The organism is Vibrio sp. 10N.222.55.B11, assembly GCF_041473705.1.
Classification (GTDB): domain Bacteria; phylum Pseudomonadota; class Gammaproteobacteria; order Enterobacterales; family Vibrionaceae; genus Vibrio; species Vibrio crassostreae_C.
Genome location: NZ_JBFRST010000020.1, coordinates 1 through 57,671, shown reverse-complemented (window position 1 = coordinate 57,671; position 57,671 = coordinate 1). Strand labels below are relative to the sequence as shown.

Genomic DNA, 57,671 nt, shown 5'->3' with positions numbered 1-57,671 from the left:
GCACATAGCATAACCAATAGGCTAGCTAGACGCAGTCCTTAAGGAATATTTTCGAAGACCACTTAACCGAATGTTGAGTGGTCTTTTTGTTTTATATGAGTTTTAAGATGACCTTGGTATTAATGTGACCTTGGTATCAATGAGGGTGTGCTGAAGCCTACCAATGAATGGTACAGCTGAAACAATACAACCTTGTCAAAAGACAAGGTTGTAATCAGAAAGCGTAGAAAGATTTTAGGACGGCGACTCGATACCGGACTTAGTCATACATCAACTCTTTAGCTTTGTCGGCATCAAACTCTTTAAGAGACTTTCGAGCCAAATGACGGAATGGGAAAGCTTTAACGACTTCTTCGAATGGTTGGATAGCGAAAGCCCAAAAGATAGAACCGTCTAATCCAAAGATGATCAATGCACACAATGGAATTGAAATTACCCATTGACCAGTAAAGTTGATTTTGAAGACTGCGGTCGTTTTTCCTAGTGCTCTTAATACATTCCCATGAACCGTGTTGTAGCCACGGACAATCGGCAAGAAGATGTAGAGTGGGGCGATAACGGCCAATGCTTGATAGGTAGACTCATCCAAGTTCGGGTAAATGTCACCAATGACCAGACTTAATCCTGCGAACAAGATTGCACACACAAAAGAAATGACGACCGCAATATCAATACTGGTATCGACGTTTTTGACTAGGTCATCCATCTTTTTAGAGCCAATCGCTTGGCTGATAGTAATTGCGGAAGAGTGAGCCCAAGCGGTAATAAATTGAGAGACAGCCCTGATCCAAGGCATCACCAAAGTAATCGCTACGTAAGCGTTGATGTTAAGTTGCGAATACAACAATTGATATATCGTTGCGCCAATCAAAAGCATGGTCACGTTCGCTGCTACAGGGAATATTTCGATAAAGTGACGGCGAACGTTGGTAAAGAATTCAGAGCGCTGAGCGTCTAATTTGAGTGAAATCGCTGAGCTTAAATGCACGCACAAAACCAAATACAGCAAGCGGATCGTTATTGCAATAATGCTGCCTAATGCAGCGCCTTGTACTCCAATCCCTTCAAAATTAGAAAAACCATGAATCAGCACATATGAGAGTACAGCATTGATAGGCAGTTCAATTAAGTAACCTTTGAATGGGACTTTAGTTCTGCCTAGCGCATTAAATAAAGCAATGATCACCTGCGTTAACGCGGTAAAAATAACGATGTATTTCGAGATGTCTAGATAGCGGCTGATTTCTAAGTGAAGGGAAGCGTCATCTGTTAAAGCTTGAATCAAGGGTTGTTCGAAAAAAGTAAGTAGAAGCCAAAATAGTGTTGCTACGCCAAGGTTGATAAATAACCCTGCCCAAAATGCTTTAGATAATGATGCGGCGATGCCAGAGCCCACTGCGCGGCTTAATACTAACTGAGTACCGTTTGCCAGCGCCATTTGAATTCCCAGTACAAAGGCAACGATAGTCGTCGCAATCCCCATTGCAGCTAAAGGGATTTCACCAAGAGGAGAGACAAGCAGTGTGTCGATCATCAACATCGACTGCATCAAGATACCGTTTAAGGCGAGGGGCCAGGCGAGAGAGAAATTTTTCCTTACGTACGATTGTGAAGACACAAACAACACCTTATGTGTATAACCGTAAGCTTTCTCTGAGGTGGCGGAGTAGAGCGTTTAAAGAAGAAAACACTACGGTAGTTGATGGTTAAAAAATGGGTGCTAAAACAAGACTGACTTGTGTCTTTGAAAAACAAGTCAGTTTGGTTAATCTCGGTTATGCGATGGCTAATTCAACCCTAGAGAGCTTTTGGTTCTCATCGTCTAGCAGGACTTGAGAAGCAATTCGAGCTTGCTTGGCATCGCCAGACATTATTGCGTCGTAAATCGCTTTGTGTTCTTCTAAACAGAAGCGACCGCCTTCAGCGGAGTGGTCGATAAACTGCTTGAAGATAGTCGACAGAATGTTCGCGAATGGAATGTAAAATTGATTACCTGTCGATAAGAAAATCGTTTGGTGAAACAGGTGATCGTTGGTCGTCCACTCTTCATAATCGAAGCTATTTGCTGCGATGGTCATTTTCTGGAAAAGAATCGAAAGCTCTTTGCGTTGCTCTACAGTTGCATTGGTTGCAGCGAGCGCACACGCTTCCGGGTCAATCGCTTTTCTTAAGCCTAAAAATTGAGACAAGAAGGGTTTAGTATCTTCTAAATCTTGGATCCAGTACAGCAATTGCGGGTCCAAGAAGTGCCACTGTGTTCTCGGTTTGATACGAGTGCCCACTTTTGGCTTCGACTCGATTAAACCTTTTGCCGAAAGTAGCTTAGTTGATTCTCGAAGGGCAGTTCTGCTCACTCCAAAGATTTCGCACAGCTCCATTTCGCTGGGTAACTTTTGATTTTCTTCTAACTCGCCTGACAAGATCTTGCGAGCAATTTGTCTCGCCACTTGAACATGAATTCGGCGGCTTGAATCTTCCACCAATGTAAATATTGACATTTAAACCACCTGAAATTGAAACTTTGAAAACACTAAAAGCCAGACGAATCTGGTGTTTAGTGTCAGTGTATACGTCGAATTTAGTGTGAGGTTTTCCCTCATCTACTCGGGTCTGTTAACCTTATATAGTGTGGCGAACTTAAATCGCTGAGTGAGCTTATATAAACCAGCTAACTAGGGCGTTATTTGTCCGCCGTTAACATCTAGGATTTGACCTGTGATGTAACCGCTGCAAGCATGTGAGGCAAAGAAAGCAAAAGTAGGTGCTACTTCTTCAATACTGCCAAAGCGACCCATAGGGATATTGCTAGCAATGGTCGACTTTAGCTCATCGCTTTTGCCGTCATGAAATGCGGTATCGATAATGCCTGGTGAAACTATGTTGAAACGGATATTGTCTTTAGCAAATTCTTTTACCCAGTTCCGATGGATATCGTGTAACCAAGCTTTCGATGCGGCATATACACCAGCACCCACACCACCACCTTCACGAGCGGCGATAGATCCTGTGCTAATCACACAAGATGTTTGCCCGGACTCAGCAGCAGAGGCGCGTAAGTGCGGGATAGAGAACTTGGTTGTCATCAGCGCAGAGCGAACATTAAGGTTCATTACGCGCTCATAAAACTCATCATCGATATTTTCTAGATTGGCGCGACCACCGAGGCCACCGGCGTTGTTAATCAACACGTCCATGCCACCAAAATGATCAGTGAACTCTTTGACTAACCTTTCGCACTCTAATGTGTCCATTAGGTTTGCAGGAAAAAAGGCAACATCGCCACCCAGTGCGGTAAGTTCAGATAGAACGTCATCGACTTTTGGGCTGAAAGCACGACTATTGATGCCGATTTTTGCACCATACTTTGCGAAAATACGTGCTGTAGCTAAGCCCATACCTGCAGTAGAGCCAGTAATTAGAATGCGTTTGCCTTTTAAATCGTTAAACATCACAGTCGCCTATATTGTAGATCATTCGCGTTAATAAATCATACAATAACACTTGCAGTATTCAAGGATAGTCATCTCAAAACTGATCATCAACGACATAAATAGTGAGAGTAAGAGTCGTTTTGTGAGTTTGCGCATACAAAAAACGGTGTAAATAAGAACCATTTGTATGAATAAATGTTTTTAATTAGTTTGATGAACTAAATACTTATAATATTCATAAAATCTTCGCTAGCCTATATCATTCGTGACCTCACGTTATTCTTATACTTAGTTGGTGCAGATATAAATCAGTGCTATAGTCCGAGTTAAATAATACATATCTAATAAGTAAGTAGACACATGGCTGGCTCTTTCAATTCGATTTCAGGCTCTAAGCGAAGCCTTCATGTGCAAGTTGCACGTGAAATCGCACGTGGTATTTTGTCGGGCAATTTGCCTCAAGGCTCTATCATTCCTGGTGAAATGGCTCTGTGTGAGCAATTTGGAATTAGTAGGACTGCATTAAGAGAAGCGGTTAAGCTTCTTACTTCAAAAGGCCTACTAGAATCTCGACCAAAGATCGGTACTCGCGTTGTTGACCGTGCGTTCTGGAACTTTTTAGACCCGCAATTGATCGAATGGATGGATGGTTTGGCCGATACAGACCAATTCTGTCATCAGTTTTTGGGCTTACGTCGCGCGATTGAACCAGAAGCATGTGCATTGGCTGCTCAGTTCGCGAGCGCTGAACAACGCATTGAACTGTCGGGCATTTTCCAACAGATGGTAGAAATATCAGGTGCTGAAGAGTTTAACCAAGACAGTTGGCTAGATATTGATATGAAATTCCATAGCCTCATCTTCAATGCAACAGGTAATGACTTTTACCTTCCATTTGGCAATATCTTAACGACAATGTTTGTTAACTTTATTTCTCATTCTTCAGAAGAGGGAAGTACGTGTATTAATGAACACCGTCAAATTTATGAAGCAATCATGGCGGGTAACAGTGATAAAGCACGCCAAGCTTCTGCAAGTCATCTATTAGATACTAACCACAGATTGCCAGTAGCAAGCTAGCTTAGTGTTTTGGGTGAGGTTTCAACTCTAAGGTCTTAGCCGTTTCTATCGAGCGTTGCTCTGGATACCTAGTGGAGTCAACCTAAAATTGCTGTTACTACAGACAGTTATCTATTGAAAGCACGTTTAATACGTGCTTTTTTTACATCCAAAATTGATGAAAACTTGACCGATGTCCAATATTTAGTCTTATGTGCGTTGTTTTGCTAAAACCGCTAGTAACCAGCATTGTTAGTTATATAATAATACTAATCAAATTAATGCGAGTGTGATTATATGCCTCAGTCTCTATTGCCAAATATTCTTCAGTTCATCGGTCAGATAGACCCTTTCGATAAGATCCCTAAAGAAGCGCTTCGTGACCTCGCTTTTAATGTTCAGATTACCTATCTAGCCAAAGGGGATGTCGTCGATCTATGCGAGTCAGGAAAAGAAAAGTCGCTCTATATCATTCGAACAGGATCTATGGAGCAACGAAAATCGGACGGTGTGCTTCGCGCACGTTTAGGTAGCGAAGACTTGTTCGGTTTTACGTTCTTAGATTCTGAAGTCAACGACGAGAAAGGCTATAGAGCCATCGCAATTGAGAACACCTTGCTTTATGTGATTCCACACTCGGCACTTCAAACGCTTTTCAAAGCCTTTCCAAGTTGCGCAGAACACTTTGCTTCACAGGCGCAGGTTCGCTTGAAGTCGGCACTGGATGTGGTCTGGTCGAATAAAGAGAAAGGCCTGTTCATTCGTAAAGTTGAGGAAGTGGCAAGCGGGCAGGTGGCAATTGTTAAGTCTGAGCAAACCATCCAGTCGGTTGCGGTTGAAATGCTTCATCAACGCTCACCGTGTGCCGTGATCTATGAAGGTGAAACCATTGTTGGTTTGATCACCGACCGAGACATGACTAAGCGAGTGATTGCCCACGGCGTGAGTACTGATAGCCTGATCTCAGAGGTAATGACGCACTCTCCACTTACTGTAAAACCGGATGATCTGGTGCTGCATGCGGCCTCTATCATGATGCAATTTAATATCCGTAACTTGCCCGTTGTGAAAGAGAATAAGGTCGTTGGTCTTCTTACTACGTCTCATTTGGTTCAAAACCACCGTGTTCAAGCGATATTCTTGATCGAGAAAATCAAATACGCGGGCAGCGTGAAAACCATGTCTTCGTTCACCTCAGAGCGACAAGCTATTTTTGAAGCGCTGGTGGAAGGTAAAGTGGCGCCTGAAACCGTCGGCAAGGTAATGACCATGATTATGGACGCCTACACCCGTCGATTGATTCAAATAGCGATTGATAAGTTAGGCCCACCACCGTGTGATTTCTCTTGGATCGTAGCCGGATCGCACGCACGTAATGAAGTGCACATGTTGTCGGACCAAGACAGCGCGATTGTTCTTGCTGACGATGCAACCGACAGTGACCGTATTTACTTCAAACACTTAGCGATGATGGTGACCAACGGCTTAGCAAGCTGTCACTACCCATTATGTCCAGGTAAATTCATGGCTGCGACGCCAAAATGGTGTCAGCCACTCAGTGTATGGAAGCACTACTACAAGAAGTGGGTGGCTAACCCAGAGTACGAACGCTTGCTTAATATCAGTGTGTTCCTAGAAATTCGTACTATCTACGGCAACAGTGAGTTCGAAGGTATTCTGCGCGATGAGCTGCATAGCAATATTCGCGGTAACCGTGAGTTTTTAAGCACGCTAGTGAAAGACGCGGTCAATACCAACCCGCCACTTGGCATCTTCAATAGCTTAGTGCTAGAGAAGTCAGGTGAGAATAAGAAAACGTTGAACGTGAAGAAGTACGCGATCAACTTGATTATCGACTTAGCGCGTATTTATGGCCTTGCTGTGGAGTGCGATTTGTCGGCGACTGACGAACGTTTCGCTGCTGCCAATGAAAAAGGCATGCTGAGCGACGATGCATTCAAGAACATTCTGGGTGCTTACCAGTTCATTTTATCTTTCCGATTTGGTCATCAACTTGAAGCTTTGAAGAATGGGGAGGTACCAGACAACAACATCAACCCTGATAGCTTTGGTAGCTTTGAACGTAAGCACTTGAAAGATGCCTTTAGGATCATAGCTGATCTCCAAGAGGCGGCGAAGATTCGTTTTGGAGCGCGCTAATGAGAGCATTGTTAAATTATTTTCATCCGCTTGAGCGAGTCAAGCGCAAGCGAAAGCAATACCTAAATACGGTTAAACTGCCTGAAGCATTACACGATCTTGTTGAACAGCCGTGTCCAGAGATGGCGGATTTGGCTAAAGATAGTGAGTATATTGTGTTAGATCTTGAAACGACGGGCTTAGACAGTGAACAAGATCTGATTTTATCGATGGGGTGGGTTGATGTGGTTAAGGGGCGAATTGATTTGGCATCTGCCAAACACATCTATCTTAACAACGACTCTCAGATCAACGCAGAAACCGCGGTTATTAATCACATTACGCCGCAAATGTTGGAAGAGGGCGCGTCAATTCATGATGCCATGCTGACCTTTTTTGAAGCCGCAAAAGGTAAAATCATTGTTGCGCACGCTTGTGTTGTAGAAGAGAAGTTCATTAGTCAATATCTACTTCGATGTTACGGATTGAGAACGGTGCCTTTGCTTTGGTTAGATACATTGTGTATTGAAAAATCTATGGAGAAAGCGATCAGTAATCATGAAGAGGTAGATTTAACTTTGGCAGGCACACGTGACAGGTATGGTCTTCCTGAGTATAACAGCCACAATGCGTTAGCTGATGCAGTTTCGACAGCGGAGCTATTTTTGGCTCAACAGAAACGAGTGGTTCCGAATGATGAAGTGACACTATCATTTTTATATAGGATCAGTCACTAGGGAAGCCATTTGTTCCCTTATTTGAATCATTGTTGACTGAACTGATTTGAAAGCATAAAAGCCAGCGATTATGCTGGCTTTTGTTTGGGTCTTAGAAAATTAGGCAGTTATCATCTTAGACTTTTCATATAGGGAACAGCTTAGAAGCTGTAAGTAATACCTACACGGCTACGTAGTTGACGGCTTGAGTCACACACCGTATCACTTGTACATTGAACGTTGCCAAATTCTACGTATGGGCGCCAGCTCCAATCTGCTTCTTTGTAGCCGATCTTCATGTTGTAGTCCCACTCGTACTCGCCGTTGTTACCCATTTTCCATTCGTCATTAAAGAAATCTTCTTTGTAGTTTGCTTCAAAGCCAAACTGCCAAGCGTTCCAGTTGTAATCGATATTACCCGTAATTTTACCGGCATTTAATGAGTCGTGTTGCTTACCATCAAGGCCTGTTGAAGTTTTACCTGATGCATAATTGCGGAACTCATGGCGGTAACGAAGTTTCGTTGTTACACCTGAATCAAATTTGTATTGAACACGTACTTGCGGTTTGTAAGTTACCGCTTCATCACCGAAAGTAATCGGCATTGAAGTTGTTACACGCCAGTTGTTATCGAATTTGAAGTGGTAGCCGTATTCAAATTCGTTATCACCACGTTGAAGTTCGCTTAGGTTACCCTTGTGCTTCATTTCTACGCCGTAGTAATGATTACCTGTGCTACCACCAATTTTCACTCGACCAGCCCATTCTTCCGAATCGTGCTTGTACTCTTCACGAAAATCTAGTGATGCCGCAGACACGCTGCCTGCAAAAAGAGTTGCTAATACTGCAAGCGTTACTTTATTCGTTTTTATCATTTTATTGTTTCCACTGTATCTAAATAAAAAATGGTTAATAAAGGACCAACGTTGAGCCCTTTGTTGTATTGGGATTAAAGTTTTGGGTAAAGTCGTTCTACGTCGCGCTGAGCCCATATTTCCGCTAAGTTCTTTTTCATTGTGAACTTGCTAAAGTCTGTCTAAGTTGCCAGTTTCACCATTCAGGGTTTTCCCTAGCAACGCCGGCTTTTAGGTAAAGCGGAGTTATACGCTCAATGCGATGACGTTTGTTTTCGTGTGTAGGGTTACTCTTTCTTTTGAATTAAAATACTACAAATATGCTAGCGATTAGAATGGTGAGGTTCTGTGAATTAGATCGTGTTGTCATGATAAAACCACTATTTACAAAGGGTTACAAAGTTAGGGTTTGAATTAAGCCTTTGTTTTTTAATGGTTATTTTTCAGGTTATGTTGATTTTCTGAGTTTTGTCTATCAATAAATGTGCGCTACAGCAAAAAATTGAATCTTTAGTTGTCATTTTTATTTGTAATACATTATTATTTACTAACTTTATGTGGCAACTCATATCGTCAGTACGTTAAACAGGTGCACATGCATCTGTATGGTTTTAGGTAGTGATTCTGTCGGTTAGTTTTAAGTGACTACCGACGTGAATGGATGAACTTATGGTTCACAGCTGCATTGGGATGATGGTTTTAAGGCTAAGGCTTTGTTTAAAAGCGAAGATAGTTTAAAAGCGAAGATAGTCTAAAAGTTAACATACCTAAAAGTACGATGTATTTGCCGTGAGGGGATAAAAAGCCTCAATCAAAAAAGGTTTGAAGTGTAGTAGGCAAGGCAGTTACACAGCCTGCTATAGAGATCGGAGTTAGAACGATTGGATATAGTCGCTCTAAACTGATGAAAAAGAAGAAATCGTTGAAGTGCTTGTAAGAGCATTTTGATTATTGCTCCCAACTATTCTAATTATAACTTCTGCTTTCCTTTAGAAAGGTAGGAGATGGTAGTGAAGATCTACCTTTGCGCTCATGTTGATACAGGCAACATGAGCGTTTTTTTATTTGAAATTTGAGTAGAGAGTCGTGTGCGGCTCAATAAGCGTGTAAACCGCGGCTTAAGAATAGGCTTTTAGGTTGATGACAACACGCTCAAGTGAGTCTGTTACAGCATCAAAGCCACGAACATTCACGCTTAATCACATGAATGTTCGTTTCCCTTCTCTTCTCTTGTCTCTTAGTTGCAGACGTGTAGCTGCAAACTTTAACAGCAGGCGTTTAGTTATATCAAAGAGCTCCGTGAGAGCTGTTCTTGAGGCTTAGCTTTCTGTAGGCATCCACACCTGTTTAGAGGTGACTTTGTGATCTTTAAAGGTCAGTTCTTCAACTTTGTCACCGTTAGTATTCCAGCGAGTAAGTTTTCCGTTCGCGACTTCACCTTCATCAAACTTCGCTTGGCTGGCCTTATTACCGTTCGGGTAGTAGTCCGTTACCAATCCATCTTTTTGTCCGTCGCTGTATTCAGCTGTCAAGCTTTGTTCCCCATTGGGATACCAGCGAGAGGCGGTGCCTGATAGTTCATTGTCTTTATAATTGAGTTCTGCTTTTTTCTGTCCGTTTGGATACCAGGTTTCAGCTTTGCCTTGCAGTTCACCTTTTACGTAATTCACTTTAGAAGCGACTTGGCCATTCGGATACCAGTTAGTTTCTAGCCCAAGTTCTAAGCCATCGGCAAACTGAGCTTGGGTCGCGACTTGGCCGTTATCGAACTTCTCTTCAAATTGACCAGTGAAAGGTTTTGAATGGTTTACTTGGTAAGCCACGCCTTTACGCATCTGTAAGTAGTCAACAGCATCTTCACGCGGTGTTGCTGCATAGCTCATAGAAGATACCGTACTAAGAGCAATTAAGATTGGAACGTATTTCTTCATAATGACACCTTTTTATTGGACGGGGAAAGTGTAACGGGTGTGTTAAAAGCATTTCACTTCCGTGTATCCCTGTCAGTATCTAATAGTGGTTTTCAAGTTTTCATTATTGGCTGCCTAATATAGGGAACTTTTAAAAGCAAATTATCGATCTTATTTGTACTACAAATATATTGGTTTAATTCATTTTTATAAATTATATCTAACGATATTTTTGCTGCTCTTCTTTAAGCTTTGATCGTCAAGAATAATAGTTTTTAACGATGAATCTTCGATTTTTAGAGACTTTGTTCATGTTTTTCGGGGTTTTGGTCGAAATTTAGTGCGGATAACTGCACTGACTTGAGGAATTGCGCTCCTAGGTGGTGCAACTTTGAACTCGATCACTTGTATGATTAATTGGGTGTCAGACTGTAAGATCATTGTCACGCATTTGGATTATTGTAGTACAAATATACTTGCCATTTATTTATAGTGACCTCAACAAAAAAACATAAATAAAAGGTCTAACGATGGAACTCAATACCCTGATAGTTGGCATCTACTTCCTATTCTTAATTGCGATAGGGTGGATGTTTCGAACGTTTACAAGTACGACAAGTGATTACTTCCGTGGGGGAGGTAATATGCTGTGGTGGATGGTAGGTGCAACCGCATTTATGACCCAGTTCAGTGCTTGGACATTTACTGGTGCAGCAGGTAAAGCCTTTACCGATGGCTTTGCCGTAGCGATTATCTTCATCGCGAACGCATTCGGTTACCTAATGAACTACCTTTACTTCGCTCCGAAGTTCCGTCAACTGCGTGTTGTGACGGTAATTGAAGCGATTCGTATGCGTTTTGGTAAGGTGAATGAGCAAGTATTTACTTGGTCTGGTATGCCAAACAGCGTTATCTCTGCAGGTATTTGGTTGAATGGTCTAGCAATCATCGCATCGGGTATCTTCGGCTTTGATATGACAACGACGATTGTCCTAACGGGTCTGGTTGTACTGGTGATGTCAGTGACGGGCGGCTCTTGGGCGGTAATCGCATCTGACTTTATGCAGATGGTTATCATCATGGCAGTAACGGTGACATGTGCAGTCGTTGCTATTTACCACGGTGGCGGTGTTACGCAGATCATTAGCGACTTCCCAACGGATTCGTTCATCACGGGTGACAACCTTAACTACATGAGCATCTTCAGCATCTGGGCTGTGTTCATCTTCTTAAAGCAGTTCAGCATTACCAACAACATGCTTAACTCTTACCGTTACCTTGCTGCAAAAGATTCAAACAACGCACGTAAAGCAGCACTGCTTGCTTGTGTACTAATGACGCTTGGTCCAATCATCTGGTTCATGCCTTCTTGGTTCATGGCTGGTCAAGGTGTTGATTTAGCAGCTGCTTACCCAGAAGCTGGCAGCAAAGCCGCTGACTTCGCTTACCTTTACTTCGTTCAAGAATACATGCCTGCAGGTATGGTTGGCCTTCTGATTGCCGCTATGTTCGCAGCAACAATGTCTTCAATGGACTCAGGTCTAAACCGTAACTCAGGTATCTTCGTTAAGAACTTCTACGAGCCGATTCTTCGTCCTAAAGCGACAGAGAAAGAGCTAATGGTTGTTTCTAAACTAACGTCTACCTTCTTCGGTATCGCGATCATCTTGGTTGCTCTGTTCATCAACTCTCTTAAAGGTCTGAGCCTTTTCGACACCATGATGTACGTGGGCGCATTGATCGGCTTCCCAATGACAATTCCAGCATTCTGTGGCTTCTTCATCCGTAAAACACCGGATTGGGCAGGTTGGGGCACGCTAGTTGTAGGTGGTGTGGTTTCTTACTTCGTTGGTTTCGTTATCACTGCGGACATGATTCAAAACTGGTTCGGTCTAAATGAACTAACTGGCCGTGAGTGGGCTGACCTGAAAGTGGCTATCGGCCTTATCGGTCACATCATATTTACTGCTGGCTTCTTTGTTCTTTCAACACTGTTCTACAAGCCTCTTGCTGAGCACCGTGAGAAAGACGTAGACAAGTTCTTCAACAACCTAGCGACGCCACTAGTTGCTGAAAGTAATGAACAGAAGAAACTGGATAACAAGCAACGTCGTATGTTGGGTTCACTTATCGCGGTAGCGGGTGTGGGCGTAATGACTATGTTCGTACTGCCAAACCCAATGTGGGGACGCATGGTATTCGTTCTGTGTGGCTTGATTGTGTTCTCTGTTGGTCTGTTACTTGTTAAAGCAGTCGATGACAAAGTCGAGCAACAAGACGAAGTGACTCCAGCCGAAGGCTAATTTAATACGCATCCTAAATAACATCACGGCCACCTGAACGGGTGGTCGTCATTTTTATAATCCAAACTTTAATGTGAGATGTACGATGAACAAAAAACTATTATCGGTAAGCATTATTAGCGCGTTCACACTCGCTTTTGCAACAGGCTGTACAACACAAGAAAAAACAGCACCCGTAGTCAGTGTCGCTGAACAAGCTACGCCTGCTGTTAGCGAAATTGACCGTAGTTACCTATTGAGCAGTGACCGCTTAACAGAGGTAGATGGCGACACTTTAGCCGTTGCTTCGGAAGAGCAAGTGGCTGCGCTTAAAGCACAATTTGAAAACCTAAAAGATGGCGACGAAGTGGTTATCCCTGCCGGTAAATACGCGAACTTAGGTCAAGTGACGATCACGGCGAATGACATCACTATCAAGGCAGAGCAAGCAGGTTCTGCGTGGATCACGGGGTTGATTCAGTTTGAACTGAAAGGCGATGACATCACGCTTGATGGCTTGGTATTTACTGAAGGCGGCCCTAAAGAACGCTTTGGTGCAGTTCGTATGATGGGTAATGGCAATACGCTTCAAAACTCAACATTCTACTACTTCAACCACGATTACACGTACGAGCCAGACGAGCGTCGTTCTGAGTATCCAAAGTACCTTTGGGTATCTCTATGGGGTAAAGACGGCAAAGTCATCAACAACCGTTTCGAAGGTAAGCAAAAACGCGGCACTTTGATTGGTGTACAAAAAGATGACACAGCTGACAACCACCTGATCGCAAATAACATCTTCATGGATCAAAAGCCTAACCAGTTCAACGAATTCGACATCAAAGAAGCGATTCGTTACAACGGCAACAGCTGGGAAGCGATCCGTATTGGTGATTCTAAATCTTCACAGTGGGATTCAAGTTCTAAGTTCGTGAACAACCTAATGATCGATATGGATGGTGAGCGTGAGCTTATCTCGATTAAGTCGGGCGACAACACGATCTCAGGCAACACGATCTTCCAAAGTGCAGCTCTTATTTCACTGCGTCACGGAAAAGGCAACACAGTTGAGAACAACATGATTCTTGGCAATGGAAAGCGCCTAACGGGCGGCATTCGTATCTACGATGAAGATCATGTGATTCGCAATAACTACATTGCCAACACTCGTGGTCGTGATGGTGTGATTGAAGGCAACGCTGACCTACGTGGCGGCATTGTTATTAACACGGGCATCATCGACGTAGCGAATGGTGAGCAGCTAGATCAATCGGTGAAAGGCAAAGAGCTTAATAAGCAGTGGACACCGAAAAACATCACGATCGAGAACAACTCGCTAGTTGATACTGAGTGGGGTATTGTTTACGGCAACCAAAGCCACCGTGTAAGTTTGTTTGACAACGCAGAAGTGGAAGGCATTTATGCGGGCGTTGATGTGGCGTTCAAACACAACGTGGTTGATAACTCGCAGTCACCTGAGTTTGTAAGTGTCCGTGCAACGCAAGACTTCCCATTAGTTGGCGCAACCTACACAGACGAAACTTACGTAGGTCAAGTAACGGATTCTGAACTGATCGAAGGCTACTCGGTTGAGCTACCAAAAGTCGTTGTAGAAAATGGCATTAACGCTTACCAAGGTGAAGGCGCAGACGTGTCTAAACTTGCGGTTGTGACAGCTGAAACAGCGGGTCCAGACTACGTGCTTGAGAATACGACTAAGTAATTTATTAGTTAATGGCTAATGGCTAATGGCTAAAGGTTAATGGCTTGAGCTACCAAATCAATTCACGATAGCTGTCCTGACCATAACACTTAAAAAGCCTCAACAGATAATGTCTGTTGAGGCTTTATCGATCTTAGGTCGTGATCACTCAATCTTACGTCGAGACTACTGTGATTTATACTTATGCAGTAGATCCCAAGGGATATGACATAAGTGGTGATCTTCAGGGAAGTGACTTAAGTGATGCTGGTGGATGTCGTCGCTGGCAACATAATTGGTCAACGGCAACACCTCAACAGCGATACGGTCGGCATCATCTCTTGAAGAAATATAGTGCTTAGCTTCGGTTAAGTGTTCTGCATTAGTGCTGTATACACCTGTGCGGTATTTCTCTCCGACATCGACACCTTGTTTATTCAAGCTGTAAGGGTCGATAATCTCAAACAAGTGTTCCATCAAAATCGTGACTGACGTGATGTTTGGATCAAATTCAATTTGTACGCACTCCGCGTAGCCATTGTAATCGCTTTGTGTGCCGTCGCTTTGTGTCGTTTTGTTCTCTGTTGGCTGGGCGCTTCCATTAGCACGGCCTGCTTCTGTGCTGATAACACCAGGAACGTACTTAATAAATTCTTGTACACCCCACAAGCAGCCGCCAGCTAAATAAATTTGTTCCATACTTCTCTTTGAGCTCTCTGTGTTTGTTGATGTTCGTTAGGTACCCGAATCAATACGATGATACCCGTACGTATAAAAAAGCGTCTATAAAAATGAGCGCGCAAATAAAAACAAGCGTTTAGGCATTGTAAACCTGTGCGACTGAACAAACATAAGTTTAATATGATTTGTGATTATATAAGTCAGTATTGCTTTGTCATCAACTCGAATCTCAACATCAAGTGAGCGTTACTCTAAACATGTTTGATCAAATAAAAGACTTCATTAATCCGAGCAAGAACCCAGACTTGACTCAGGCTCATGAATATCAGCGCAAGCATCTTCCTACATTGTGGCTGTTGGGCAAAACGGGGGCGGGCAAGTCATCGTTTATTCAAGCGGTCACGGGCGACTCTTCTGTAGAAGTGGGCAATGGTTTTGCGCCTTGTACCATGACGGCGATGTCGTATGAGTTTCCGCAAGACAAACCCGTGATGAGGTTTCTTGATACCAGAGGACTCAGCGAAGCGAATTACGATGCGAAAGAGGATTTGGAAGAGATTGGTCAGGCAGGTAATGCGTTAGTCGTTGTAATGAAAGCCGACGAACCTGAACAATCCGCTGTGCTTACGGCTCTAAAACAGATTAAGAAACAGAAGAAGATTAAACACTTGTTGCTGGTTCATACGGCGGTGTTGTCTTCCAGTGAACCAGATCGAGCAAGGCAAATTCAGTTCAACACCAACCAAGTAGAGAAGGCTTGGGGTAAAGAGTTTGAATCGGTAGCGGTCGATTTTGAAACCGATAATGGTGATGTCTATAACCTCGAATTCTTGTTAGATCGCTTGACCAGCATACTTCCTGTTATAGGCATGATGGTGCAAGACAAAGAACATTCCACGCAAGAAGAAGCCAACTTTGATCAAGTAGAAAACGAAGTGCTTTGGTATGCAGGAAGTGCCGCAGCGAGTGACCTGATTCCGGGTGTTGGTTTGGTGTCGGTACCTGCGATTCAAGCCAAAATGCTTCACAGCTTGGCCAATCAATATGGGGTCGAATGGAATAAGAGAGTCTTCAGTGAGTTGATAGGCACTCTGGGAAGTAGCTTTGCGTTGCAATACGGAATGAAGCTGGGCACTCGACAGTTGATAAAGCTGATTCCAGTTTATGGTCAAACGGTAGGTGCGGTGGCTGCAGCGGCAATGAGTTTCGGCACCTCTTATGGTTTAGGTCGCGCGGCTTGTTTTTACTTCTATCATAAGAACAAAGGTGAAGAAGTGTCTGAACAAGAGATGCAGAAGATCTACAAAGAATCTCTGAAAAAAGGAAAGGCGGCGTCGGGTTATGAAGAAAATTAGAAACCTATTTCGATTACTGGCGGTGCTATCGAGCGGACGCTGGGGCATTGCCCTGATTTCGGCGATCTTCCCAAGCATTATCATGATGGGTTTTGGTGTCTTCTTGGCGATCAAATACGGTTATCTACTCGAAATGTCGATTGCCATTGCCGTGAGTACCTTGGTATTCACCATTCCCTTGTTCATTTCTAGTCGTTCTTCACGCGATTCTTCAAGCCGCTCTTCACGCCGATCTTCAAGTACGGCGCCCTTCTCAAATAAAGAGAGCGACGGCCTTGGCGAAGATGCTTCTGAATCTGATTCACAGCATAGCAAAGCTGATATCAACGATGCCTTGGTTAAGGCGTCGACTGATTGGTCTCAAAAAGAACTGTCGATCTGGAATGATTCAAAACACCATGTACGCCAACAATTAATGGTCGACATAGAGTGGGGCAACCTAGACCAAACCGGTTTAGAAGTACTTGAGTTTGTGGCGAAAAAGTTTGATAAGAAATCGCTCGATTTCTCGATTCCTGAAGGGCTAAAGCTGTTCGAAGAGGTAAGCCGACGCTACAAACTGGTAGTGCGAGAGCATATACCGGGCATTGAGTATCTCAAGGTTTCTTACATTAAGGCGGGCTACGAAGCCTATGATAAATATGGCGAGCTAGGGCAGAAGATCGTTAAGGCCGCTATTTGGGGGAATCACCTCAAAAACCTCTATTTAAACCCGCTAAAAGTTGTTTCTGATTTAGGTAGAGAGCAAGCGACATCTTCAATGACAAGAGGTGTGGTTGATGACATGCAATACGCCGCCAAACAAGCCTTATTAGATGAAGTCGCGGCGGTCGCGATTGACCTCTATAGCGGACGTTTCAGCATTGAAGATGAAGCATTGAAAGCGTCCGATGTATCTGAACTCGACGAACGACGCTTTGCTCCAGAGTTAGAGCCTGTGCGAATCGTGCTAGTGGGGCAAACCAGTTCTGGTAAATCTTCGCTTATCAATGCGCTTAAGCAAGAGTTGGTAGCTGAAGTGGATGTACTGCCATCAACCGACACTTCAACGGTATACAACGCGTTTGTCGACGACAATGATGTTCGCGTGGTTGATCTTCAAGGGCTTGATGGCAATCCTAAAACCGAAGCCTTAATGCTGAAAGAGATGATCCAAGCCGATGTGGTGTTATGGGTGCTTAAAGCCAATCAATCTGCGCGTGATTTGGATAAGCAATTGAAAGATAGATTTGATGCTTTCTATGACGATCCTAAGAACATCTCACGCAAGAAGCCGATTGTGGTGTCGGTTGTGAATCAGGTAGACCGATTAAAGCCTGTAGACGATTGGCAACCACCGTATGACTTAGAGAATCCAACATCGACCAAAGCAAAGATCATTGCTCAAGCGCTCGAATACAATCATATATTGCTGCAAACCGATATCGTGTTACCGCTGGCGATTGCGCCAGAAAAGGTACAGTTTGGTTTAGATACTTTAAGGCAGACGTTGATCGAGCGTATCGCTGACGCAAATAACGTTCAGAGAAATCGCCAACGTTTAGAAGCCATGAAAAGAGGGACGTCGGTTAAAGGCCAACTGAATAAAGCGGTCAAGGCGGGTAAGAAGGTTGCCCCCAGTGCATTGAAAGCAGCGACGCCAAAACTGGCTGAAATGGCCATCAAGCAAGTCGTGAAGAAAAAGTAAGTTATTCATTGCGAATACAGTTCTGGTGAGGTTTGAGCCTCATCAGAGCTTATCTTTTTTAGATCGGCGAGTTTTAGAGTTTGGCTTTTTAAGCTCAGTAGCTCTCTAGAAGACAGCTTTTTAGAAAACAGCCATCTTCGCCCCTTATTAGAGATGTATTGAGTTTAAAAGAGATCCGATATTATTAAGTAACTCGCTGAACTAGTTTAATAGTATATAAACGGCTGTGATTCACAGTTTATATAACATGCTATCGTATTTAATTATCATTCTAAATGTTGATCACATTTATACTTTTCTAAGCTGTATTTATAAAACAATTGCACTATATTTAAATTTCGGATCATCTTGATTTCAACGTAGGGATATATTGTGAACATGTATCTGAAATGGCAATCAACAACATGGCTAACCTTGTTAGCTTGGTATACCTTAGATCACCAGCTCTCGTTCCGCCTTTCTTCAGAGTAGTACCCTCTAGGCGTCACGCGCCAGCAAAGCAGCGTGCTTTGTTTACCTATCAGCAGCTTTGATAACCTTTGAACGCATGAATGTCGCACTTATTATTTCGTGCAGAATATTCGTTGTTTTGTCGTTCTAGATAATTATCTCAGCCTCTGTTTAGGTTTGATTAATAACTCATTATTTAACTTGTTTATTTTCATTGTTAATTTCCGTGTATCTTTATACGGAGCTATTAAATTAATGGTGAGGATTCGTGACATCTAAAGAAAATAGATTTCGACCTGATCGGAATGTATAGAAAGGTACTATTATGGAAAACTTCAAACATCTACCAGAACCGTTTCGTATTCGTGTTGTAGAACCAGTAAAAAGAACAACCTCTGCATATCGTGAGCAAGCCATTGTCGAAGCGGGTATGAACCCATTCTTACTTGATAGTGATGATGTGTTTATCGACTTACTGACAGACAGTGGTACAGGTTCTATCACCCAACGTATGCAAGCCGCGATGTTAATGGGGGATGAAGCTTACAGTGGTAGCCGCAGTTACTATGCATTGTCGAATGCGGTGAAAGATATCTTCGGTTACGAGTTGACGATTCCAACACACCAAGGACGCGGCGCAGAGCAGATCTACATACCTGTTCTTATCAAGAAGCGTGAAATGGAAAAGGGACTCGATCGCAGCAAAATGGTCGCCTTGTCGAACTACTTCTTCGATACCACGCAAGGCCACACACAAGTGAATTGCTGTGTGGCGAAGAACGTTTATACCAAAGAAGCGTTCGATACCTCAGTGAATGCGGACTTCAAAGGCAACTTCGATGTGGTGAAGCTGGAAGAAGCGATATTAGAAGCGGGCGCAGCCAATGTTCCTTATATTGTGAGCACCATTACTTGTAACTCTGCTGGTGGACAGCCAGTGTCTATCGCCAACCTAAAAGCCGTGTATCAAGTGGCTCAGAAGTACGATATTCCTGTGATCATGGACTCGGCACGTTACGCTGAAAATGCCTACTTCATTCAACAACGAGAAGCGGGTTATCAAGATTGGACAATCGAACAGATCACGCGTGAGTCTTACAAATACGCGGATGGCTTAGCCATGTCTGCCAAGAAAGATGCCATGGTGCAAATGGGCGGCTTGTTGTGCTTTAAAGACGACTCTTTCATGGATGTGTACACAGAGTGTCGAACTTTGTGTGTGGTACAAGAAGGCTTCCCAACCTATGGTGGCTTAGAAGGTGGCGCGATGGAGCGTCTTGCGGTTGGCCTTTATGACGGCATGCGCCAAGATTGGTTAGAGTACCGCATTGGCCAGGTGCAATACCTTGTTGACGGCTTAGAAGCGATGGGCATCGTGTGCCAGCAAGCAGGTGGTCACGCTGCGTTTGTCGATGCGGGTAAACTGCTTCCTCATATTCCAGCAGGTCAGTTCCCAGCACATGCTTTGGCGTGTGAACTCTATAAAGTCGCGGGTATCAGAGCGGTTGAGATTGGCTCATTGCTGCAAGGTCGCGACCCAGCAACAGGTGAACAACACCCATGTCCTGCTGAGTTGTTGCGCCTTACCATTCCTCGCGCGACCTACACACAAACACACATGGACTTCATTATCGAAGCATTCGAAAAAGTGAAAGAGAATGCAGGACAAGTGAAAGGGCTCGATTTTACCTACGAGCCGCCGGTGTTAAGACACTTCACTGCGCGCTTGAAAGAGGTAGAGACCAGCGAGAAACAAACAGAAAAAAAGAACGAACAAACGCTCGAAGAAGCATTTTAAAATAAAAACATCAGCGAATAGTCACTAGAACCCTAATCAAAGGCTCCCTCGGGAGCCTTTTCTTTTTTTGGATGGTAGGGGAGTTAGGCAGTTAAGCCTTTAAGTAGTTAACCCGTTAAAAGCTGAACTACGCTTGTTTGTTTTTCAGGGTAGACTTCAACATTTGGAATAACCACTGATTCAAAGGTGCGTCTTTTTGCGAGCGGCGGCAGCTCATCACATAGCTCACATCTATGGTTCATGTTCGATTGTTAAAGTTACTCCAACAAAAACACAGATACCAAACGAACAAAGAATTAGAAATACAACGAGGTGATGTATGAACAAGTTAATCGCACTTGGATTGATGGCTTTGTCTATGAACACGGCTTTCGCGACTGACGGTACTTATGCGAGTACTCTCGATATGATGAGAAGCGAAGGTAATCAAGTAAAGGCTGAGCGTGTTGAATCTGACTTAACACTGGAAGGAAGAAATGAAGCGTCTAACGGCGGAATCCAATTCCAAAAGAACGTAGATCAAGACCAAACGATCCAGCTTACAGGTCGTCGTGATTAACGTTAAAGATGTGCTTACCATTGTCATGAAAAATGCTGCGCCCTCGGGTGCAGCATTTTTCGTTATTGGGTTGTGGAGTATTTTATAAACTCTAGCGATCTAGCCTTGGCATGTTGTGTAACGTGTGGCATTTTGTTGTTCTCTAATTTAGATCGCTATTGGGTGTTGGTTAAGCATTACAAACCAGTAAGCGAACGACTCGAAAGGACAAGGAATGACTCAAAAAGAAACGGGAATGATTCGTCATATTCTACTGATTAAGTTTAAAGAAAACGCTGAGGCTTCAGAGGTTCAAAAACTAAAGATGCTGTTTGAAGCGATGCCAAACAAGGTTGAAGGGGTCACTTCAGTAGAATGGGGATTAAATGACAGCCCTGAAAACAAGAATCAAGGTTATACCCACTCGGTGTTAATGACTTTCGCCGATGAAGAAGGTCGCCAGAATTACCTTCCGCACCCTGAGCATGATGCGCTGAAAGATGTGTTTCGTCCGCTTTTAGAAGACATCATTGTGTTTGATTACTCCCTGTAATTAGGTTCTGAGTAGGTCTCTTGTGTTTGACTTACCTTCGATAATGAAGAGTTAGGGCCTAGCGATTAAGCCCTAACTAAATAAGAAACGACTTACTCTGTTGGCGAAATCGTGACTGGTGCAAACGATGCGACAGCATTTCCGCCTGCGCCCGGACGATCTACATAAGGCGTGTTCTGCATTAAGGTGTAGTACACATCCACGAAGTCATCGTCATTCACTAATACGCCATCAGGAATTACATCGATAATCTTGCCTGTGATCTGAGGGATGATCGCATAACCTTGAACTTCTGGATCAGGAATCATCTTCAGTATCTCTTCTGCGGCTTGAACCAAGAGTTTTGCTAGCGCTTTGTAGTCTGTGCCATCATCGTGTTCCATTAAGATCATGTCTGCAGCGCCCCAACGGTAGCGAGGCCAGAAGATGACGGTCTGGTTCGGGTAGTACGTCTGTTTGTCGTAGTCCAGATAAGGCATCTCAACGAGGTCGATTTGGGGCTCTAAACGACTTGAATCGACACCCGTCACGATAGCGTAGATTTCCGCTTTACCAGAGATCCAAGGTTCTTGGTCGACGGCTAAACGGATTTTGGTTAATTGTGTGGTATTCAACGGCTCAGGTTCCGACAAGGCCATCGAGCGACGTGCCCTGTTCATCAAAGACGATTTTTGAGGTTTACTCTCGACGGCATTGGTATCGCTAACGGCATTGATTTGCGTTGTAGTACCCAGCTTTTGCATCTCTGCCTGCATTGCCATTAAGCCTGCTTTGAGCTCTTCAGCACCGTTACTATCAACCACAAACACTGGGACGTCTGGCATTTGGTACACATCTAGTTCATGAACCTGTCCGTACACGTCATACGCTTCAATATATTGCCAATTCGAATCATCGCCTGATGGTTCAAATGCAAACAGCGGGTTTTCACCATTCTTCCAAGCTTCGATCATCGCTTCATCAGCCATGCGAACCTCTAACACAGAGTCGCTGAAGTCGTTGATCCCTTTCATCTTGCGATAACCAAGATCCGCTTTCTGCATCCGGTTTGAAAATGCAGAGTAGGGCTGAGTAGAGCTCAATTTATCTACAGACGCGGATAAGTTCTTTTCTGAGATCTGAGCCTTCAATGAAAGCTCAAGATCGGAATAACGCTCGCTGATTTGTAACGCCAGAGATTGCTTTTGCGCTGCGCTACTTTCTGCAATACCTAATGAATCCGTTGTCTCAATATTTTGCGCATAAGACTGGAAGCCAACCACTGTCGTTGCAAGCACCATACTGATAGGAAAAGATGGTCTCATAAATAATCCTTATTTTAGTTTTTATCATTAATAGAGCATTTGCCCTATAAGGATTAACCTATCAGTAACGTGAATGTGTTCAAAAGTTAGTCAGTTATTTTTGTTTCGTTGTGCAGCACAGGATCTCAATTTAAACTGTTTTTATAAAATAATACCTAAGCAACCTTGATATTTATAAATTAATAAACGTATCAGTAAATAACTTACAATATTATTAGCTACTACGGTGTGTCATAAAAAAACCTACTCAAAGTGAGTAGGTTTTTATTTCGCGGTTAACCGCTAGTTCTCGATTTACAACTTGTTTGAGAGGCTCGCTCTAACTCAATCTAAACGCAACGTTAGGCCAGAGTAGTTCGAGTATCCGCGCAGTAACACATGATAGGTCACGCCCGGTTGCGCGCTCACACTGCACTGCTCATTGTTTCCAGCGCGATAAGGGCGACAATCGTAACTCGATGTCGTTGGCTTGCTGCCTGATTTCACGTAAAGGTCGGCATCACCTGAACCACCAGACATTGAAACCGTCACGCTTGATGCAGAATCCACAGTGAACGTGTAGAAGCTCTCTGAAGATTGATTCCCGCTTAGGTTCGCAATCGGTGTGCCTTTCGTCAGCACATTGCCAGTTGGTGGCGTTGAACCACAACTCGCATTCACGCCTACGGTATTAAAAGCATCTTCAACATCGGCAACCACATAGCCCATGTCTGCTGCGGCTTTCGCTACGCCACAAGCACCGGCGTCAAAGGTACTGTTTGCCGTCCAATACAACTGGTTGGCAACCGTGAATATTTCAAAGCCCTTACGTACATTCCAACCCGATTTGTTCGCTAAAAGGTAAAAGGCGCGGTTATAAACACCGCTAGATAAGTGAACGTTCAAACCATCGTAGTATTGAGAGGCGTGATCAATCGAGCGGCCATCTTTTGAAGGTTGATCAAAGTAACGCAAGCCGCCTTCTGATTTGAATATATCGCTTCCGACCACCCAATCGACATTACCACGCAGGTAGTATTCAGCCGCTTCGCCTGCAATATCGGAGAAGGCTTCATTGATACCGCCCGACATGTTTTGGTACACAAGGCCGGAGTTTTGCTCAGTGAAGCCGTGGCTGACTTCGTGAGCACTCACGTTGATATCGACCAATGGGTAAAAGGTGTTTTTGCCATCTCCAAATGTCATGGATGAGCCATTCCAAAAGGCGTTTTCATAATCGGAACCGTAATGAACGCGCATTGTCAGTTGGAAAGTTAAAGGCGACGTATTCATCCAATCTTTGTACATATCGAACACGACATTACCAAAGTAGTGCGCATCGTTGAGAGGCGAGTAAGCCCCGTTGATGTATTTATGATCGGTGTAGTTGGTTCCGTCGGCACAGTTGTAGCTGTAGGCTGCGCTGCCAGACGTTCCGTTCCTCAAATCGACTGTCTTAACTGAATCATTTTCTAACGTACAAGTCGTGCCTGTTTTGTCGATGGGAAAGCTAGGGAAGTCACTACCATATTCATATCGAGTGGTTTTGAGGTTGCCACCTGGGCCAGTACCTAATGCTTTAGCGTGGTTTAGTCCATTCCATTTTTGGAGCACATCGCCAGTCGTAGCATCAATAAAGTAGAAAGGGCGCTCCGGCATTGAGGACGCGATAAAGAAATCGACCAGATACACCACTTGGGCGACTTGATTCTCATCCAATCTCACCATGAGTTTTGCATTTTTGTTTTCAATCGACTTTTTGCCGACGGTAAAGGTGCGGTGAGCAGACAATGCAGCTTCAATCGCTTGTTCTCGATTCAGTTTTGGCGCGATGCTGGATAAGTCTCCACTGATCCCCTGTGCCATGGAGCCGAACACCTGAGTGGGTTGGTTCTTGGAAAGGGTGGCCACGACCGAAGTATCAAAGACGGGTAAACCTAAGTGAGTTTGTTGATAGCGGACTTTGGTTTTTCCATTGGGCAGTACCACCCGTTTAACTTCAGAAAAACCTAATTCAAGTGGAGCAACACTCTTCGACTGCGCGACGAGGCTTTGTTGTAGTAATGCATCATCATCGACCCTGACCATTTCTGCAGCGTGTGCATTAAAGCCAAAAGATGTACCTAGAATAGCTGCTATTTTCCAGCTTAGTTGACGTTGTTGGTTCATTTTTCGTTCCTGATTTTAATATAAACTCCTTCTTCCCAACGGCTTTATAGGAAGTCTATATGCAATACATCTGTGCCATGTGTTGCGAATCAAGATTGGAAGAGCATTTGGAATTATGACAAGTTTATCAGGTAGATTTATTTTTAGAGTATGTAATTCAAAGTTTACAAAAAACCTTATTGATCAAATTGTTTTTATAAAATCTAATTTTATTATTTATCGTAAACATATGAAGGGTAGGGGGTTATTAAAATCTACTTTGTTTGAATCTATAGAATAACTTTAGCTAAGTTAATTTCGATATTTCTCTGTTTTTACCTTAACTACAAATGAGTAAATAATCCGGTTTTTGGAAGTGATGATATTGTCTTTATTGTCAATAGCAATCTTGTTTTAACATTACTACTAAGCACAGTTCTCAACTTTTCTACATTTAGTTCTGTTAGACAGATAAATTCCTACATTTTCTTGTTCAATCACAAATCAAGAACGATAAGTCATTGTTATGAATTATGTTTTGAGAGTAAGATTGGTAGGGTAAGAGGTGATATTGAGCTTTCTTTATTTAAATTTCAATGTGCTGATTGTGATTTTCAATCAGGAATGAGGTGAAGTGTGAGCAGTAAATTAGATAAAATGACAATTTTTAGAGCCAAGGACTCAGTCAATAGTTTTTCAGCTATATTCGATATATCAACAGAGCCTTTACCTAGGTTTTCGTATCAAAGTAATGGCTATGAAATTGAGGGGCTTATAAAATATGCAGATGTTGGTGGTACTTCTAAAACCGAAGCTGATTACCCTTGGATGGTTATGCTCAATAACCTTAGTGAGGACATAAATCTAGAATTTTCTAATACTAACAAATCTCCTTCAGCTGTCTTGTGTTTGAAAATTACACGCGATGTACAAGACATATTATTCTATGTTTTGACGTTTGGCATGCATACTTCTAGGTTCATAAATTCAGACAAGTTAGTTAATGACTTTGGCATAAAGGTTGCGATGAATATATGTGACCATAATAACCTAAGAAAAGTTAATACAACCACACACTCATCCATATCAACGTTAACTGATAGACAAGCTAGCAAAGGCTCAAGTTTGGATATATTTGATATCAATGATGAAAAGGAATTCTTTAGAGCTATTTCTGGTTCTACGTATGAGCATTATCCGTATATCAAATCGTTTTCTGGAAAAAGTTCAATTACTGTAAACCTTAAAAAAGGAACAAGCGTAACTGATGAGGGTGTAATTGATATACTTTTAAGTTTGGAGGAGGCTTATGAACTCGAAGAGTACAAAGAAAAGTTTCCTTCTTACGGGAAGCTTGACTATGTAAGTGATGATGACGAGATCGATAGGTTAAACACTATTCTATTTGAACAATTGAAAAATAATGATTTTAGTAATATTCACTTGTCGCCGAGCATTATACTCGATGATGATATTTCTTATTTTTCTTATAAAGATCCAGATATATATAATTCTGTTATAGAGTTCGATGACATAGCTATATCTGATCTTGTGAATCAAAATCATAGTTTTAGTAAAAAATCTTCAATACAAACTGTTATAAAATGGAGGATTTTCTATGTAAATACTTCGGGTGATGTTCGTTCCATGAAAGCTTATGATTGTTTAAATTGTGAGTTGGAAGAGAATGGAATAACCTATATTTTGAGCTCTGGAACTTGGAGGTGTGTTAGTTCTGACTTTAAGTCTGAGGTCGAAACGTATTTAAGTAAAATTGAAGATAAATCAGATCTTTACCTTCCTGATGACGTTTCGATTCGTTGTGTTGTTAAGGAAAATGGGAAAGATAAAATCAAGTTTAAAGAAGATGTTTACAATTCATACGTCGCTAAATCTAATGATGATATATACCTATTTGATAAAGCAAAGATAAATATTGCTGGTCAGAGAAGATATGAAATATGTGATTTGCTTCATAAGGATAAGCAGTTGATACATGTTAAGGTACTAAAAGATGGTACAAGTTCTTTAAGTCATTTATTTGTTCAAGCTAGATTTTATACGGATGCATTCGTAAAAGACATCGAAACTAGGAAGTCGATGATAGATTTTATCAATGATAATGACAATGAAGAAAATAAAAGTAAAGACAAAACTCCATTCCTTTCTATTATTACTGAAAGCCGTTCAAAGTTGCAAGAAACAACCTTTAGCGTGTTACTTTGTATCTTGACGTATAACGCAAATAAGAAAATAGATGACTTGCCATTTATGGCTAAGTATGAATTGGCAAATACGCATAAATACCTAGCGAATGAACGCGGGATTGAGTTGTCATATGCGATAAGACTTGTAAAAAAGACAAATTAGAAATTATAATCTAGTTTTTATTTAATTTTCTATATAAAAGCTTAGATTTTAACATTGATTGATTGATTGATTGATTGATTGATTGATTGAAGAAATATAATTGAAATTAAAGTGTGTTGTTACTTTACTTGGTTTATAAGATGCTATTTCAAAAGGTTTTAAGGTAGAGGCTTATAACTTAATATTTCTTCTCTTCAGTATGTCTCGCACGGAGGCTTAGGTCAGGTGCTAGTGCTGCTCATGACTTAATAATAGTGCTTGTTTTCTCGATGTTTATTATTGTTTTGGATTGTATATATGCCTTATGAGTTGAGTAAAAGGTTAGTCATTGGTGTTGCTTCAAGTGCGATGTTTGATTTAACAGAGTCTGATACAGTTTTTCGTACCAAAGGCGAAGAGGAGTATCGTAGGTATCAATCGGTGAACATAGATAATCCATTAGATAAAGGTGTCTCATTTTCATTTGTGAAGCGTTTACTTTCTCTCAATGATTTGAGCACTAGCCCTGAATCTGACCCGCTAGTAGAAGTTGTGTTGTTATCACGAAATGACCCAGATACAGGGCTTCGTGTTATGAAGTCAATCGAACACCATAATTTACCTATTTCACGCGCGATTTTCATGCAAGGTAGGTCTCCATATGATTATATTCCCGCCTTGAGTATTTCTTTATTTTTGTCAGGAAATTCGTCTGATGTAAAAGAGGCAATCAGGTTAGGTTATCCCGCTGGCCATGTTATGAAATCGACTATTATCGATGAAGATGATGATGATTTAAGAATAGCATTCGACTTTGATGGAGTTCTTGCTGATGATGAATCAGAATCTGTTATGCACAATACCAACGACCTTAGTCAGTTTCACGAACATGAAACAAAGAATGTGTTGCAACCTCATAATCCTGGTCCGTTGAAAGAGTTTTTGGTCAAAGTATCAGTTATTCAGAAAATTGAAGAGAGGAAGAAGCAATCTGAGCCTGATTATCGAAACCGTTTGAGAGTTTCAATTGTTACTGCAAGGAATGCTCCTTCACATGAAAGAGCTTTAAATACATTAAAAAACTGGGGCGTAATGACGAATGACGCATTCTTTTTAGGAGGCGTTGATAAAGGTCTAATTTTGGGGGTGCTCAAGCCTCATATATTCTTTGATGACCAGTCTGGACATTTAAGCTCGACTAGTACAGTTGCTCCGTCGGTTCACATACCTTTTGGTGTAAAAAATACAGAAGATATTATTGAGAAAAAGGATAGCAAGATATTTTAGATTAGCTTTAACACTTGGACTCTATTGTCCGAAGTTGGGTATGAAGACTACGGTATTATGACGTAACAATATTCTCAGTTGTACGAATTTATAGCTACAAGGAAGCTCACATGAAAAACATAGCTATGGCCGTGGTTGTAAAAGATGGGAAAGTCCTCGTCCAAAAGCGCTTTAGACATGGTCAAGGTATGGTCTTTGAGTTCCCTGGAGGTTCAGTTGATCCCGGTGAGTCGGGTGGCCAAGCCGCAATTAGAGAGTTGTGGGAAGAAACGGGTCTTAAAGATTTACAACTGCTCGGAATTCATCAAAGTAAGAATGACTTCGGTGGTGAAATTCACTATGTAGTTTTGCGTGCGGATCAGAATGATGAACCTAAAATGGTCGACGCAGAAAGACAGCAAACTTTCTATTGGCTAGGATCCTCTGCGATACCTCTTGGTGATTTTTATCGTGCAGATATCGAGTTTATGGGGAAGCATTTGAGCCGATATGCCTCTCAAAACCACCACCTTATCCAGCATTAGTTTAACGGAGGAAATATGACAAGCGACCAATTACTGGAAAAGGCACTTTATAGCAGTGCCAGCATCCATTACTTCATCCTTTAAAAGCTTGTTCAGCGCTTTTATTAGAAGTGGTCCTCAATTTATGGGCATGGCTTTAATTTATGGATGTGACTTTAAGCGACTGTTCTGTTCTGACGGTACCTAGAATAACTGGAATGGCTTATGACTAGGAACGTAGAAACCACGCTCCTGAATTTAATTGCAACAATAAATGACATACAAACGTAGAGGTAGCGCACAGAATCGAAAAAGGGGATATCGCGATTACGTAATCATTGATCTAGCCGATAGTGAGATAGTGATAAGAGGTCGATAATTCGTTGTCGGATCTAAATTAGAACTGTAAATCTAATTTCTAAGTAGTTGTTATCTCAGGAAGAGTTTTTGTGCTATGCGCCCCTATATTAAATACATTATCCCTATTTTAATTCCTTTCATTATCCTCGTAATGCCGCTATCAGCGTTTCCATTTGAAGGCCTCACGATTATTCAACAACGCGTTATTGCGATCTTTCTATTAGCGGCATTGTGCTGGGTGTTCGAGCCTATCCCGATTTACGCGACGTCTGTTGTTATTATCGTTCTGCAATTATTGATGTTGTCGGATAAAGGGCTGATCTTTTTAAGGTTTGATCATGGGGAAGAACATTTTGGTGAGCTGTTAAAATACAGCGATATCATGGCGACATTCGCTAGCCCAATCATAATGCTGTTTTTAGGTGGTTTCTTCTTAGCGATGGCGGCCACTAAATATCGATTAGACGTAAACTTAGCTCGTGTGTTGTTGAAGCCATTTGGACAAGATCCAAAGTTCGTGATGCTCGGCTTAATGTTGATCACTGGTATCTTTTCGATGTTTATGTCTAACACGGCAACAACGGCAATGATGCTATCTATTTTAACGCCGGTACTGGCTGTGTTTGGTCCGAAAGACCCCGGTCGTGTCGCGTTTGCGCTTTGTATCCCTGTTGCCGCTAACATCGGTGGCATTGGTACCCCTATCGGTACCCCTCCGAACGCTATCGCACTTAAATATTTAGTTGGCGATAACCTCATTACGTTCGGTGAATGGATGGCATTTGGTGTGCCGTTTGTCGTTATTATGATGGCGTTAGCGTGGTTTTTAATAGGCTTTATGTACAAAGCTGACCAAAAGAAAATCGAACTAAGCATCAAAGGTAAATTCCTTAAAACGCCCAAAGCCATTGCGGTATACGTCACTTTTGCGCTCACCATCATTCTTTGGTTAATGGGTTCAAGCCATGGCATGAACTCTTATACCGTCGCTCTGATTCCTGTTGCTGTGTTCTCTCTTACTGGGATCATCAATAAAGAAGACCTGAAGAAAATCTCTTGGGATGTATTGTGGCTTGTATCAGGTGGTATTGCGCTTGGTTTAGCGCTCGATAAAACTGGCTTAGCAAAGCTGGTGGTACACAGTATTCCGTTTGATAGCTACTCACCCTATGTGGTGTTGTTCGGAGCGGCGTTCTTGTGTTTGGTAATGGCAAACTTTATGTCTCATACCGCAACGGCTAACTTGTTAATGCCAATTATGGCGGCATTAGGTTCGTCTATGGCTTCACTCACGCCACTAGGCGGTGAGTTAACGTTAATTCTGGTTGTGACTTTTGCCGCTTCATTAGGTATGTCGCTACCAATCAGTACGCCACCGAATGCGCTGGCTCATGCAACGGGTCATGTGCAAAGTAATCAAATGGCCAGAATCGGTATTATTTTGGGTGTGGTTGGTGTGCTATTGAGCTTTGTTATGGTGTGGCTGCTACATTCAATTGGTCACATAGGGTAACGATACGTGTATCAACAAAAGTTAGAAGCACTTATCGATCGCTATTTTAACCACACAGAACGTCGGGTGACGTGCTGTGCCGGTAACACCATTATTGAACAATCAGCGTTAAACACTCGTTTATATTATGTGTTTAGTGGAGAACTGGAAGGGTTTTATACCGATGCTAATACACCGCAAGTGCGAGTATTTAGCGCGGGTAGCGGGGCTTTTATAGGCGTTCATAGCTTCTTTTCAGGTAATTGGACTGCATCTTCAACGGTTGTTGCTAAAACCGATGTAGAGTTAGCGTGGATCGATAAAGACACGCCAGCAGAAGATGAACGTAAATTTGGTCCTCTTACCGCACAGTTCACACCTGTGATTGTCAATGAGTTGTCGCGTCGTCAACGCCGCGCAACACAGGAAGCGATCGCGAAACAAAAAGCGCTAGAGAAGTTACATACTGCTGAGCAAATGACGACCTTGGGTCAATTGGCTGCCGGGATTGCCCATGAGCTTAACAACGCTATTGGTGTCGTAAATAGTAAATCTGGTCGACTTGAAACGGTCATCATGGATCTGCTTGAAGAAGTGCATCCAGAAGCCAGTCAATTTTTCGATTTTGGGTTAATGCATGGTCAGAAAACGTCGTCGTTAGAAGCACGAACACGTGGGCGACAATTTGAAAGAAAATATGGTTTAGACAAAAACATTGCTCGCTCTCTTGCAAAGGCGATTCCTATTGACGCTTTATCTGCAACAGACGTTATTTCAAAGCATTGGCTGAAAAAGCCAGAAGAAGCGATTCGTTTTTGGCAGATGGGTTGTGATTTACATGATTTACGTTTGGCATCTAGACACACTGTCGGCATCGTAAAATCGGTTAAACAACTTGGCAGAGTTGATATTGACACCGAAGAAGCGGTTGATATTAACGACTCCATTAACCATGCCTTATCGTTGTTACAAAGTGAGTTACGTAGAGTGTCTGTGCGATTGAGCCCTGCGGATTTACCGCCTTTTAAAGGCTCGAAAACAGAGCTCGTTCAGATTTGGGTCAACATTGTAAAGAATGCTTGTGATGCAATGTCGAATTCAGACGATGCCGCAATAGAGATTCAAACCAGATTAAGTAAGAAAAGAATATTAGTTACGATCGCGAATAACGGCCCTGAGATAGACGAGGCGACTCGTAGAAAGGTATTTCAGCCTAACTTCACCACTAAAAAAGGTGGTTTATCGTTTGGATTGGGCTTGGGTTTATCAGTAGTTAAGCGGATTGTGGCAGGTTATGGCGGAAGTATTATTGTGAAAAGTGATGCTTCTAAAACTGTATTTAGAATCAAGTTACCAATAGAGGGTGAACATGGAGAAGCTTAATTTAATCTGTGTCGATGACCAGAGAGAAGTACTGAGCGCAGTGATACAAGATTTAGAGCCGCTGGCGAGTTGGCTGAATATTGAAGATTGTGAATCAGCGCAAGAAGTGCTTGATCTCATTGATGAACTTGACGCAGAAGGCGAACACATTACCGTCATCGTGTCTGATCATGTGATGCCAGGGAAAACGGGTGTGGAGTTACTCACGGAAGTGTTCCATGACAGCCGCTTTCCGAATACAAAGAAAATTCTTCTTACGGGGCAGGCCACTCATACTGATACCATCAATGCGATTAATGCAGCAGGCATCGACCGTTACTTTGAAAAGCCTTGGCAAGCAAGCACATTAGTTGAGTGCATCCGTACTCTTGTCACTGAGTACATATTTGATCAAGGGCTTGATTACACGGACTATCAGAATGAGCTTGACCAGCAGGTTGTGTTGAGACGCTTACGCTAGTCTCTTATGTCAGTCGCTTGAAATTGTATGCACCGAAGGACGCTTTCTGAAGGATTTTGTCTTTGAAAGATGTAATCTTTCGGTGCATATATTACCTATCTCTTTTAGTCGTTCAGGTTTAGTACTCAGTATTAACACATTGGTTGCTGGCTTAAGTCTAAAACTCATACGCATCGCCAACAGATGCATTGTATTTTCTTCACGAACTATTCCCTGAACATGCAGCAGAACTAAAATGGGTCGCAGAGTACTAGTGTCGTATGTTAGAACTGTGAATTTAATTAGGACGTTGCAGCTAACTTATGCGTCGTTATCAGTCTAGGAAGTAAAATGAAAAAATTGGTTTTGGCTTTGTTGTTATTGGTTTCGACCAGTGCAATGGCATCTAAAGACGTACCGGAAATGTCGATTAAAAACGGCTATGTTGAACCGTTCCAAATGTTCGATAACGTTTATTACGTTGGTGATAGATGGGTGTCGTCTTATGCGGTAGAGACTGCAAAGGGATTAGTTCTGATTGATACACTCGATTTCCCTTATTCGATGTGGATACCCATCAATCTAAAAAAGCTTGGGTTACAAGATAAGGCTATCACTCATATTTTGGTGACTCACGGCCATTCTGATCATGTTGGTGGAGCACAATTTCTACAGTCTGAATATGATGCAAAGGTCGTGATGACACAAAAGGGTTATGAGTCAGCCGTAGCTCAAGCTAACAAAAGCAGTGGTAAGAATACCTTTTTGCCGCCCAAGGTAGACTTCTTTGTGCAAGATAGCAGTAGTCTTATTGTCGGTGAGGACGAGTTTAAGTTCTACCTTACGCCCGGCCACACAGAAGGGGATTATTCAATAGATCTTATGGTGAAAGACAATGGCACATCACATCGCGCATTTGTAGTTGGCGGTCACAGTATTAACGCACGAGATCCAAAGCTAGCGAAGCAGTTCTTCGAAAGTATGGACAGAGTGAGAGAGATCGCTTTGCAGCCGCCTGTGGTGAGCGTGAATTTGTCTAACCATCCCCATAAGAATAATCTATTCGCTAATCGCGAGAAACGAAATGCCGATGGTTCGAACAATCCGTTCATTAGCGAAAGTAATTTCTTTAGCTTTTTAGACCAGCAAGAAGCCTTAGCGAAAGAAAAACTCAGTGAAGCACAACAGCGGAATAAATCGGAAAGTTCACAGTAGACGCTCGCTTAACTATAGATACGGCTAACGCGAGCCATTCGCAGTTTATACTTGTTAGGTAATGAAGAAGTCGCAACTCGCTTATGTGAGTTTCTAGTATCAGCGGCGAGCGAGACAGGCTCGGTGTCGGAGAAAACCGTTCAGTATTGGCGCAATGCCTTGGAAAGTTAGGGCTTTCCTGTGCAGATCTTTCGCCACTGCACATAGTTGATTCTCAATGCGCGGCATTTTTGTACGATGCCGCTTTCTCTATATTCAACATTTGAATGCAATTTGTGGAATATATCAAAATTAATTAAACTGATAGTAAGTTATTACTTTTCATTATGTTAGGGTTCTTTTCTTAAGGTCAGCGGATTAGGAAGAGGCTAGTGAAAAAGGGATTTGTGATAGCGATATCAATCGGCTTTGTTGTCTTATTCCTTGTTGGTCGTGCTCTTCAGTGGTTCGGGTCTAGTAATTCCGAGTCGTTTCCTAAACTTCCTGATAGTCCCCAATTTGTTCCTTCTACCGATTTCGACGGTGAGTGGCTAGGCCGTCGCATTAACACCACTGGCAATAATATGTGTGAACGCACAACTATTACCGGAACTATTCGTGAGGGCAAGGGAACCCTAAGGCTTACCTACAACGGAACACCGTTAGAGGGCTGGATTACTGAAAGCGGCGACTTACGTTTATATGCTAAACATCGCCAATGGGATTATCGTTTTTCCGCAAATGGCAGTAGCAGTAGATTTCACGGCCGATGGCACTTAATCAATGGCCCGTGCCAAGGGAGTTGGTTTATAGAAAAGGTCGATGGCAAGTAGGGTTGTTACTACAAGACGCCGTTTAAAATTAACCAGCACAAGGTTCTTTTAGGAGAGATAAGTGATCAGATTAATCGCCGTGTTCATTGTGGCTTTCGGGCTAGGCGCATATGCGAGCTTACATGTTTTGACCGACTATGTTGTGAGCATTAAAGACAGTCATAAAGCTGCGGTGCGGCAAGGTTTTGAAACCTATAAACATGCCAATACAAAAGACCTTGCCCCATTAATTAAAACATCGAACTTGTTAGCTCGTTATAGTGCTTGTGAATTAGAGGGAGATGAAGGCGATGCGATTGCATTAACCCTGTCTATTAACGCTATTTCCTTTGGGATGTTATCGAAGCAAGCGTCTGACCTCGATCAAGACACCTTTAGGACTGGTTTGATGATGTACGGAAAACTCAAAGACAACGAGAAAGCGTCTGCTCAGCTAACTGAAATACTTACTTCGTACTGTAAAGATAGTCTTCGCTATCTATACGACTGTGAAAAACTTTCTAATTTGTTAGGCGAAGAATGGGATACACAATGGAAGGAAGTGAAACCAGTATGTACCTAAAAATGATTCAACATATACGGCATTTTGCTATGCCGTATTCAGATGTGATTTGAAAACAAAGGACACAATATGGAAGTAAGGTTGGTCAAAGGTTCCGATCCTAAGTTCGCTGAATCGATCACTAAAACGAATATGGCGAGTTACTACCAAGCTCGTGGCATCGCTTGGGGTCATAGTCAGTTTTTACGTAGCTGGGATGAACTGGATAACTATGAAATTTATGGAGGGGATAGCCGTATTGGTGTTATCCGCTTCAGTTACACCAGTGATACAACGTTTCTTCGGGACTTGCAGATATTAGCTGAATATCAAGGTAGAGGCTTTGGCTCGAAGTGTCTGGATCTAGTTATTGAACATGCGAACAATCAATCATCAGCTCAGTTAGTGTTGCGCGTGTTCAGTGAGAATCCCGCGATTAAGCTTTATCAAGCAAAAGGTTTTACTAAGTTGTCTGAAGTGAAGGGGCTTGTTGAAATGGAGCTGCTTTTAGGCTCATCATTGAGAGGGTGTCATGGATAACCGTATCCAATTAAATTTTGTTAAATATACACTGCTTGAGTTCGTACTTGCTGCGTTCTTATTAGTGTCTATTTATTGGCTATTTGGTGATAACCCTCAATCACTACCTACTATTGGGTTGATGTTCAGTGCTGTTGCGGTATTAAAAGTCGTCACGTTATGGTGGCAGTTTCGCAATCGCTCTTTTGAAATATCGAACAACCATGTTTGTTTCGATGGTCACGCTTGCGATATCAAGTTACAGGGAAATATTCTTCCTTTTGGGATCGGGTCAGTTATCAAGCTTTCCTACACAAAAGGTGCGATGCAAAAACGCAATATTTACCTTCCGAAAGGAGCCATGAGCCAAGAAGAATGGCAGCGTGTGTTAGCGTGTCGAACATAGTTCCACGGCTTTAGTTTGTGTTGTGCGTCAGTTTGTATTTCGGATTTGGTTGGTGTGCTAGTATCGCCTTTTTTGCGTTGAGCTAACCTATGACTAACGATCATTTCAAAGGAAAATATGAGGTTGAGCTGAAGTATCGACTTAGCTCTAAGTCTGAGTTCTTGAAAACGTTGAACCTAATTGCTCATGAAGTAATGCTGCAAGACAATCAAGAATGTGATTGGTATTTCGATAGCCCTGATAGAAGCTTACAGGCTCAGAACAAAAGCTTGTGTATTCGCACTATGGAGCCGTCGGGCATCAAACTATGGATCGTAAAAGGCCCAGAGTCTGATCGATGTGAAGCGACAAACATCACTGATGCGTCGAATGCGAAGAGTATGCTAGAGAACCTGGGTTACGAAGTGATTCTTAAAGCGCAGAAAACTCGCAGTATTTATTTTGTTGGAGAGTTCCATATCACGGTCGATTCTCTTGCGGGTATTGGTGATTTTGCTGAGTTTGCTATCATGACGGACGATGAGTCTAAGTTGTCTGTGTATAAAAGTGAGCTTGAGTTGTTAGCCAGTAAGTTCGGGTTGACTCAATCGGCACTACAAACTCAGTCTTATAAACAGATGTTCGAGGAAATGAACGCATAGTACAGCGCTTAAGCGTAAGGGAGAGTTATGGACACCATTATCAAACAAGCAATCGAATTGCGAAAGGAAGAGAAGTACCAAGCGTCGCGTGACTTACTGGCAACGCTACTCACGGATGAAAACTATGCGGCGAAAGCTCATTTACAGATTGCGTGGTCTTACGACAACCAAGGCAAAGAGCAACAGGCGATTGATCACTATGTGCTGTCTCTGTCTGGCGTGCTTTCTTCAGTAGAGCGTTTTGATGCATTGTTCGGCTTGGCGAGTACTTATCGAAGCCTTGGCCTTTATGCAGAGGCTTTAAGCTATTTCGAACAGACTATGGCTGAGTATCCTGACTCGATAGAAGTGAAACCTTTCTACGCAATGTGCTTGTACAATTTAGGTCGCCATAAAGAGGCGACATCGCTGTTACTTGAGCTTTTAGTTTCCACGACGAATAGCGAAGCGATCAAAGAGTACCAACGAGCGATCTCTTTATATGCTCAAGACCTAGATAAAACCTGGTAAGCAGCGCGTAAAGCTCCTTAACTCACATAACAAAAAGCCTAAGCATCGATGTGATACTTAGGCTTCAGGGTATAGCTTTTGTTCTTTAGGAAAGCGTTACGCTGAAAGCTCTTTACGAACGATCTCTGCTCCTGCACTTAGCGCATTAAGCTTCGCTGAGGCAATTTCGCGAGGCAGGGGAGCCATGCCACAGTTGGTGCAAGGGTAGAGCTTATCGGCATCAACGTACTTAAGTGTTTCTCGTAGAGTGTTTGCCACTTCTTCTGGTGTTTCAATCGAATCGGTAGCCACATCGATTGCACCGACCATCACTTTCTTACCTCGTACCAGTTCAAGTAGCTCAAGAGGTACATGAGAGTTGTGACACTCTAAAGAGATGATATCGATATTCGATTGCTGCAGCTTAGGAAACACTTCTTCGTATTGGCGCCACTCGGTGCCTAACGTTTTTTTCCAATCCGTATTCGCTTTGATGCCGTAGCCATAACAAATATGCACTGCTGTTTCGCACTTAAGCCCTTCAATGGCTCTTTCTAAGCACGCGATGCCCCAATCATTCACTTCATCAAAAAACACGTTAAACGCAGGTTCATCGAACTGAATAATATCAACGCCTGCAGCTTCTAACTCTTTCGCTTCTTCGTTGAGGATCTTCGCAAATTCCCACGCGAGCTTTTCACGGCTTTGGTAATGCGCATCGTAAAGTGTATCTATCATGGTCATAGGCCCCGGCAGAGCCCATTTGATCGGTTGGTCGGTTTGCTGACGTAAGAACTTCGCATCTTCAACAAACACAGATTTCTGACGAGAAACTGGGCCTACAACCGTCGGTACACTCGCATCGTAACGGTCGCGGATTTTAACGGTTTCACGCTTTTCAAAATCAACGCCATTCAGGTGTTCAATGAAGGTCGTTACAAAGTGTTGACGTGTTTGTTCGCCGTCACTCACAATATCAATGCCTGCTTGCTGTTGCTCGTGCAGAGAGACACGCAGCGCATCTTGTTTGCCGTCTGTGAGTTCATCGCCTTGAAGTTTCCATGGCGACCAAAGCGTCTCTGGTTGTGCAAGCCAAGACGGTTTCGGCAAGCTGCCCGCTGTTGAAGTCGGTAATAGTGTTTTCATAATAATATTGCCTATCCTTGGGTGGTTTGAGAGCGCAATAGACGATTAAAGTGCGTAATTTGCCGACCAGTTCTCTAGAACTGATTGGTATGGCTTAATGAACTTCTCTTCTGCGAATTTACCTTGTTCAACAGCTAGCTGGCTTCGTTCTTCACGGTCGTACACGATTTGAGTCAGCGAGTGATCCAAGTTTTTCAAGTTTGGTTGGTAACAGTTACCCGCAACCGCGTTCGCGTTGTAAATCTCAGGTCGGTAGATTTTCTGGAACGTACCCATGGTACTGATGGTGCTGATAAGCTCTAGGTTAGAGTAATCGTTCAGCAGATCACCAAAGAAATAGAAGGCCAAAGGTGCAACACTGTTAGGCGGCATGAAATAACGAACCTGTAAGCCCATCTTTTTGAAATATTGTTCAGTTAAAGAAGACTCATTCGGCTGGTATTCAAAACCCAATACTGGGTGTTGGTTTTCAGTGCGGTAATAGGTTTTATTATCTGACACGCTTAAGCAAATAACAGGTGGCTTATTAAAGTTCTTTTTGTAAGCGTCAGAGTTAACGAAATATTTAAAAAGCTTGCCGTGTAAATCACCAAAATCTTCTGGAATGCTGAATTTATCTTGGCCTTTATTATGATCCAATAGACGTACGCTAAAGTCATAATCTCGAACATAAGAAGAGAAGTTATTTCCGATAATGCCTTCAATACGCTCGTTGGTTTTACGGTCCAGAATATTGGTTTTCAGCACTTCAATTGAAGGGAATGCTTCACCGTTGCTTTCAATGTCCATATCAACAGAAATGATTTCAAGCTCAACAGAGTAACGGTCGCCCTTAGGGTTGTCCCAGTGTGCTAATGCGTTGAAACTGTTATCGATCATTTGCAGTGCATTACGCAAGTTCGCTTGGCGGCTGTCACCGCGAGCCAGGTTAGCAAAGTTGGTTGTGATGCGCGTGCTGTCTGCAGGCTGGTAGTTTTCGTCGAGGCTAATGCTCTTAATCGTAAAATTAAATTCTTTATTCATGCTGATTTGGTATCCCAATTTTTTTTCTGATTCTCTCGGTCTTTAGTATTAAAACGGCTTTTATTTTTTGCTTGTGACCGGATCAAGAATCGAAGGCTATGCTGTCTGACATTAATGCTTAGCAGAATTAATGTCGTATAAAGTTAATCGCTTAAGGTTTTTATACGTTGATAGGTTCACCATTAACAATGGTATTACTTCACATTGAACATGAGGAATATTCATGATCTATTCTGTTTGAATATTTAAGCCGGTGTCAGTTATATTGATTAGCTTGATGGAAATATAACCACATTAATAGTGTGTTATTTAAGACGATTAATTTAATTAAGAGATGGATGAAATGAGTGAATTGCTGTTGTTGATTTTATACTGTGCATTATTAGGCAGTGGTGTTGGTTTTCTTGCCGGGCTTTTGGGGATTGGCGGAGGGCTGATCATTGTTCCGGTGCTAAGCAGCATTTTACTTCACTTAGAGATTCTACCTGCGGATCAAGTGGTTGTTGCGGCCATCGCTACTTCGTTGGCATCGATACTGTTCACCTCAACTTCTTCTGCACTTGCTCACCACAAGAATGGCAACGTGCCTTGGGATCTGGCGCCTTGGATCATGCTCGGTGTTGCTCTGGGTGCACTGGTTAGTGGCTTTATGGCGGCTCTGTTGCCGGAAAAAGTCGTTCGTATTGTGTTCGCTGTAAGTGTGGTTCTTATTGCGATCAAGATGTTCTTAAGCAGTAAAAATGATGCCCCTAAGGAACGAAAACTGCCAAACAAGGGCGTGCTAACGGTGCTGACAACCATTACGGGTGGCTTGTCTGCCATGATAGGCATTGGTGGCGGTGCATTGCTGGTTCCGCTATTAACGTTCTTCTCTGTCGATATGAAAAAGGCCATAGGTTGTGCCTCAGCTTGTGGCATTGTGATCGCGTTGTTTGGCTCGATAGGTTACATCAGCTCAGGCAGCAGCCACTTTGCTCTATCAGACGGCTTTGCTGGCTTTGTTTATCTGCCTGCGCTGCTGGGTATTGTGTGCACGTCTTGGTTTACGGCTCCTTTAGGCGCAAAAGCCACCAATCATTTACTGGTTCCAACGATTAAGAAAATCTTCTCAGTACTGCTAGTGGTTATCGCGGCAAGCATGGTGGCGCGTTAATTAAAGATCGTTCAGTGTGAATATATAGAACAAAAACGAATAAATTGATCAACCACCAATAATTAGAAAAGGGCAGTTTCATAACTGCTCTTTTTTTGTTTATCGGTCTATGCTTATACAGCTATGTACATGAGTATATTGATAAAACCGTTTAGTTATGAACAATTCACTGCTATAGCTAAATGTATCTTGTTTGATTCAACGGAATGCTATCAATGAGTGGTTTATGGATCCTTTAACGCAGGGCGTGTTAGGCGCTTCTTTGTCACAATCGGCAAGCAAAAAACAACATTTGGTTGTTGCTGGGGTATTAGGTCTACTCTCTGGATTGTCTCCAGATTTAGACGCACTGATTAAGTCACAGACTGACCCTTTGTTGGCTTTGGAATTTCATCGACAATTTACCCATTCACTCTTTTTTATCCCCATTGGCAGTTTGATCTGTGCCTTGGTTCTACATCACCTGATTGCAAAAAGGCGTGGGCTTTCTTTCAAACAAAGTTGGCTGTTTTGCGCTCTGGGTTATGGCACTCATGCACTGTTAGACGCTTGTACGAAATCGAAATACTGACTGATTTTCTGTTAGGTAAATGAGTGATAGTTCTGCGTCTAGCAATAGTCGAGAGATACAAAGTGAAATTTTAAATACAAAGATTCCCTACTAACAGTTTATTTTGTTATTGAGTAAATTTTGTAGAATAGACTACTAGAAAATAGACATTGATAAAAATAACGATGATAGATTTTCTGTTAGTAAATGAGGCTTTGTATGACAAAGGGTATTTATATACATAATATTTGGCGTGTTATTGTGTGGTACAGAGCATCCTGAAGGGATAATCGGTAGGCGGGGCCTATACTATCTGAATCGTCACCGTCTGATTAGGTGCTCATTAACTCTCTATCATATTATTTAATACTCTACAGACAGTATGTTTATTGGAGTCATGCCGGTTTTTCACGTCATGGGGTATCTTGATGTATTTGATGTATCTGTCGGAAGACAACAAAGTTCATCAATCACATTAAATCTAAACAGACGCAATAGAGCTTGTCACCTTATCTCTGTCACACATAATCGATTGGTGATAACAACAATCGATAGAGATAAGCAAAAACTCTTTTGTCCGAGAATCATTTAATATCTCACTTCTTTATTTATTGTTGCGATGATTTAGGTTTGAGTCTTCGCATCATTTAGGTGATTGTCCGTTAAGGTGTGATTTTTCGTTGATTTTGTATAGCTTTTGGTTGAATTCAAAAGATGTTCATTTACGTGGGTAGCGCACTTAAAGGTATCACTAACTTTCAAGGCAGTGTGGCATATCGTATTAATCAAGTGTCCAATATCTTCGTTAAGAGCGTTTGAGGAGGGAACAATATTATATCGAATAGTCCGTTCATTATTTGAATTTGTATTTGAAGCTGAATATTACCTATGAAACAATTGGTTAATCTTATTGGTATGTTGATATGGTGTTGTTTTGCAGGGTAACAATTCTAATAAAAATCGAAAAGATAATGACCATTCTTTTTATGTTCTCTTCATTATCCTCGGAACGACTCTAGGTGTTCTGGTAGGCGTCTTCCTTTGGCGTGATCCGGTTGAGTCTTTTTACAAATTGGCTAGTACTTTGGGTTCTTTAGGGACTGCAGGCACACTAGCATATTTAATCTATGATGGGCGAAAGAGTAGGGGAGCAGTTAAGATTCGTGATGAAAAACAGGATGAAATGCGGAACTTTCAGAAGTATCAGATGCACAGGCAGTCATTTGATGAAAGACTTGATAGTTTAGAGTTTAGAGTTTAGGTACAAGTTTTTAGGTCTTAGGTTCTACAATCGCACTAAGCTTTATTCTAAGTTGTTCCCCAACAATACTTTCACTCACGTCGAACTCAGCAGTGACATTTTGAGTGAAGCCAGCAAACATCTTGAAGGTGACTTGGGTAAATGTTTTACACACATTGGCCCCGCACCAGTTAAACAATTTATTGACCTTTTTAATAACATGTTTAACCACTTAACCATTGGGTTCCAGGATGAGTCTAAACTTGGACAAATCACTCTCTATGGTCACGATACCTATTTCAATTTGTTTGACTATGAAAAGAGTATTGATGGGCGTTGTTGATCAAATCAGCTTGAAGATCAACGACACCATATGTAGCTAGCCGTTAGCTTCTAACGGGCATACCTAGTCCTATGACTTTGTTAATCGCTTTGACATTCGCCATGATTTCGCCCACTTGAGCGTTGTAACATCTCAAGCTCAATTTATCGCTTGTTAGTCCTTTATATCGGGACATAGCAGTCTCAGATATTGAACGATAGTGATAACCAGACTCTGTTTTCCATTCCGATATTGTTCCATCTCTCAGAGCCATTACCGCTTTGTTTCTGGGATGACCGTCTTCCCAAAGAGCTGCATTCTTTCGAGGCGGTATTAACGGAGTACAGCCTTTATTTTTCAGAGTCTCGTGGCAATTTTTGTGTCATATGCTCCATCGGCGGATACGGCAGCGACCTTTCTACGTAGTGGGTTGAGTAACGTCGGTAACACTTCACTATCGCCTACATTTACAAGACTGACTTCCGCACTAATCGCTTCGTGAGTATCCACATCCACAGCTAAGTGCAGTTTGCGCCATGTCCTACGTTTTTCTGTACCATGCTTTTTCACTTTCCACTCCCCCTCACCAAAGACTTTGAGGCCAGTAGAATCAATGGCTATATGGCGAATAGCCCCTCTCGATTTATTGCGATATTTGACCTGAACTGTCTTCGAGCGTTTGCTGATACAGGTGTAGTCAGGGGACGTTAGTGGAACATCTAATAGCTCAAAGATAGAGTCGATAAAGCCTTGAATAGCAAGTAAAGGAAGAGAGAAGATGCCCTTAATCATCAAGGCGGTTTCAATCGCTGTATCAGAGTACTGAAAGCCTCTCCCACGCTTACCATGATGAGTTTTGCATCGCCATGCATCTACGGCTGAATCATCTATCCAGAATGTAACCGAACCACGTTTACAAAGAGCCTTATTGTACTCCGTCCAGTTAGTTATCTTCTTGTTTGCTTTACCCATATCACCACCATTCCAATCGTTTCAAATGATCAGATCACAGGACTTGGAAAAGGTTCAACTAATTTAGGCAACAACGCCTCTATCGACAATAATCGCGCTGAACGCGCAATTAAACCACTGGTCATTGGCAGGAAAAATTGGCTATTCTCCAACACACCAAACGGTGCTGATGCGAGCGCGATGCTTTACAGCATCATCGAGACCGCGAAAGCTAACGGTCTTATCCTCTACGACTACATGGTCAAGTGCATGAAAGAGCTAGCAAAAGCAGAGCCCGATATCGACGCACTCCTACCTTGGAACTTCAAACACTGACAAGTCGCCCCGTGGGTTCATGGGGCGGATACAAATTTTCTAATGCTTTATTTCGTAAAAAGTATGTCATTAGATCTCGTGTTTTAATTCGGCTACGTTCCTCTGCTAACTACTGCTAAAGGTGGATAACACGCTGATGCATATTATAATAAGTGTTTAAATAGAAACGCTTGTATGATTAGTAAGACAATGATTTTTAAGAGTTAAGTATCTTAGCAAGAGATAAAGGGAATGCAGTCTTTAAATCAACTTTTGTAAGAATAACGATAGGAGATATAAATACGCGATCACTGATCAAGTGTAGTGACCTTACGCTGGTGGACCGCGTATTAGCAGGTGGTTATTTCTGAATCAAAAACTCTTTCAATACATCAGCATCAACATATCCGGTATCGATGAAGCTTGGGTGGGAATCCAACTTAGGATAGTTGTCTCCCCCTCGTGATGCATAGCTTGGGAGAGATAGCTTATAGGTTTTTGAATTGACGATATCTTTGCCGTTAATTTGGATAGTGCCATCAGCTATTGTTAGGTTGCTACTGTGTTGTACATAGCCGCCTGAACCTGGTGTCTTAGCTAATACATCAGCTAAATAGGCTTGTAGCTCTTGCCCAGTTAGCTCTACTGTTACAACCGTGTTTCCCCAAGGCAGTACTTTAAGCACATCACGATAGGTGACTTCGCCTGCTTCAATGCTGTCTCGCACGCCTCCAGAGTTCATTATCGCCAGAGATGCATTAGTTTTCACCATCATGGAATCAGCAATCGCTTGACCTAAATTTGTTTGGTGATAACGAACTTGATCTCTATCACCAATAAGTCTGGCGGTTGAATCAGCCACTTTATAGTTGATCAGGCTATTGCCTTTATCAAAGTACGGCTTTAGTAGTTCCTCTGTTTCTACATCTTGTGGGATTTCTTCTTCATAAAGGAAATATTCACTCTTTCCATCAACCTTTACTTTGTGCTTTAAGTTAATAGGAATTAAACGATAACTTGTTAAATTAACGCTATCTCCTTTAATCACGAAATCAGCACGTCCTACGAATCGTCCCCATTCTTGAGCTTGCATGATCCAAACATCGTTCTTTTTATCTGGCCAACATTCATCTCCAGGTTTAAAGCTATCTTTCTTCATGAGATCAATTGAATAGCACACAACATTTTGGGAGTGCCCCCCAATGATTGCGTCTACGGTGCCTGGTGGCAAACTTTGTGCTAACTTAACATCACCGTAAGCATTAGATCCATGGTTACCGTTCTCATAATGACCCATATGGGTTAAGCCAATGACGACATCTGGCGATGACTTGTCTAATTCACTTTTAATATTCAGAAATTCATCTGCTGGATCCGTCATGCTATACATATTTTGTAATGATGACGAACCAACTCTGAGTGTATCGGTTGTCGTTAGCCCTACAACAGCTACTTTTAAATGATCAAAGTTAAAAAGTTTATAGGGAGCAAAAAGGCGAGCGTTTGTTTTCTTATCGTAAATGTTTGCAGAAAGGAATGGCACTTGAGACCAGATCTGCTGCATTCTCATGACGCCATATGGCACATCAAATTCATGATTGCCTACTGCCATGGCGTCATAACCTAATTGCTTCATTCCTAGAAAATCTGGTTTTGCATGTTGCATATCAGATTCAGGTACGCCAGTGTTGATATCCCCACCAGATAGCAGGAGAACTTCTCCACCATTGGACTTTACTTCTGCTCTGATCGAGTCTATTAAAGATTTTCGTGCAGCCATGCCTAATTGGCTATTATTATCTTTCCAAAAACGTCCATGATGGTCATTTGTATGAAGGATAGTCAGGTGCTTTTCTTGAATCTGTTCTGCGAAAGAAATCCCGGAATATAACAGTCCAAAGCAACTTAAAGCAGCGAGTAATTTAGGTGTCATAATTAGTCCTCCAACCCAGTCACTGACATCAGCACTAATTGAGTTTTTTGGTGAGGTTGAAAGTTATTATCTGCGGCAAACAATAGAGTGTCTTTACCGTTAACTTTTGGTCCGAACGCTAACCCTTCATAATTCTGTTGGCTTTCAACAAAATCACCAAAGTTGAAAACAAGCTCTTTGCTAGCTGGAGTGATTGGATTTGGCGCATCTTTAGCACTAATGTTTTGAGTACCTAAGATATTCGTTGCTTTTGACAAGTTAGCTTTAAAAACATTAACGTCGAAATTGAAACAGCAGAATCCTTCTTTAACGGCATAACCGTTACGTTCAACAACGAGTAACTTATTATTGTTGATCGCTAAAATTTCTGAGATACCATTGTCATGGATGCCGAAGTCGCTTTGAACATTAATGCGGTCAACGATATAGGTATATTCAGAAACTAGCTTCAAGTTGGAATTTTTATCAACAGCGAATTTTAAAATTCGGGCTGCTGATGGTATTTCTGTTGTGGAAACCGAGCCGTCTTGTGCGAGAGCCGACTCTGTAGCGACAAATAGTGTACTACCATCTGGCGATAGGCTCATTCCTTCAAATGATTGGTTTTTGCGGAGACCTGAAGTTTTACCATCACCTAGAAAATAACTAGGAAGTAGTGAACTGAAGTCTTTAATAAATTTTCCATTGGTATCGGTGTTGATCAAAGTATGGCTACCTTCAGAACCCCACACTAGGCTACCATTTGGTAGTAATACTATGGATTCTGGGTCTTTCTCATTCGCGCCATAAGGAGTATTTTTGTCGTTCTTTAAGATGACTGTCTCGTTGATACGAATAGAAGAATAATCCTTTGAGAAAGAGCCTTTGTAGAAACGACTTAATCCTTCATCGGGTCTAGAGCGAGAGTCGGTCAAGGCGATAAAATCAGTAGGAGATGTCATGACAATATCTGAAACCCCGCCAATCTCTTTGGTTTTTATATCTGCCTCTGAAGTACCTTTTACTGTGTGGTTGTCTAAAAGTGTACCTGTGGGTAAGTCATAAGTATGTAGCAAAGAGACTTCAGTAGTAGCTAAGGCATTAACAGAATAAAAACTTGAGCCGATGGCGAGGGGGTAGAGTATGTGAGAAAATTTCATAAAATCTTCCTTTTAGAATACGATTTATTAGACTTAAAGTTAAATTACCAAGAATAAGTTAGGCCTACACGGTAGCGGAGTTGGCGCTCATCTGTTGTTTTGCTTGCTCGTTTATCGGCTAAACGGAAGTACGGCTCCCAAGAACCAAGTTTGTAGCCAACTTTGAGATCAAGTGCATAGTCTTTTTTACCATTGTTCCAAGTGATGTAATCGTTGTCGTAGTAAACACCATTAAAAGTAAAACGTAGATCTGTACCTTCAGGGTTATATTTTAACCACACATCGTATCGTTCGTTGTTACGATCCGTATTGCCGTATGCTTTTGAATCACTTGTTGCTTTATCCATGTCATAGCGGTATCGGCCAGACAAACGCCACTCTCTAGAAAAATCGTAACCTACAGTCATACCGAATTCGTAAGTTGACCACCATTTGCTGCTGTCTAACCAAAACATTGGCTCTAGCCAAAATTTCTTATCATCTAGAGGCTTGAATTTGTAGACGATACTGAGGCCCATACCGTTATTGGTAAAGCTAGAAGGGTCCCAAGCGTTCTCTTCACCTTCATTCGTTGCGTATCGAAGTTCACCCAAAACGCCGATGCCATTACTAAAAAAATTTCCCATCATAACTCGGTCGTAATGTTTGGCATCTTTATCTAAATATTCGTGACGATAGTCGATGAAACCATGAGGCCAACCATCAGCAGTTGCAAAAGAACTCACTGCGGTTGCACTCAGGGCTAAGAAAGACACTGCTAAATTGCGATTCATAGAACACTCCTTGATTGTATTTTTTGTTTCTTAGTATTGGTTCGGACCAATTTTAATTATAGATGATTGTCTTTTATTAGAGATAAAATCAATATTGTTTATGAAACCTGTACGAAAAATGTGATCTTGCTCATTAAGTGAGCATTTTTCATTTTAAACTAATTAAAGCTTGTCTTGTTTGGGGTTTAATACGATCGTTGTCAAAAATTTGTATCTTCAAAGTTGTCATTAAAATTTTTTGTGAAATTATTAAAGGTACGTACCAATATAGTGAGACGAAAAATGAAAAAAAATCTACTTTTAGCTACTTCTATTGCTTTGGGTTGCGCTATGCCCGCTATGGCTGCTGATTATTCTGATGGCATCTATAAAAATGATCACCGCTGGTTCAAGTTCAACTACATGTATGCGAACAATGAACTGCCCGGCGAATCAAATCATGATTACATTGAACTTGAGTTTGGAGGTAAGTCAGGGATCTTTGATGTTTATGGTTACTTAGACTTGTTTAATCCGTTTGATAAGAAGAGTAGCGATAAGTACAACGAAGAAAAAATGTTTGTAAAAATCGCACCTCGTATGTCAATCGATGGGTTAATTGGTAAAGATTTGTCAGTTGGTCCAATTAAAGAGTTTTTTGTTGCAACAGAGCTATCATCTGGTGGTGGCGGTCATGCCGTTGGCTATTCACCGTATGGTGGATTAGTTGGTTTAGGTGCTGATATTGAAGTGCCATTCATGGGCGTCATGGGGTGGGCGCTACAAGCCAAGTATGATATCAACACACGTGATTTTAATGGTTATCAAATTGGTACTGCATGGTTTAATCCACTAGTGCATTTTGATAATGGTTCTTTCATCGCTTACCAAGGTTATGGTGATTTTTCGTTTGGTATGGATGACAGCGATTCTGCAAATAACTCAGCGACCAGTGCTTCTATGTTCAACGGTATTTACTGGCATAATAACAAGTTGTCAGTTGGTTATGGTCTGAAGTTGTTTAAAGATATGTATGGATTAAAAGATGGTGGCTTCGCTGGTAAAACTACAGGATTCGGTCACTACTTTAGCGTGGGTTACAACTTCTAATTTTTAAACCGTTTACCCTCAAAGCAATGCAGCCCTTTAAGTTAAATCTTAAGGGGCTTTTTTTGTGTGCTTTATCTGCTGTGTTCTTCGCTTCCACCATTTGTGTGATCTGGTTAAAGAAATAAGCTATCCGACAATAAAGCGCTTGATTGGTACGTACCATTTGATGTATTTTGGTTTTATCAACTGACCTTAGTTACAATATGCTCCTAATTTATGGAGGAGACCAAAGACATGTCAGAAAGTGGAAAAGTGGCGAAGTATGTTTTATTAGCCCAAACGCTCAAGCGTAAGATAGATGAGGAAGAGTGGGTTGAAGGAAGCGCTATTCCTACTGAGCGTGATATTAGCGAAAATTTTGACGTGAGCCGTTCCACCGTGCGTAAAGCGATTTTGCTGATGACGGAGGAAGGTTACTTAAGAAGTGAGCATGGAAGTGGCACCTTTGTGATGCCACGAATGACAAGAGAGCACCTATATTCGCTGCATAGCTTTAGTGATGACATATCTTCGAAAGGAGAGATCCCAAATCAACAAATTTTGGAAATGGTTGTAGTAAGCCCGGCTGACTTCTTAAGAGAAAAATTGGGTTTGCAGGCTGGCAGTTCAAAAGTGCAAAAAATTAAGAGATTGCGTTTTTCCGGTACTACTCCAATCGGTATCCATACTGCGTTTTTGCCTTTAGGAGATATGAAAGCTTTAACCCAAGAAGAACTGCTAGATTCAAAAAGTCTATACCGACTAATTAAGTCAAAATGGAACTTAAAACCGGTTGAAGCCGTGGAATCAATTAGTGCTCGGCTACCATCACCTACTGAATGCAGTTTATTAGAAATACCAGCAAACGAAGCATTGATAACTTGTTGTCGCATAACATTTTCGTCGAAATATAAACCGATGGAATATGTTGAAATGGTTTATCCATCAAGTAGATATAACTACAAAATTAGAATAAACCGAAGTTCATTCCAATCGTAACAAAAACTTCTGAATGGAGAATATTATTATGTTCAAACTCAACGCTTATACCAAGTTCATCGGTGGTGCCGTACTTGCGTGTGGTCTTTCATCTGGCGCAATGGCTAAGGATTTTAGTGCTGTTTACTTTGTTCATGGAACGCTAGGTGACAAGTCTTTCATGGATTCAGCCCAGCGTGGTATGGATATTGTGAAGAAAGAACTGGGTGTCAAAACGAAAACGGTTGAAGCTGGCTTAGACAGCACACAGTGGGAAAGCTCCTTCCGCGACATCGTTGAGTTTGAAGATTATGACGTTTATATCGCTGTAACCTATCCAATGGCTTCGACCGTTCAAGAGCTTGCACAAGAATATCCAGAGAAAAAATTCGTTCTCGTTGATGCGACTGTTAACTACGATGCATGTTCTAACAAATGTGACAACGTATATTCATTACTGTTCAAACAAAATGAAGCATCATACTTAGCAGGTGCTTATGCGGCAGAAATGACAAAATCAGATGTAAGTCTGATGAACAAAAAGTCTAAAGTTGTAGGTATTGTCGGTGGACAAGAAGTTCCTGTAATTAAAGATTTTGTCGTCGGTTTTGAACAAGGCGCGAAAGAGATAGATCCAGAAACGAAAATTTTAGTGCAATACGCAAACAGTTGGACAGACCCAGCTAAAGGAAAAGAAATTGCTAAGGCACTATATGGTCAAGGAGCGGATATTGTGTTCTCTGTTGCAGGTGGTACTGGTCAAGGTGTGTTTGAAGCTGCGGCAGAAAGTAATAAATATGCGATTGGCGTTGATGCCGACCAGTCTCAGCTACTTCAAGAATCAAACCCTAAACAAGCAAGTTTAATTTTGACGTCTGTATTGAAAAATGTAGATGCTGGTCTGTCTTTTGCCTTAAACAAAGCATATGAAGGTAAACTTCAATACGGTATCGCAGAATATGTTGGTGTGAAAGAAGGCTCTGTTGGATTGGCTAAAAATAACGTTTATAAGCAAGCAACTCCAAAAGATATTCAAGTCAAAATTGATGCAATAGAAAATGATATTATCAACGGGAAAATAAAAATCAATTCTGCATTTAAACACTAAATTTTAAATATATATTAATAATAAAACCTAATAGCCACAGTACTGTGGCTATTGGATCGGTACGCCTTATGAATGATTTTTTAATAGTAGATAATATATCTAAAACGTATGAAAACGGTGTGGTTGCGAACTCAGATATTAGTTTTACCGTAGCACAGGGTGAAATGCATGCTATCTGTGGAGAAAACGGCGCTGGTAAAAGTACACTAATGAAAATGCTGTACGGCATGATTAAGCCAAGTAGCGGTTCTATATACTACAGAGGCAATAAACTAGATTTAAATGGTCCTAAAGAAGCAATTGAATTTGGTATTGGAATGGTTCACCAAGAGTTCATGCTTATTCCATCATTCACTGTTGCTGAAAATATTACGCTAGGTAACGATATTTTAAATGGCAACTTACTAGATAAAGAAGCTGCTATTGAAGTAACCAAGCGTCTTTCTGAAAAATATAATTTCCAAGTTGACGCTGAAGCTACGGTGGAATCTATCCCTGTAGGGATGAGACAGCGTGTGGAAATATTAAAAGCACTCTATCGCGGTGCTGACTTACTTATCCTCGATGAACCTACTGCTGTACTTACACCTCAAGAGAGTGAAGAACTATTTGCTTCGTTAAAGCAGCTTACTAGAGAGCAAGGAAAGTCGATTATCTTTATCACTCATAAACTTAGAGAAGTGACCTTCGCGTCTGACAGAATTACAGTTATCCAACATGGGCGAGTTACTGGTGGTTTTGACACGAAAGACGTTAACGAAGAACAAATCGCGGCTAAAATGGTCGGTCGAGAGATCGTAACGCAATATGATAGACCAGCTGTTAAACGAGGTGCTAAAGCACTTGAAATTAAAAAACTAAATTATACCGACTCCGCAGGAATCCCAAGACTAAAAGGCTTAAATCTAGACCTTTATGAGGGCGAGATTTTAGGTATCGCAGGTGTTGAGGGTAATGGTCAAACTGAACTAGCTCAAACCATTGTAGGTTTAAGCCGAGCAAACTCAGGTTCTATCAAGTTTTATAACCAAGAAGTTTTAGGACTTACACCAAGACAAGTTCGAGACTTAGGTATCGCACATGTTTCAGAAGACCGCAAAGGTGATGGCACTGCGGGTGACGCTTCTATCCGAGACAACATTATCATTGATAGATTTCATCACAGAGCATTTGGCAAATTGGGTTTAATTAACATGAAATTTGCCAGAACTCACATAGATGAATTAATAAAAAGATTTGATATCAGATGCCACAGTCAAGAAACAGCAATCGGCTCTCTTTCTGGCGGTAACATGCAGAAAGTTGTTATTGCACGTGAAATATCTTCTGAACCAAAAGTACTCATTGCTGCTCAACCAACACGTGGCGTAGATATTGGTGCTTCGGAATTAATTCGAACTGAATTGTTGAAACTAAGATCAGAAAAAAAATCCGTTCTTTTATTTTCTGCCGACCTTGATGAAATACTCTCTATTTCAGACCGAATAGCTGTTGTTTACAAAGGTGAAACTGTGGCTTTTCTTGATAATAAAAATATAGATGAAAAAGATTTAGGTCTTTATATGCTTGGTTTAAAAAAGGATACATCTAATGAATATTAAGTATTTATTTGAAAACAAAGTGATTAGAGAACTATCAAGAATATTTACCGTAGTATTCGCAGCAATATTAATCGGTTTTATTATTACTCTATTTATTAGCGAAGATGCCTTCGGTGCGTTCAAAATTTTATTGACTGGTCCTTTCCCTAAAATTTCATTTGCTGATGGTGCGTTGCACTTAAAAGGAATGAGTCGTACGGGATCTTGGTTGATTGACTTCACGACATTAACACTACTTGGGCTTTCTGTTTGCTTAGCTTTTAGAGCACAGCAGTTCAGTATGGGGGCGGAAGGTCAATTATTCCTTAGTGCTTTGGTGTCGGCTTGTGTGGCTATTTATATTGATGGTCCAAGTTTTTTTGTTATTCCATTAGCTTTGGTCGCAGCAGCAACAGTTGGGTTTCTTTGGGGACTAATACCTGGATACCTAAAAGCGTACTTGAATGCTAACGAAATCGTAAGTACGTTGATGTTAAATGCCATTGCTGTGCAGCTATATAGATATGTCCTCGTGTATTACATGAACGACCCAAGTGCAGGTTATATCGCTTCTCAGACTATACCAGAAGCTGCGAGATTATCTTATATCTTGGATGGTACTCGCCTAACGTCGATGTTTTATATCATGGTTGCTGCTGTAGCATTTGTGATTTTGCTTGTATATCGCTCTAAGTTTGGATACCAGCTAAACATCATCGGTATTAATGAGCGTTTCGCTAAATATGGTGGTATTACTACTAAGCGTATCGTCATGCTTACGTTTGCTGTTAGTGGTGTATTTGCTGGATTAGCTGGCGCTCACATGGCATTGGGTGTTACGAGTCGATTGAATTTGTATCTTGCTCCTGGCATTGGTTTTGAAGGTATTGTTGTGGCTTTACTTGCTCGTAATGACCCTCGTCTTATTCCACTTTGCGCACTGCTTTATAGTTATCTACGTGTTGGCTCTCAAATCATGGAGCGAAGCACAGACGTGCCACGTGAAATTGTTTTGATTATTCAGGCATTAATTATTCTTTTTGTCATGGTTGAACATATTAAGCCGTTTGCAATTCGTCTATTAAATAAAATTAAGAGTAATAAATTAAAAGTAATTTCTCAATTTGAAAATAAAGGGGTTTAATATGTTTGAATTAGCATTTGAAGCCATATTCTCGTTTGCATTTTTAGCTGCAACATTAAGAGCAGCAACACCACTTATTTTAGCTACCATGGGTGGGTTAATCACTGAACTTTGTGGCGTAATTAATATTGCTTTAGAAGGACTGATGCTTATCGCCGCGTTTTTCGGGGTTTTGTTTGGCGCATACTTCATGGTGTGGTTTCCAGAACTTACATGGTTTGCTCCTTGGTTTGGTATGCTTTGTGGTTTGCTTTCGTCAATAGTTTTAGCTTGGGTATTAGCATTCTTTCACCTTGAGTTGGGAGGCAACTTAATCCTATCTGGTATTGGTATTAATGTTTTGGCAGGTGGTGTGACTGTATTCCTTATGTTTATTTTAACTGGGGATAAAGGTTCTACAAGTACATTAATTAGCCCAGTACTTCCGTTATTGGAAATCCCGGTTATTAACCATATCCCACTATTAGGTGATTTACTGAATTCTGATACAGGTGAAGGCTATAACGTAATTACTTATTTGGCATTCGCTAGCGTAATTGGTGTGAACATTCTTTTATACAAAACCCGCTTAGGTAAAAACTTACGTGCAGTGGGTGAGAATGAAGAAGCTGCTCGTTCAGTGGGTATTGATGTAAAACGAGTAAAGTATAAGTCCATTCTATTAAGCGGTTTGTTCGCTGGACTTGGTGGTATTTATCTCAGCATGGGTTACTTATCGTTCTTCCAAGCCAATATGACCAATGGTCGTGGGTTTATCGCTCTTGCAGCTATCTATTTAGGCGCTAAACATCCGATAGGAGCTATGTTAGCAGCATTACTGTTTGGTGCGAGCGCAGCATTAGAACCTCGACTCGCTCTATTTGAAATTCCAAGTGAAATTGTCGCGATGATCCCTGCGATCGTTACGATTAGCGCCTTAATTATCCACAGTCTTCATAACAAAAGAAAACAACAAAAACTTGCACAAAAAATCCATAATTTAGAAGGAACAGTTTGATGTCTAAAGAGAAAATTATTTTTAACAAAATTAAAGGTTCATTAGCTGCTGCGGGTATGGGTGACGCTCTGGGTGCGCCAACAGAGCTATATTCAATTGATGAAATCTTAACTAAATATGATGGATTGCTAGAGAAATTCGTAGAGCCACCAAAAGATACATTTGCTGGTGATTTAAATGGCGTTAAAGGACTTATTACGGATGATGCTAGCCAAATGTATGTTTTAGCGGAAGGTATCATCAAAGCAGGCAGAGATAATTTCACGAATAAAGATTGGGTAGACTGCTTACTACGTTGGGCTGACATGCAACCTTATGCGAACTACAAAGGTCCAACGACAGAACTTATCGTTAAGGCGCTAAAAGAAGGTACTCCAACCAATATGATTGGTCGAATTGGTACTTCAGAACGTCAAGCACCACAAGTTGGCGTTACTAATGGTGCGGGTATGAGAGTTGCACCTGCTGGTTTAGTTTATCCTGGCAACATTGAGGCTGCATGTGAACTGGCGCTTAAAACCTGTCTTCCTTCACATGATACAAATATTGCAATTGCATCAGCATGTGCGATTGCCGCTGCTGTGTCTGAAGCGATGACTGAGAATGCGACAATTGCATCTATTCTGGACGCTTCGCTAAAAGGCGCTCGTATCGGCGAAGAATTGGCTAAAAAACATGCTCGTGTCGTTGCAGGTCCAAGTATTGAAATGAAGATTCAGCTTGCAATCGATATCGCAAGACAATGTACCGATACAGTTGAATTCTTGCGAAAAATCGAGGGTTATGTAGGTAACTCGGTTACTGCCCATGAATCTATTCCTTGTGCTATGGGGATCTTTGCCTTTACTAAAGGCGATGTAATGAAGGGGATTATTGCATCAGCTAACGTTGGTAACGATACAGATAGTATCGCAACGATGGTGGGTTCAATTGCTGGTGCTTTACATGGCTTTGATGCTTTACCTGTAGATATGTATCAGGAGTGGCTAGAGGTAAATAATAAAGATTTCGACATCGAAGGTATTGCTACAGGCTTAACTGAAATCGTAGTCGGAGCATAGAGTGAAAGACTTATGGTTAAATGAGAAAGAGGCAATTATGCCTCTTTCTGCTACGAAACATGAGATTGACGGTATACCTGTCGCGATTCGAGATACTGTTTCGAATTTAACGCAAATACGCACAGTTAGTTTTGCCCTAGAGGGTATAAAGAAAATCATACTTATTGGAAGTGGCGAATCATATATTGTTGCTAAAATGGCTCAAGTTTCAGCGAACTTGCATAGTGGGATCACTGTAGAAGCAGTACAGTCTTATGATTTTGTTGCGTATGAAGAATATCAAGCGGCGAACTCCGAAACACTTGTCATCGCTATCACTTCTAGTGGTAGATATTCACAAGTAATCATTGCTCTAGAAAAGGCGATTATCAACGGATTTAAAACAATTGCATTAGTTAACGATGCGGCTAAATGGTCTCGCCCTATCCGCCCTACATATATCATCTCAACGTTAGCTAGTAAGCGTGGTATGCCTACCCAAAGTACGGTCTGCTCTTTCATTGCATTATTAAATCTAATTTCGTTTCTAGATAACAGAAATGGTCTTACAAAAGAGTTTGTATTGGAGTTAGTGGATACGCCGAAAATTATCGAAAGGGTTCTTTCTAGGACAGAAGCTTTCTTCAATGAAGAACTCATTGATTTAATGATTCACGCGGCTGGGTGGACATGCTTAGGTACTGGCTATAGCTCGTATATAGCAGAAACTATGGCTAATTTATTGGCAAGTGGTCCAATGATTGAGGCGAATGCAATGCCAACTGAAGAGTATCACCACTCTTTGCGTATGTTTTTACCTCAGCGCGGAAAGTTATTCTTTATCTTTGATGAGGATTCACAAGCTACTGAGCTTACACGCTCAACAATAACAGACTTACTTAATGTTGGCGCAAAGGTATTGCTTATCCATCAATATGAAATTGATGAAACTTTCTTAGACTCTAATAATTTCATCAGCTTTAACTACCGTACAGAAGAGTCTTTCAGTAAAGAACATACAAGCATTGAATTAATGTCTATTGCACAGATGATAGCTTTTCTTATGGCGAAAAAAGCCGTTGCGAATGGCTTGGTTCGCGCACAAATTTGAGGGAAACCTATGAAACGATATGATGTATTAGCGGTAGGCGATGCAAATGTTGATATGACATTGAAAGTTGATCGTTTACCTAAACAAGATGACAAAGTTTTAGGTATTAAAATTGCGGAGCAAGTTGGGGGGACTGTCGCAAATAGCGCATGCGTCTGCGGTTCTCTTGGCCTAAAAACAGCAACCTTAGCGCGAGTCGCGGACGATAAACATGGCATCAAAGTCTTAGATGAATATGTTAAGTACAATGTTGACTTGAAGTTTGTGCTTCAACCGAAGGGCTATGAACAGAGCACTGCAATTATCATGCTTGATGACTCTGGTGAGAAATCATTGATATTTGTACCTTCAAGCAGCTATGAATTTAATGAAGAACTAGTGGTAGTCGCAGTTGCTAGCAGTCGATACCTTTACACTATGCCTGGAAATTTAGAAAAGTTTAAAGATCTGACGAAAATTGCAAAAAATAGCTCTACAAAGGTAGTTGTTGATATTGAACCTACCATAGTCAATGAAGATGGCGATTTAAACATAATTTTAACGGGTGCCGACTTAGTTTACTTCAATCAAGATGGTTTTAAGAAAGCGACGGGGCAAGACGCTTCTAAAGATGCCTTGATGTCGATGGTGGAAAGCTATCAACTTGATGGTGTAGTTGTCACGCTAGGTAAGGATGGTGCAATTGCTTTTGTAAATGGTGAGTATGATTCCTACCCAGGTTTTAATGTGCCAGTAGTAGATACAACTGGTGCAGGGGATACATTTAACGCTTCCTTTTTATATACCCAAATAAATAAGATGCCACTGCGTTCAGGACTTGAGTTTGCGTGTGCTGCTGCTGCAATCAGCGTTGGCTCTGTCGGTCCGAAAGGAAACGTTCCTACTTTAGAAAAAGTGGCTGAGTTCCTTACGTCAAATTGATAATTCAAAATATTTGTAGTAGGTGCTGTCTATGGCGTTGTTGCCTAAATCAATTGAACCTTTTTCGAGTCCTGTGATCTGATCCTTTATGATGGTTAGAGCGGTGACAACATGGGTAAGGCGAAAAAGAAGATAACTAACTGGGCGGAGTACAATA

General features: G+C 41.7%; 49 protein-coding genes and 4 pseudogenes (1 of these 53 running past the window's edge). 37 read left to right on the top strand and 16 right to left on the bottom strand.

Features of this window, described 5'->3' with window-relative positions:
• A protein-coding gene (locus AB4503_RS08715; protein WP_017063622.1) for a polysaccharide lyase family 7 protein crosses the window boundary here: on the top strand, position 1 shows a 1-nt sliver of it. 1,037 nt of this gene lie to the left of the window's left edge; a 1-nt sliver of its 1,038-nt coding sequence is all that appears in the window; its start codon lies beyond the left edge, outside the window; the stop codon is cut by the window's left edge — 1 of its three bases falls inside, at position 1.
• A 258-nt stretch (positions 2-259) separates the two neighbouring features.
• Here AB4503_RS08715 and AB4503_RS08710 read toward each other — a convergent pair whose 3' ends face one another.
• The 3 genes from AB4503_RS08710 to AB4503_RS08700 all read right to left on the bottom strand — a co-directional run bounded on the left by AB4503_RS08710 (position 260) and on the right by AB4503_RS08700 (position 3,449).
• Complete coding sequence (locus AB4503_RS08710; RefSeq protein WP_080582237.1) at positions 260-1,627, bottom strand: MATE family efflux transporter; 1,368 nt, start codon at positions 1,625-1,627, stop codon at positions 260-262.
• A 148-nt stretch (positions 1,628-1,775) separates the two neighbouring features.
• Positions 1,776-2,498 (bottom strand): FadR/GntR family transcriptional regulator, encoded by a 723-nt coding sequence (locus AB4503_RS08705; RefSeq protein ID WP_017063624.1) that lies wholly within the window; start codon positions 2,496-2,498, stop codon positions 1,776-1,778.
• A 174-nt stretch (positions 2,499-2,672) separates the two neighbouring features.
• A complete protein-coding gene (locus AB4503_RS08700; protein WP_372114318.1) occupies positions 2,673-3,449 on the bottom strand; it encodes an SDR family NAD(P)-dependent oxidoreductase in 777 nt (258 codons plus the stop codon).
• A gap of 342 nt (positions 3,450-3,791) precedes the next feature.
• Here AB4503_RS08700 and AB4503_RS08695 point away from each other — a divergent pair, with 342 nt between their 5' ends.
• The 3 genes from AB4503_RS08695 to AB4503_RS08685 all read left to right on the top strand — a co-directional run bounded on the left by AB4503_RS08695 (position 3,792) and on the right by AB4503_RS08685 (position 7,366).
• Positions 3,792-4,511, top strand: coding sequence for a FadR/GntR family transcriptional regulator (locus AB4503_RS08695; RefSeq protein WP_010438385.1), 720 nt, complete (start codon positions 3,792-3,794; stop codon positions 4,509-4,511).
• A 276-nt stretch (positions 4,512-4,787) separates the two neighbouring features.
• Positions 4,788-6,650 (top strand): DUF294 nucleotidyltransferase-like domain-containing protein, encoded by a 1,863-nt coding sequence (locus AB4503_RS08690; RefSeq protein WP_372114316.1) that lies wholly within the window; start codon positions 4,788-4,790, stop codon positions 6,648-6,650.
• Positions 6,650-7,366: a 3'-5' exonuclease gene (locus tag AB4503_RS08685; protein WP_010438390.1), complete on the top strand. Its 717-nt coding sequence runs from the start codon at positions 6,650-6,652 to the stop codon at positions 7,364-7,366. Before AB4503_RS08690 ends, AB4503_RS08685 begins: the two co-directional genes overlap by 1 nt.
• Before the next feature lie 140 nt (positions 7,367-7,506).
• On the opposite strand, the gene AB4503_RS08680 is transcribed toward AB4503_RS08685, so the two are convergent.
• Together AB4503_RS08680 and AB4503_RS08675 are read right to left on the bottom strand one after the other, a co-directional pair.
• Positions 7,507-8,220, bottom strand: coding sequence for an oligogalacturonate-specific porin KdgM family protein (locus AB4503_RS08680; RefSeq protein ID WP_010438391.1), 714 nt, complete (start codon positions 8,218-8,220; stop codon positions 7,507-7,509).
• 1,298 nt (positions 8,221-9,518) lie between these two features.
• Positions 9,519-10,130 carry a toxin-antitoxin system YwqK family antitoxin gene (locus tag AB4503_RS08675; protein WP_017061462.1) on the bottom strand — a complete coding sequence of 204 codons (612 nt, stop codon included), beginning with the start codon at positions 10,128-10,130 and terminating at the stop codon, positions 9,519-9,521.
• 509 nt (positions 10,131-10,639) lie between these two features.
• Here AB4503_RS08675 and AB4503_RS08670 point away from each other — a divergent pair.
• Positions 10,640-12,412: a sodium:solute symporter family transporter gene (locus AB4503_RS08670; protein WP_017067389.1), complete on the top strand. Its 1,773-nt coding sequence runs from the start codon at positions 10,640-10,642 to the stop codon at positions 12,410-12,412.
• Between the two features lie 85 nt (positions 12,413-12,497).
• A complete protein-coding gene (locus AB4503_RS08665) occupies positions 12,498-14,114 on the top strand; it encodes a polysaccharide lyase 6 family protein (protein WP_372114314.1) in 1,617 nt (538 codons plus the stop codon).
• Between the two features lie 165 nt (positions 14,115-14,279).
• On the opposite strand, the gene AB4503_RS08660 is transcribed toward AB4503_RS08665, so the two are convergent.
• A complete protein-coding gene (locus tag AB4503_RS08660) occupies positions 14,280-14,792 on the bottom strand; it encodes a peptide-methionine (S)-S-oxide reductase (RefSeq protein WP_017063632.1) in 513 nt (170 codons plus the stop codon).
• A 239-nt stretch (positions 14,793-15,031) separates the two neighbouring features.
• On the opposite strand from AB4503_RS08660, the gene AB4503_RS08655 reads away from it, so the two are divergent.
• From AB4503_RS08655 to tnaA, 3 genes are all read left to right on the top strand, one after another.
• Entirely contained in the window at positions 15,032-16,129 is a 1,098-nt protein-coding gene (locus AB4503_RS08655) for a YcjF family protein (protein WP_017067387.1), read from the top strand.
• The gene (locus AB4503_RS08650) at positions 16,116-17,816 is read left to right on the top strand and encodes a GTPase family protein (protein ID WP_372114312.1); all 1,701 of its coding nucleotides are present in this window, start codon (positions 16,116-16,118) and stop codon (positions 17,814-17,816) included. The genes AB4503_RS08655 and AB4503_RS08650 overlap by 14 nt, the downstream gene beginning before the upstream one ends.
• A gap of 775 nt (positions 17,817-18,591) precedes the next feature.
• Positions 18,592-20,064: a tryptophanase gene (gene tnaA, locus AB4503_RS08645; protein WP_102575851.1), complete on the top strand. Its 1,473-nt coding sequence runs from the start codon at positions 18,592-18,594 to the stop codon at positions 20,062-20,064.
• 127 nt (positions 20,065-20,191) lie between these two features.
• Here the strand turns inward: tnaA and AB4503_RS08640 are convergent.
• Positions 20,192-20,302, bottom strand: a pseudogene (locus tag AB4503_RS08640) (LysR family transcriptional regulator); the annotation flags it as partial.
• An 81-nt stretch (positions 20,303-20,383) separates the two neighbouring features.
• Between AB4503_RS08640 and AB4503_RS08635 the strand changes: the two are divergent.
• Both AB4503_RS08635 and AB4503_RS08630 read left to right on the top strand, forming a co-directional pair.
• Positions 20,384-20,623, top strand: a complete 240-nt coding sequence (locus AB4503_RS08635) for a hypothetical protein (RefSeq protein ID WP_372114310.1) — start codon at positions 20,384-20,386, stop codon at positions 20,621-20,623.
• Positions 20,624-20,837: 214 nt separating this feature from the next.
• Positions 20,838-21,155 carry a Dabb family protein gene (locus tag AB4503_RS08630; RefSeq protein ID WP_009846539.1) on the top strand — a complete coding sequence of 106 codons (318 nt, stop codon included), beginning with the start codon at positions 20,838-20,840 and terminating at the stop codon, positions 21,153-21,155.
• Positions 21,156-21,247: 92 nt separating this feature from the next.
• On the opposite strand, the gene AB4503_RS08625 is transcribed toward AB4503_RS08630, so the two are convergent.
• Both AB4503_RS08625 and AB4503_RS08620 read right to left on the bottom strand, forming a co-directional pair.
• Positions 21,248-22,459, bottom strand: coding sequence for a DUF3103 domain-containing protein (locus AB4503_RS08625; protein WP_372114308.1), 1,212 nt, complete (start codon positions 22,457-22,459; stop codon positions 21,248-21,250).
• Positions 22,460-22,783: 324 nt separating this feature from the next.
• A complete protein-coding gene (locus AB4503_RS08620; RefSeq protein WP_372114306.1) occupies positions 22,784-24,607 on the bottom strand; it encodes a M4 family metallopeptidase in 1,824 nt (607 codons plus the stop codon).
• A gap of 615 nt (positions 24,608-25,222) precedes the next feature.
• Between AB4503_RS08620 and AB4503_RS08615 the strand changes: the two genes are divergently transcribed.
• The 13 genes from AB4503_RS08615 to AB4503_RS08555 all read left to right on the top strand — a co-directional run bounded on the left by AB4503_RS08615 (position 25,223) and on the right by AB4503_RS08555 (position 37,043).
• Positions 25,223-26,956: a DUF6119 family protein gene (locus AB4503_RS08615; protein ID WP_372114305.1), complete on the top strand. Its 1,734-nt coding sequence runs from the start codon at positions 25,223-25,225 to the stop codon at positions 26,954-26,956.
• A gap of 297 nt (positions 26,957-27,253) precedes the next feature.
• Positions 27,254-28,222 carry a 5'-nucleotidase gene (locus tag AB4503_RS08610; protein ID WP_372114303.1) on the top strand — a complete coding sequence of 323 codons (969 nt, stop codon included), beginning with the start codon at positions 27,254-27,256 and terminating at the stop codon, positions 28,220-28,222.
• 110 nt (positions 28,223-28,332) lie between these two features.
• Positions 28,333-28,746, top strand: coding sequence for an NUDIX hydrolase (locus tag AB4503_RS08605; RefSeq protein ID WP_372114301.1), 414 nt, complete (start codon positions 28,333-28,335; stop codon positions 28,744-28,746).
• Between the two features lie 433 nt (positions 28,747-29,179).
• Positions 29,180-30,598, top strand: coding sequence for a DASS family sodium-coupled anion symporter (locus tag AB4503_RS08600; protein WP_136985916.1), 1,419 nt, complete (start codon positions 29,180-29,182; stop codon positions 30,596-30,598).
• A 6-nt stretch (positions 30,599-30,604) separates the two neighbouring features.
• Positions 30,605-31,960 carry an ATP-binding protein gene (locus tag AB4503_RS08595; protein ID WP_102480847.1) on the top strand — a complete coding sequence of 452 codons (1,356 nt, stop codon included), beginning with the start codon at positions 30,605-30,607 and terminating at the stop codon, positions 31,958-31,960.
• On the top strand, positions 31,947-32,420 hold the full coding sequence (locus AB4503_RS08590; protein ID WP_017070648.1) for a response regulator: 474 nt from the start codon (positions 31,947-31,949) through the stop codon (positions 32,418-32,420). Before AB4503_RS08595 ends, AB4503_RS08590 begins: the two co-directional genes overlap by 14 nt.
• Before the next feature lie 330 nt (positions 32,421-32,750).
• The gene (locus AB4503_RS08585; RefSeq protein ID WP_372114298.1) at positions 32,751-33,614 is read left to right on the top strand and encodes an MBL fold metallo-hydrolase; all 864 of its coding nucleotides are present in this window, start codon (positions 32,751-32,753) and stop codon (positions 33,612-33,614) included.
• Positions 33,615-33,985: 371 nt separating this feature from the next.
• Complete coding sequence (locus AB4503_RS08580; RefSeq protein WP_372114296.1) at positions 33,986-34,426, top strand: hypothetical protein; 441 nt, start codon at positions 33,986-33,988, stop codon at positions 34,424-34,426.
• Between the two features lie 61 nt (positions 34,427-34,487).
• Positions 34,488-34,988: a hypothetical protein gene (locus tag AB4503_RS08575; protein WP_372114295.1), complete on the top strand. Its 501-nt coding sequence runs from the start codon at positions 34,488-34,490 to the stop codon at positions 34,986-34,988.
• Positions 34,989-35,057: 69 nt separating this feature from the next.
• A complete protein-coding gene (locus tag AB4503_RS08570; RefSeq protein WP_372104051.1) occupies positions 35,058-35,507 on the top strand; it encodes a GNAT family N-acetyltransferase in 450 nt (149 codons plus the stop codon).
• Positions 35,500-35,892 carry a hypothetical protein gene (locus AB4503_RS08565; RefSeq protein WP_372104054.1) on the top strand — a complete coding sequence of 131 codons (393 nt, stop codon included), beginning with the start codon at positions 35,500-35,502 and terminating at the stop codon, positions 35,890-35,892. The genes AB4503_RS08570 and AB4503_RS08565 overlap by 8 nt, the downstream gene beginning before the upstream one ends.
• A gap of 89 nt (positions 35,893-35,981) precedes the next feature.
• Positions 35,982-36,533, top strand: coding sequence for a class IV adenylate cyclase (gene cyaB / locus AB4503_RS08560; RefSeq protein WP_208775613.1), 552 nt, complete (start codon positions 35,982-35,984; stop codon positions 36,531-36,533).
• Between the two features lie 27 nt (positions 36,534-36,560).
• Positions 36,561-37,043 carry a tetratricopeptide repeat protein gene (locus AB4503_RS08555; RefSeq protein WP_054542164.1) on the top strand — a complete coding sequence of 161 codons (483 nt, stop codon included), beginning with the start codon at positions 36,561-36,563 and terminating at the stop codon, positions 37,041-37,043.
• Positions 37,044-37,139: 96 nt separating this feature from the next.
• Here AB4503_RS08555 and AB4503_RS08550 read toward each other — a convergent pair whose 3' ends face one another.
• Both AB4503_RS08550 and AB4503_RS08545 read right to left on the bottom strand, forming a co-directional pair.
• Positions 37,140-38,168, bottom strand: coding sequence for a methionine synthase (locus AB4503_RS08550; RefSeq protein WP_017082702.1), 1,029 nt, complete (start codon positions 38,166-38,168; stop codon positions 37,140-37,142).
• A gap of 45 nt (positions 38,169-38,213) precedes the next feature.
• Positions 38,214-39,191: a DUF1852 domain-containing protein gene (locus tag AB4503_RS08545; protein ID WP_029222390.1), complete on the bottom strand. Its 978-nt coding sequence runs from the start codon at positions 39,189-39,191 to the stop codon at positions 38,214-38,216.
• 343 nt (positions 39,192-39,534) lie between these two features.
• Here AB4503_RS08545 and AB4503_RS08540 point away from each other — a divergent pair, with 343 nt between their 5' ends.
• From AB4503_RS08540 to AB4503_RS08530, 3 genes and pseudogenes are all read left to right on the top strand, one after another.
• Positions 39,535-40,344 (top strand): sulfite exporter TauE/SafE family protein, encoded by an 810-nt coding sequence (locus AB4503_RS08540; protein ID WP_372114291.1) that lies wholly within the window; start codon positions 39,535-39,537, stop codon positions 40,342-40,344.
• A 226-nt stretch (positions 40,345-40,570) separates the two neighbouring features.
• Positions 40,571-40,900: pseudogene (locus AB4503_RS08535) on the top strand (metal-dependent hydrolase); the annotation flags it as partial.
• Positions 40,901-41,828: 928 nt separating this feature from the next.
• Positions 41,829-42,155, top strand: coding sequence for a hypothetical protein (locus tag AB4503_RS08530; RefSeq protein ID WP_372114290.1), 327 nt, complete (start codon positions 41,829-41,831; stop codon positions 42,153-42,155).
• 10 nt (positions 42,156-42,165) lie between these two features.
• Here the strand turns inward: AB4503_RS08530 and AB4503_RS08525 are convergent, their stop codons facing one another.
• Both AB4503_RS08525 and AB4503_RS08520 read right to left on the bottom strand, forming a co-directional pair.
• Positions 42,166-42,309 carry a hypothetical protein gene (locus tag AB4503_RS08525; protein WP_372114288.1) on the bottom strand — a complete coding sequence of 48 codons (144 nt, stop codon included), beginning with the start codon at positions 42,307-42,309 and terminating at the stop codon, positions 42,166-42,168.
• A 211-nt stretch (positions 42,310-42,520) separates the two neighbouring features.
• Positions 42,521-43,428 (bottom strand): annotated as a pseudogene (locus AB4503_RS08520) (IS5 family transposase).
• A gap of 78 nt (positions 43,429-43,506) precedes the next feature.
• Between AB4503_RS08520 and AB4503_RS08515 the strand changes: the two are divergent.
• A pseudogene (locus AB4503_RS08515) lies at positions 43,507-43,743 on the top strand (transposase); the annotation flags it as partial.
• Positions 43,744-44,083: 340 nt separating this feature from the next.
• Here the strand turns inward: AB4503_RS08515 and ushA are convergent.
• From ushA to AB4503_RS08500, 3 genes are read right to left on the bottom strand one after another with little or no spacing between them, the layout of a single operon-like run.
• Entirely contained in the window at positions 44,084-45,655 is a 1,572-nt protein-coding gene (gene ushA / locus AB4503_RS08510) for a bifunctional UDP-sugar hydrolase/5'-nucleotidase UshA (RefSeq protein ID WP_372114287.1), read from the bottom strand.
• Between the two features lie 2 nt (positions 45,656-45,657).
• Positions 45,658-46,794, bottom strand: a complete 1,137-nt coding sequence (locus AB4503_RS08505) for an esterase-like activity of phytase family protein (protein ID WP_372114285.1) — start codon at positions 46,792-46,794, stop codon at positions 45,658-45,660.
• 44 nt (positions 46,795-46,838) lie between these two features.
• Positions 46,839-47,567: an oligogalacturonate-specific porin KdgM family protein gene (locus AB4503_RS08500; RefSeq protein ID WP_140184408.1), complete on the bottom strand. Its 729-nt coding sequence runs from the start codon at positions 47,565-47,567 to the stop codon at positions 46,839-46,841.
• Positions 47,568-47,849: 282 nt separating this feature from the next.
• Here AB4503_RS08500 and AB4503_RS08495 point away from each other — a divergent pair, with 282 nt between their 5' ends.
• The 9 genes from AB4503_RS08495 (at position 47,850) to AB4503_RS08455 (ending at position 57,514) form a co-directional block, all read left to right on the top strand.
• Positions 47,850-48,656 (top strand): outer membrane protein OmpK, encoded by an 807-nt coding sequence (locus AB4503_RS08495; RefSeq protein ID WP_140184384.1) that lies wholly within the window; start codon positions 47,850-47,852, stop codon positions 48,654-48,656.
• Between the two features lie 234 nt (positions 48,657-48,890).
• Positions 48,891-49,634, top strand: coding sequence for a GntR family transcriptional regulator (locus tag AB4503_RS08490; RefSeq protein WP_372114283.1), 744 nt, complete (start codon positions 48,891-48,893; stop codon positions 49,632-49,634).
• Between the two features lie 28 nt (positions 49,635-49,662).
• Positions 49,663-50,721, top strand: coding sequence for a BMP family protein (locus tag AB4503_RS08485; protein ID WP_372114281.1), 1,059 nt, complete (start codon positions 49,663-49,665; stop codon positions 50,719-50,721).
• A gap of 68 nt (positions 50,722-50,789) precedes the next feature.
• Positions 50,790-52,322, top strand: coding sequence for an ABC transporter ATP-binding protein (locus tag AB4503_RS08480; protein WP_372114280.1), 1,533 nt, complete (start codon positions 50,790-50,792; stop codon positions 52,320-52,322).
• A complete protein-coding gene (locus tag AB4503_RS08475) occupies positions 52,312-53,445 on the top strand; it encodes an ABC transporter permease (protein ID WP_372114278.1) in 1,134 nt (377 codons plus the stop codon). The genes AB4503_RS08480 and AB4503_RS08475 overlap by 11 nt, the downstream gene beginning before the upstream one ends.
• Before the next feature lies 1 nt (position 53,446).
• Positions 53,447-54,442, top strand: coding sequence for an ABC transporter permease (locus AB4503_RS08470; protein WP_140184390.1), 996 nt, complete (start codon positions 53,447-53,449; stop codon positions 54,440-54,442).
• Positions 54,442-55,503, top strand: a complete 1,062-nt coding sequence (locus tag AB4503_RS08465; RefSeq protein ID WP_372114276.1) for an ADP-ribosylglycohydrolase family protein — start codon at positions 54,442-54,444, stop codon at positions 55,501-55,503. Before AB4503_RS08470 ends, AB4503_RS08465 begins: the two co-directional genes overlap by 1 nt.
• 1 nt (position 55,504) lies before the next feature.
• Complete coding sequence (locus tag AB4503_RS08460) at positions 55,505-56,593, top strand: SIS domain-containing protein (protein WP_372114274.1); 1,089 nt, start codon at positions 55,505-55,507, stop codon at positions 56,591-56,593.
• A 9-nt stretch (positions 56,594-56,602) separates the two neighbouring features.
• A complete protein-coding gene (locus AB4503_RS08455) occupies positions 56,603-57,514 on the top strand; it encodes a carbohydrate kinase family protein (protein ID WP_372114272.1) in 912 nt (303 codons plus the stop codon).
• Positions 57,515-57,671: the final 157 nt, after the last annotated feature.

Excerpts from the sequence above, each read along its gene's own strand:
- AB4503_RS08705 (WP_017063624.1), bottom strand. The coding sequence starts at position 2,498 with ATGTCAATATTTACATTGGTGGAAGATTCAAGCCGCCGAATTCATGTT.
- AB4503_RS08700 (WP_372114318.1), bottom strand. The coding sequence starts at position 3,449 with ATGTTTAACGATTTAAAAGGCAAACGCATTCTAATTACTGGCTCTACT.
- AB4503_RS08695 (WP_010438385.1), top strand. The coding sequence starts at position 3,792 with ATGGCTGGCTCTTTCAATTCGATTTCAGGCTCTAAGCGAAGCCTTCAT.
- AB4503_RS08690 (WP_372114316.1), top strand. The coding sequence starts at position 4,788 with ATGCCTCAGTCTCTATTGCCAAATATTCTTCAGTTCATCGGTCAGATA.
- AB4503_RS08685 (WP_010438390.1), top strand. The coding sequence starts at position 6,650 with ATGAGAGCATTGTTAAATTATTTTCATCCGCTTGAGCGAGTCAAGCGC.
- AB4503_RS08680 (WP_010438391.1), bottom strand. The coding sequence starts at position 8,220 with ATGATAAAAACGAATAAAGTAACGCTTGCAGTATTAGCAACTCTTTTT.
- AB4503_RS08675 (WP_017061462.1), bottom strand. The coding sequence starts at position 10,130 with ATGAAGAAATACGTTCCAATCTTAATTGCTCTTAGTACGGTATCTTCT.
- AB4503_RS08670 (WP_017067389.1), top strand. The coding sequence starts at position 10,640 with ATGGAACTCAATACCCTGATAGTTGGCATCTACTTCCTATTCTTAATT.
- AB4503_RS08665 (WP_372114314.1), top strand. The coding sequence starts at position 12,498 with ATGAACAAAAAACTATTATCGGTAAGCATTATTAGCGCGTTCACACTC.
- AB4503_RS08660 (WP_017063632.1), bottom strand. The coding sequence starts at position 14,792 with ATGGAACAAATTTATTTAGCTGGCGGCTGCTTGTGGGGTGTACAAGAA.
- AB4503_RS08655 (WP_017067387.1), top strand. The coding sequence starts at position 15,032 with ATGTTTGATCAAATAAAAGACTTCATTAATCCGAGCAAGAACCCAGAC.
- AB4503_RS08650 (WP_372114312.1), top strand. The coding sequence starts at position 16,116 with ATGAAGAAAATTAGAAACCTATTTCGATTACTGGCGGTGCTATCGAGC.
- tnaA (WP_102575851.1), top strand. The coding sequence starts at position 18,592 with ATGGAAAACTTCAAACATCTACCAGAACCGTTTCGTATTCGTGTTGTA.
- AB4503_RS08635 (WP_372114310.1), top strand. The coding sequence starts at position 20,384 with ATGAACAAGTTAATCGCACTTGGATTGATGGCTTTGTCTATGAACACG.
- AB4503_RS08630 (WP_009846539.1), top strand. The coding sequence starts at position 20,838 with ATGACTCAAAAAGAAACGGGAATGATTCGTCATATTCTACTGATTAAG.
- AB4503_RS08625 (WP_372114308.1), bottom strand. The coding sequence starts at position 22,459 with ATGAGACCATCTTTTCCTATCAGTATGGTGCTTGCAACGACAGTGGTT.
- AB4503_RS08620 (WP_372114306.1), bottom strand. The coding sequence starts at position 24,607 with ATGAACCAACAACGTCAACTAAGCTGGAAAATAGCAGCTATTCTAGGT.
- AB4503_RS08610 (WP_372114303.1), top strand. The coding sequence starts at position 27,254 with ATGCCTTATGAGTTGAGTAAAAGGTTAGTCATTGGTGTTGCTTCAAGT.
- AB4503_RS08605 (WP_372114301.1), top strand. The coding sequence starts at position 28,333 with ATGAAAAACATAGCTATGGCCGTGGTTGTAAAAGATGGGAAAGTCCTC.
- AB4503_RS08600 (WP_136985916.1), top strand. The coding sequence starts at position 29,180 with ATGCGCCCCTATATTAAATACATTATCCCTATTTTAATTCCTTTCATT.
- AB4503_RS08590 (WP_017070648.1), top strand. The coding sequence starts at position 31,947 with ATGGAGAAGCTTAATTTAATCTGTGTCGATGACCAGAGAGAAGTACTG.
- AB4503_RS08585 (WP_372114298.1), top strand. The coding sequence starts at position 32,751 with ATGAAAAAATTGGTTTTGGCTTTGTTGTTATTGGTTTCGACCAGTGCA.
- AB4503_RS08570 (WP_372104051.1), top strand. The coding sequence starts at position 35,058 with ATGGAAGTAAGGTTGGTCAAAGGTTCCGATCCTAAGTTCGCTGAATCG.
- AB4503_RS08565 (WP_372104054.1), top strand. The coding sequence starts at position 35,500 with ATGGATAACCGTATCCAATTAAATTTTGTTAAATATACACTGCTTGAG.
- cyaB (WP_208775613.1), top strand. The coding sequence starts at position 35,982 with ATGACTAACGATCATTTCAAAGGAAAATATGAGGTTGAGCTGAAGTAT.
- AB4503_RS08555 (WP_054542164.1), top strand. The coding sequence starts at position 36,561 with ATGGACACCATTATCAAACAAGCAATCGAATTGCGAAAGGAAGAGAAG.
- AB4503_RS08550 (WP_017082702.1), bottom strand. The coding sequence starts at position 38,168 with ATGAAAACACTATTACCGACTTCAACAGCGGGCAGCTTGCCGAAACCG.
- AB4503_RS08545 (WP_029222390.1), bottom strand. The coding sequence starts at position 39,191 with ATGAATAAAGAATTTAATTTTACGATTAAGAGCATTAGCCTCGACGAA.
- AB4503_RS08540 (WP_372114291.1), top strand. The coding sequence starts at position 39,535 with ATGAGTGAATTGCTGTTGTTGATTTTATACTGTGCATTATTAGGCAGT.
- ushA (WP_372114287.1), bottom strand. The coding sequence starts at position 45,655 with ATGACACCTAAATTACTCGCTGCTTTAAGTTGCTTTGGACTGTTATAT.
- AB4503_RS08505 (WP_372114285.1), bottom strand. The coding sequence starts at position 46,794 with ATGAAATTTTCTCACATACTCTACCCCCTCGCCATCGGCTCAAGTTTT.
- AB4503_RS08500 (WP_140184408.1), bottom strand. The coding sequence starts at position 47,567 with ATGAATCGCAATTTAGCAGTGTCTTTCTTAGCCCTGAGTGCAACCGCA.
- AB4503_RS08495 (WP_140184384.1), top strand. The coding sequence starts at position 47,850 with ATGAAAAAAAATCTACTTTTAGCTACTTCTATTGCTTTGGGTTGCGCT.
- AB4503_RS08490 (WP_372114283.1), top strand. The coding sequence starts at position 48,891 with ATGTCAGAAAGTGGAAAAGTGGCGAAGTATGTTTTATTAGCCCAAACG.
- AB4503_RS08485 (WP_372114281.1), top strand. The coding sequence starts at position 49,663 with ATGTTCAAACTCAACGCTTATACCAAGTTCATCGGTGGTGCCGTACTT.
- AB4503_RS08480 (WP_372114280.1), top strand. The coding sequence starts at position 50,790 with ATGAATGATTTTTTAATAGTAGATAATATATCTAAAACGTATGAAAAC.
- AB4503_RS08475 (WP_372114278.1), top strand. The coding sequence starts at position 52,312 with ATGAATATTAAGTATTTATTTGAAAACAAAGTGATTAGAGAACTATCA.
- AB4503_RS08470 (WP_140184390.1), top strand. The coding sequence starts at position 53,447 with ATGTTTGAATTAGCATTTGAAGCCATATTCTCGTTTGCATTTTTAGCT.
- AB4503_RS08465 (WP_372114276.1), top strand. The coding sequence starts at position 54,442 with ATGTCTAAAGAGAAAATTATTTTTAACAAAATTAAAGGTTCATTAGCT.
- AB4503_RS08455 (WP_372114272.1), top strand. The coding sequence starts at position 56,603 with ATGAAACGATATGATGTATTAGCGGTAGGCGATGCAAATGTTGATATG.